Below are 53,763 nucleotides of genomic sequence, written 5' to 3'. Positions count from 1 at the left end.
AGTTCTCAAGGAACGGACGCTTCCTTCGTACTCACCCTCTCGGGCTTTCCTCCGGGCGCTTCCCTTCGGTGTTTCCGACTCTATCAGATCTTTTTCTCGACCTGACCCCCAGTCAGCGGGGTCCGTCTTCCCGGCCGTTGGGCCGTTCCGACGAGTGAGACTTTAGCGGATTCCCGGCTCCCGAGCTAATCGGGGTCCTGCGCCCTTTCGAGCGTGGATTCCTCATTTCGCGCACACGCATAGCCATTACCTGGGGGCGGACATACGTCTGCCGCTGAGTAGTGGTGGTGCTTGCGGAATAGCCGCCCGGGGACCGACCGGAGTCGGTGCTCACGTCGGGCAACCCGGAGAACACTACGGATCGGTCCTGGGCGTGTCAAACCGCCTGCTCGGCCCGCCCCCGGGGCGTATCCTCCTGTGCATGACGACGCGTACGTACCGCCAGTTCTGGTGGGCCGCCTGACGGCGGCCGTCCTTACGTATGCGCACACGGCCGCCGCTTCGGCGGCCGTTCTTGTTTCTCCCTCCGGAGCTCCGAGGGGCGGCCGGCCGGAGTCGGCGGCCCCGGCCAGGAGACGGAGAGAAGAGATGAAGCGGGTCTTCAGTGGGGTCAAGCCGACCGGGCACCTGACGCTCGGGAACTACCTTGGAGCCATGCGGCAGTGGGCCGCGGAGGACCAGCACCGGGCGGACGCGTTGTTCTGCATCGTCGATCTGCACGCGCTGACCGTGGAGCACGATCCGGCACGGGTGCGCAGGCTGAGCCGGCAGGCGGCGACGCTGCTGCTGGCGTCCGGGCTGGATCCTCAGGTCTGCACGGTGTTCGTGCAGAGCCACGTCGACGAGCACGCGCGGCTGTCGTACCTGCTGGAGTGCGTGGCCACGGACGGCGAGATGCGCCGGATGATCCAGTACCGGGAGAAGGCGGCGCGGGAGCAGCGCCGGGGCGGGAGTGTGCGGCTGTCGCTGCTGACGTACCCCGTGCTGATGGCGGCGGACATCCTGGCGTACGGGACGGACGAGGTGCCGGTGGGGGACGACCAGACGCAGCACGTGGAGCTGACCCGGGACCTGGCGGTGCGGTTCAACCAGCGTTACGGGCAGGCGTTCGTGGTGCCGAGGGCGACGCACCCGAAGGTGGCGGCACGGGTCATGAACCTTCAGGATCCGCGGTCGAAGATGGGCAAGAGCGACGATGCCGGGCCGGGGATCGTCTATGTGCTGGACGAGCCCGATGTGGTGCGCCGGAAGGTCATGCGGGCGATGACGGACAGCGGGCGGGACGTCGTGTACGACAGGGAGTCCCGGCCGGGGGTGGCGAATCTGCTGGAAATCCTCGCGGCGTGCACGGGTGGGAACCCGGAGGCGTTGGGCGGTGTATACGAGTCGTACGGGGATTTGAAGAGGGACACCGCGGAGGCCGTGATCGAGATGCTGCGGCCGGTGCAGCTCAGGCACAAGGAGCTGTGCGCGGATCCCGGCTATGTGGAGGGGGTGCTGCGGGATGGTGCGGAACGGGCGCGGGGCATGGCTCGGCCGACCGTGGATGCCGCTTACCGGGCGATCGGGCTGTTGCCGGCGGGTGCTGAGAGCGGGGAGCCCGTGCTGAAGGCCGCTCGGTAGGCCCGGGGGCTGGTGGCGAGGCGCGATGCGAAGTGCTGGCGCATCGTGACCTCGCTGCCGAAGCCGGACCGGCGGGCGACCTCGGGCATGGGGAGGTCGGTGCGTTCCAGGAGGCGTTGGGCCGCGGCGATGCGCTGGTCGAGGAGCCAGCGCAGCGGGGTCGTGCCGGTGGCCGCGGTGAAGCGGCGGGCGAAGGTGCGCGGGGACATGCCGGCGTGGGCGGCCAGGTCGGCGACCGTGAGCGGTTCGTGCAGGTGGCGCAGGGCGTGCTCGCGGACGGCGGCGAGGGTGTCGGCGTCGCGGTCGGTGCGGGGCGTGGGGTGCTCGATGAACTGCGCCTGGGTGCCGGTGCGGAAGGGGGCCGTGACCATCGACCGGGCGATCGTGGCGGCGGCCTCGGATCCGTGGGCGAGCCGGATCAGGTGGAGGCAGAGGTCGATGCCGGCGGCGGTGCCGGCCGCTGTCCAGAGGTTGCCGTCCTCGATGAACAGGGCGTCGGGGACGACGCGGACGTGGGGGTGATGTGCGCGGAAGAGGTCGATGAGGCCCCAGTGGGTGATGGCGCGGCGGCCGTCGAGGAGTCCGGCCTGAGCGAGGGTGAAGGCGCCTCCGCACAGGGCGGCGAGGGGGGTGCCGCGGGCGTGGGCGTGACGCAGGGCGTCGAGGACGGGAGGTGGTGCGGGGGTGAGGTGGTCGTCCAGTCCGGGGACGACGATCAGATCGGCGTCGGCCATCCAGGCCAGGGGGCGGTCTGGCAGGAGGGTGAGGCCGCCGCGCATGGGGACGGCGTCGGTGTCCGTGGCGACCCGGCGCAGTTCGAAGGCGGGGGCGCCGCGGTCGGTGCGGTCGACGCCCCAGACCTCGGTGATGACGGAGACGTCGAAGCCGCGGATACCGGGGATGGCCACCAGGGCCACGCGGTAGGGCACTGCCATGGGTGGCAGTAAACCATCGATCGATGACTTCTGGACCTCTGGGAAGGGGGGCGGTCGGGCGGCACGATCGGGTGCATGGACATCGCGAGGAACGCAGCACTGGTGGTCGTGGACGTGCAGAAGGGCTTCGAGGAGGTCGGTTTCTGGGGGACGCGCAACCATCCGTCGGCGGACGACAACATCGCCGCTCTCCTGGACGCGTGGCAGTCGGCGGGCCGGCCGGTCGTGTTCGTGCGGCACGACTCCGTGTCGCCGGGGTCGCCGCTGCGTCCCGGGTCCGAAGGCAATGGTTTCAAGGAGTACGTGGAGCGGCGGCGTGGGAAGGGAGGCGGGGCGGAGCTCCTGGTCACGAAGACGGTGAACTCGGCCTTCCTGGGCAGTCCGGACCTGGCGGCCTGGCTCCGTGAGGCGGGGATCCAGCAGGTGGTGCTGGCCGGGATCCAGACGAACATGTGCGTCGAGACGACGGCGCGGATGGGCGGGAACCTCGGGTTCGAGGTCGTGGTCGCCTTCGACGCGACGTACACGTTCGACCTGGAGGGGCCCTTCGGCTGGCGGCGCAACGCGGACGAGCTGGCGCAGGCGTCCGCGGTGTCGCTGCACGGTGGCGGGTTCGCGTCGGTGGTGATGACGGAGGAGGTGCTGACCGCCGTCAAATGAGCCGTGACCGGCTGCGGGCGCGCGGGCGCGCGGGCGCGCGGGCGCGCGGGCGCGCGGGCGCGCGAGCCCGCACGGTGCTGGGGCGGGCCGGCGGTCAGTCCTTGCTGCCGGAGGCCAGCTCGCGGCTGCGGTCGCGGGCGGCTTCCAGGGCGGCGATGAGGGCGGCCCGGACGCCGTGGTTCTCGAGTTCGCGGATGGCGTTGATGGTGGTGCCCGCCGGGGAGGTGACGTTCTCGCGGAGCCGGACGGGGTGCTCGCCGCTGTCGCGGAGCATGGTCGCCGCTCCGATCGCGGACTGGACGATCAGGTCATGCGCCTTGTCCCGGGGCAGGCCGAGCAGGATGCCGGCGTCCGTCATGGCCTCGACCAGGTAGAAGAAGTAGGCCGGGCCGGAGCCGGAGAGCGCCGTGCAGGCGTCCTGCTGCGACTCGGGGACGCGCAGGGTCTTGCCGACGCCGCCGAAGATCTCCTCGGCGTGGGCGAGGTGCTCGGCGGTGGCGTGGCTGCCGGCGGAGATGACCGACATGGCCTCGTCGACGAGGGCGGGAGTGTTCGTCATGACGCGGACCACCGGGATTCCCGAGGCGAGGCGCTCCTCGAAGAAGGCGGTGGGGATCCCGGCGGCGCCGCTGATGATCAGGCGGTCGGCCGGGACGTGCGGGGCGAGTTCGTCGAGGAGGGCGCCCATGTCCTGCGGCTTGACCGTGAGGATCAGGATGTCGGCCGTCTTGGCGGCTTCCTGGTTGGAGACGGGGGTGACGCCGTAGCGGGTGTGGAGCTCTTCGGCTCGTTCCGGGCGGCGGGCCGTGACCAGGAGGTCGGCGGGGGCCCAGCCTGCGCGGATCATTCCGCTGAGCAGGGCTTCGCCGATCTTTCCGGTGCCGAGGACTGCGACTTTCTGGGTCATGGCTGGAAGTGCCCTCCGGGGTGTGCGTCGTCCTGGTTCATCCTCCCACCCGGGGGCGGGAGGACGGGGCGGCTGTCCGGTGGGCGGAACGGCGGTCGGGGTGCGGGGCGGGCGCACGGAGCCCGGGTCAGGCCGTCCGGCGCCGCAGGGTGGCCGCGCCGAGGCCCAGGACCAGCAGGGCGCAACCGGCGACGATCAGGATGTCCTGCAGGAAGGCGGCAGTCATGTCGGTGTGCCGCAGGACCTCGTTCATGCCGTCGACGGCGTAGGACATGGGGAGGACGTCGGAGAGGCCCTCCAGGACGGGGTGCATGGCGTCGCGTGCGGTGAACAGGCCGCACAGGAGGAGCTGGGGGAAGATCACGGCCGGCATGAACTGCACCGCCTGGAATTCCGAGGCCGCGAAGGCCGAGACGAAGAGACCGAGCGCTGTGCCGAGGAGCGCGTCGAGGAGCGCCACCAGGAGCAGCAGCCAGGGGCTGCCGACGACGTCGAGCCCGAGGAACCACACCGCCAGACCGGTGGCGAGGGCGGACTGGACGACCGCGAGGGCGCCGAAGGCGAGCGCGTAGCCGGCGATCAGGTCGCCCTTGCCGAGCGGCATGGCGAGGAGGCGTTCGAGGGTGCCGGAGGTCCGCTCGCGCAGGGTCGCGATCGAGGTGACCAGGAACATCGTGATCAGCGGGAAGATGCCGAGGAGCGAGGCGCCGATGTTGTCGAAGGTGCGCGGGCTGCCGTCGAAGACGTAGCGGAGCAGGAGCAGCATCAGGCAGGGCACGACGAGCAGCAGGGCGATGGTGCGGGGGTCGTGGCGCAGCTGGCGCAGGACCCGGCCGGCGGTGGCGAGGGTGCGGGCCGTGTTGAGGGCGCCGGCCGGGGTCGAGGGGCGGGCCGTGCGGGTGCGGGTGGTCGTGGTCATCGCGTGGTCTCCTTCGAGCGGTCGGCCGCGGCGGCCCGGTCCACCAGGTGCAGGAAGGCCTCCTCGACGGTTTCGGCGCCGGTGCGGGAGCGCAGGGCGTCGGGGGTGACGGCCGCGTCCTCCGGCCGGGCGGTGTCCCCGGTGAGCAGTGCGCCGGCGCGCATCAGGAGGAGGCTGTGGCAGCGCTCCGCCTCGTCCATCACGTGGGAGGAGATCAGCAGGCTCGCGTTCCGCTCGGCGGCGATGCCGTGGAACAGCTCCCAGAGGTCGCGGCGCAGGACAGGGTCGAGGCCGACGGTCGGTTCGTCCAGGACCAGCAGCTCGGGGGTGCCGAGGAGGGCGACGGCCAGGGAGACGCGGCTGCGCTGTCCGCCGGACAGGTTTCCCGCGAGGGCGTCGGTGTGCCCGGTGAGGTCCACGTCCGCGATCGCGCGGGTGACGTTGTCCCGGCGGCGGTCGGCGGCGGCGCGGCCCGGGTCGAGGATCGCGGCGAAGTAGTCCAGGTTCTGGCGGACCGTCAGGTCGTCGTAGACGGAGGGCGCCTGGGTGACGTAGCCGATGCGGCTGCGCAGCGCGGCGTGTCCGGCGGGGAGGCCGAGGACGTCCAGGGTGCCGGCCACCTTCGCCTGGGTGCCGACGATGGCCCGCATCAGCGTCGACTTGCCGCACCCGGAGGGTCCGAGGAGCCCCGTGATCTGCCCGCGCGGGACGGTGAAGGCCAGGTCGCGCAGGACGGTGCGGGGGCCCCGGACGACGGTGAGGCCCTGCGCCCGGACGGCCGGGGTGCCGTCGGCGTGGCCCCCGTCACCGGGGTCGGCGACCGGGTGGGCCGGTCCGGAGGTGTAATTCATCATGTGATGAATAATGCGCGCGAGGGCACGCCGCGTCAAGCACGGGAAAGGAAGGAGAAGGGGGAGGGGGCGCGCCGGGGCGGGCATGCCGAGCGGCCCGCTCACGGCGTGATCGCCGGGCGGGCTCAGGACCTGCGAGGTCGCGCCGTCACGGCACGAAGCAGCACCGGAGGGGGAGGGTGCCGGATGCTGCCGCGCTCAGGAGCACCGAAACAAGAACGGGGTGCCTGGTACTGCCGCGCTCAGGGGCGGCGGCGCTTCTTGGGGTTGCCGGAGCGGCGCGCGGTGCGCTTCGCGTACTGCTGGCGGGCGGTCTCGTACTCCTCGCGGCGGAGCTTCTCGCCGGGCGCCTCGGTCAGGGAGCGGAAGAAGTAGGCGAGGAGGGAGCCGACGAAACCGATGGCCAGGAGGCCGCGCAGGGAGTTCTGGCGGTCCGGGTCCGGGCGGCGGCGGAAGCTGTCCCAGGTGTGGCGGAAGGCGAGCGAGCTGCACACGGCGAACATCACGACCATGAGGAGCGTGACGAAGCTGCTGACGTCGGCGATCGCGAGGCCCTCGTAGGCGAAGCGCAGCACGAAGCAGGCGGCGGCCGCCGCGGCGAGGGAGCCGACGGCGACGCCGACGCGGCGGGCCGCGTAGCCGTTGTCGTGGCCCACCCAGGTGGTGCCGAAGAAGCGGATGGACTCCGGCTGGGGACCGGCGGGGGTGCCCGGGGAGTCGGAGGCGCTGCCCGGGGCGCCGTTCGTCTCGTTCTCTGCTGTGCTCACGTGTCGATTGTGACGCGTCCCCCGCGACACCCGGGAGCCCCCCTGCCGACGGGCGCCGTCGGCCCCTGCCCTGCCACGTCGGCCGAGGGCTGCGCGTGCCGGTCCGCGCCCCGGTCTGTCCTCAGCAGCCGGCCGGCCCGATCCCTCTGTCGATGCGGGCGCGCAGGGCGTGCAGCGCCTGCCCGACCTCGGCCGGCTCGGTCTCGGTGAGGTCCGCGTCGAAGGTCAGCAGCAGCCCTGCCAGGCCGGCCCAGGACCACGCGCCGAGGGTGAGGCGGCAGGTGGAGTCGGTGACGTACTCGACCGTCGACCCGCCGGGGGCGAACCGGGCGACGAGGGAGGCGGGGAGGGCGAGGAGCGCCGAGCCCCGGCACGGCCACTCCGCCGGTGTGTCCCCGCGGTCGTAGGTGGTCATCACGAAGGTGGCGGGGTCTCCGTGCGGGACGGGACGCCGGTCGAAGGTCCGTCCGGTCGGCATGCGCGGGGTGAGCCGGTCGACGCGCATCGCGCGCCACCGGTCCGCTTCCGGCTCGAACGCCACGAGGTACCAGCGCCCCGCCCACACGACGAGGTGGTGGGGCTCCAGCGTGAGCGTCGCCGGTTCCCCCTCCCCCGTGCGGTCCGCGCGCAGGACGTGACGGCGGCTGATCGCGGCGCCGATGACGCCGATGACCTCGGCGTCGATCGGCGTGGCGGGGAACTCCCAGTAGTTGCGTGCCGCCGAGACCCTGAACGCGGTGGGCTCGGTCATCACCTCGGGCCTCGGGGTCGCCCTGGCCCGGAAGGCCGGGCGGGCCCTGCTGATCACCGGCTCCCTCACCATCGCCGCGTCCCAGGCCGTGCTGTGGGCGGTCGTCGAGGACGGCGCCGTCCCGGGGTACGGGGAGCTGGCCCTCGCCCTCTTCGTCGGCGGCCTCGGGCTCGGTCTGGCCGCGCCGATCCTGGTCGACGTGGTCCTCGCCGGCGTCCCCGGACGCAACGCGGGCGCCGCGGGAGGCGTGCTCTCCACGGTGAACCAGATCGGCAGCGCCATCGGCATCGCCGTGCTGGGCACGTTCTTCTTCCGCTCCGTCGCCGGTCCGGCGGCCGACGGGGCGGGACCGGCCGGCCACGCGCACGCGTTCGGCATCGTCCTCGTCGCCTCCGCAGTGCTCTACGTCGTGGCGGCACTCGTGATGCTCGGGCTGCCCAGGACGGCGGCGGCCGCTGACGACGACCGGTGAACCGGGGCCGATCCGCGCGCCGGCGCGGGCCCCCGCCCGCGAGGCAGCCGGGCGCGGTCCCGCTCGGCGCGAGGCCGCCCGGCGCATCCGGTCTCGGGCCCCGCTCCCGCCGGGCAAGCGGGACGGCCGGGCCGGCCGTCCCGCGGTGGCGGGGTCAGCAGCGCGGGGCCACGTAGCCGTCGCTGCCGGTGTAGATGTACGCGTCGGAGACGTACTGGCCGCTGCCGATGCAGTCCCAGACCGCCGAGGTGCCGTACGGGCCCGTCACCCGCGTGCCCGTCGTCTGGCAGGTGATGCGGACCCTGGAGCCCACGGCCAGCACCCGCACGATCGCGTAGCCGGTGCCGGGGCCGCTGCGGACGTTCAGCCGGTAGCCGGGAGCCACCGGGTAGGTGGCCGCGGCCGCCGTGGTGACGGCCTCCGCGGTGTCCTTGCCGCCCTCGCCCGCGATCTCCTGTGTCTGGTCGACCGACATGAGAAAACCTCCCCCGTTGCACCCCACGTCTGTCGTGGGGGTCACGTTGATTCCCCGGGAACCCGTTCCGAAACACCAGTTCTCCCTTCGCACAGGAAGGCAGCGGCGCCGCCTGGGTCCCGCACATCCCATCGACTAGGCTCCGAGCGTCGCGCGCTGACGAACAGCACGGGGGAGGTTCCATGGCGTCGCAGCGGAACACCGGGGCGGGCGCCGAAGCGGAACTTCCGGAGTACGCCGGTCACTACCGTCTGGAATCGTGTCTGGGCTCGGGCGGCATGGGTGTCGTCCATCTGGCCCGGAGCACCTCCGGCATGCGCGTCGCGGTGAAGGTCGTGCACGCCCGGTATGCCATGGACCCCGAGTTCAGAGGGCGGTTCCGGCAGGAGGTGGCCGCGGCGCGGCAGGTGAGCGGGGCCTTCACGGCACCGGTCGTCGACGCCGACCCGGAGGCCGGGCGGCCCTGGATGGCCACCCTGTACATCCCCGGCCCCACCCTCTCCGAGCAGGTGAAGCGGAACGGCCCGATGGACCCGGACCAGTCCCGTCGGCTGATGGCGGGGATGGCGGAGGCGCTGCGCGACATCCACCGGGTCGGGGTCGTGCACCGGGACCTGAAGCCGAGCAACGTCCTGCTCGCCGACGACGGCCCGAAGGTCATCGACTTCGGCATCTCCCGGCCGCGGGACAGCGAACTGCGCACCGAGACCGGCAAGTTGATCGGCACTCCGCCGTTCATGGCGCCCGAGCAGTTCCGGCGGCCCCGGGAAGTGGGGCCCGCCGCCGACGTGTTCGCGCTCGGCTCGCTCATGGTGCACGCCACGACCGGGCGCGGCCCGTTCGACTCCGACAGCCCGTACGTCGTCGCCTACCAGGTGGTGCACGACGAACCCGACCTGACCGGCGTACCGGAGTCGCTGGCGCCGCTGGTGCTGCGGTGCCTCGCCAAGGAGCCCGACGACCGGCCCACGCCGGACGAACTCATGCGCGAGCTGCGGTCGGTGGCCGCGGCCTACGACACCCAGGTGTTCATCCCGCCGCCCCGCACACCGGACGAGGAGCGGACGGAGGCCGCGGCGGACGGCCCTGAGGCAGAGCGGGAGCGGGGAACGGCAGCGGCTGCGGCTGCGGAGCCGGCACCGGCGGACGGCGCCGGGGAGCGGCCGGCGCGGCGCCTCGGCCGGCGGACGGTTCTGCTGGCCGGAGCGCTCTGCCTCACCGTGCTCGGCGGCCTGACGGCGGCTCAGCTGACCGGCGACGACACGCAGCCGGCCCGCCGGACCACCGCCGCGCAGAGCACGCCGGCCGGCTTCGGGGAGTGGGAGACGGCGCCCGCCCGGCGCGGCGGCATGCCGCAGTGCTCGTACCGGCAGGAGCGGCTGCTGTGCGCGCTGCGCGGACGGGTCGTCGCCCTGGACCCGGCCGACGGCCGCACCCTGTGGCGGCACGACCTGGCCAGGACGCCCCGCAGCGAACCGCCGGCCGTCGCGGGCGGACTCGTCCACCCCTCCCTCGACCGCACCGGTGATCTGGAGGCACTCGACCCGGCCACCGGCCGCCGGGTGTGGCACCGGGCGGTTCCCGCGTACGAGGGGGTGCGGGCGGCCGGGGACATGCTCCTGCTGACCCACGCCGACGGCACGGTCACGGGCGTGGACGGCGCCACCGGCGACACCGCGTGGTCACGCCGCGTCCCGGGACAGGCCGTCCCCTACTTCTCGTCGTTCGCGGGAGAGGCCGACGAGCCGTCGGCGTACGTGACGAGCCCGTCCGCGGACGGGAGCGGGACCCGGATCACCGCGGTGGATCCGGCGACGGGTGACGTGCGGTGGGACGCGGAACTCGCCGGCTCGCTGACGCCCGTGGGGGCGGCGGAGGGGTCGGTGTACCTGCTCGTCGGGGGCGCCGTCGACGGCGACGCCACGGGCGTGGTCCGCTACACGCCCGGCAGCGCGGACACCCGCCGGGTGACGCTGCCCGTGCCGGTCGGGCAGGCGGAGGCCGGGGTGCACGGGGACACCGTGTACCTGATGGGCGGGGGCGGTTCCCTGGTGGCCGTCGACATGGCGGCGGGGAAACAGCGGTGGCGGCTGGAGACGGGGGTGAGCCGGGGCTCCCGGCCCGCCGCCGACGGACGCCATGTGTACGTGACGGCGCCCGACGGGCGGCTGCTGGGTGTCGACGCCCGCACCGGGAAGCTGCTCGGGCAGACCCGGCCACGGCTCGGCGACGACTCCGACCGGGTCCCCGCCGCGCTGCCCGAGCCGGTGCTCGCGGGCGGCCACGTCTACGCCGGCGCACCCGACGGGACCGTGTTCGGTGTGCCGGGGAGCGACCCGGCCGCCTGGTGACCTGACCGAAGGGCCGCTCCCGCGGTGTGCGGAAGCGGCCCCGTGGCGGTCGGCTCGCTCGCCGGGTCCCTGGCGGGCCGCGTGGCGGTCGGCTCGCCCGGCCGGGCCGCTGCGGGCCCCGTGGCGGTCAGCCCAGCTTGCTCACGTCGCGGACCGCGCCCTTGTCGGCGCTGGTAGCCATCGCCGCGTATGCCTTCAGCGCCGCCGAGACCTTGCGGTCGCGGTTCTTCGGGGCGTACGTGCCGTTCAGCGCCTGCTCGCGGCGGGCCAGCTCGGTGTCGTCCACCAGCAGCTCGATCGAGCGGTTGGGGATGTCGATGCGGATCCGGTCGCCGTCCTCGACCAGGGCGATCGTGCCGCCCGAGGCCGCCTCCGGGGAGGCGTGGCCGATGGACAGGCCGGAGGTGCCGCCCGAGAAGCGGCCGTCGGTGATCAGCGCGCACGTCTTCCCGAGGCCGCGGCCCTTGAGGTACGAGGTCGGGTAGAGCATCTCCTGCATGCCGGGGCCGCCCTTGGGGCCCTCGTAGCGGATGACGACGACGTCGCCCTCCTCGACCTGCTGGGTGAGGATCTTCTGGACGGCCTCCTCCTGCGACTCGCAGACGACCGCCGGGCCCTCGAAGGTCCAGATGGACTCGTCGACGCCGGCCGTCTTGACGACGCAGCCGTCCACGGCGAGGTTGCCGCGCAGGACCGCGAGGCCGCCGTCCTTGGAGTAGGCGTGCTCGACGGAGCGGATGCAGCCGCCCTCGGCGTCCACGTCCAGGGAGTCCCAGCGCTCGGACTGGGAGAAGGCCTCGGCGGAGCGCTTGCAGCCGGGGGCCGCGTGCCAGAGTTCCACGGCCTCGGGGGACGGGGAACCGGCGCGGACGTCCCAGGTCTTCAGCCAGTCGGCCAGGGACGGGCTGTGGACGGAGTGGACGTCCTCGTTGAGCAGGCCCGCGCGGTGCAGTTCGCCGAGGAGGGCCGGGATGCCGCCTGCCCGGTGCACGTCCTCCATGTAGTACGTGCGGTCCCCCGCGACGTTGGGCGCGACCTTCGCCAGGCAGGGGACGCGGCGCGAGAGGGCGTCCATCTCGGTGAGGCCGTAGGCGACCTCCGCCTCCTGGGCGGCGGCCAGCAGGTGCAGGATCGTGTTGGTGGAGCCGCCCATCGCGATGTCGAGCGCCATGGCGTTCTCGAAGGCCGCGGGGGTGGCGATGCTGCGGGGCAGGACCGAGTCGTCGTCCTGCTCGTAGTAGCGGCGGGTCAGGTCCAGGACCGTCCGGGCCGCGCGGACGTACAAGTCCTTGCGGGCGGTGTGGGTGGCGAGGACCGAGCCGTTGCCCGGCAGGGACAGGCCGATGGCCTCGGTCAGGCAGTTCATCGAGTTGGCGGTGAACATGCCCGAACAGGAGCCGCAGGTGGGGCAGGCGTTCTCCTCGATGCGGAGGATGTCCGCGTCGGAGATCTTGTCGTTGACCGCTTCCGACATCGCGTCGACCAGGTCGAGCGTGCGGACCGTGCCGTCGACGAGCGTGGCCCGGCCGGACTCCATCGGGCCGCCGGAGACGAAGACCGTGGGGATGTTCAGGCGCAGGGCCGCGTTGAGCATGCCCGGGGTGATCTTGTCGCAGTTGGAGATGCAGATCAGGGCGTCGGCGCAGTGGGCCTCGACCATGTACTCGACGCTGTCCGCGATCAGGTCCCGGGAGGGCAGGGAGTACAGCATGCCGCCGTGGCCCATCGCGATGCCGTCGTCGACGGCGATGGTGTTGAACTCGCGCGGGATGCCGCCGGCCGCGACGACCGCCTCGCTGACGATCCGGCCGACCGGGGCGAGGTGGGTGTGGCCGGGGACGAACTCCGTGAAGCTGTTGGCGACGGCGATGATCGGCTTGCGGCCGATGTCCGCGCCCGGTACACCGGAGGCCCGCATGAGGGCGCGGGCGCCCGCCATGTTGCGGCCGTGGGTGACTGTGCGGGACCTCAGCTCGGGCATCGTCGCTCGCTCCTTCAGGACCTTCTCGGGTGCCGGGGGGTTCCGGAGTCAGAGAATGCTGACTTCCGTCGAGCGTACGCCGGTCATCCAGGGTTCGGGACGCGGTGTCCGATATGCGAGACCGGTGTCTCAGCGTGCCGGCACCGGCCCGTGGCGGCGTCGGTGGGCGCGTCCGGCCGGGTCAGGGGCCGGTGAGGTGCCCCTGCACGACGGGGGCGACCCGGCGGACGATCTGCTCGGGGTCCGCCGACGCCAGCGGCTCCACCTTGATCACGTAACGGATCATCGCGATGCCCACCAGCTGCGCGGCGGCCAGCTCGGCGCGCAGTTCGGCGTCCGGGAGGTCCAGCTGGCCCGCGATCCGGCGCAGGAGCTGGGTGGAGACCAGGCGGCGGAAGACGGCGGCGGCGGTCTCGTTGTTCACGGCGGAGCGGACGATCGCGAGCAGCGGGGTCCGGGTCACCGGGTTCTCCCACAGGCCGAGGATCATGCGGGTCATCTTCTCGCCGACCTCGTCGAGCGGACCGTCGAGCACGCTGTCCCGGGCCATGAGGGCGGGCGCGAAGGCGACCTCGACGGCAGCCTCGAACACCTGCTCCTTGGTGCCGAAGTAGTGGTGGACGAGCGCGGAGTCCACACCGGCCGCCTTGGCGATCCCCCGCACGGAGGTCTTCTCGTACCCGCGTTCGGAGAACTCCTCGCGGGCGGCGCGGAGGATCCGGTCACGGGTGCCCACGGACTCGGTGCGCGGGGGCCGGCCGCGACGCCGTACGGTGCCGTCGCGCGACTCGGACGCCCCTCGGCCGCCGGGAGCGGCGAGACCGTTCATGACCGCGGCACCCACAGTGCGGGGGAGGCGGGGGACGCCGCGGCCAGGTGGCGGCGGGTGAACTCGAGCGCCTCCGCCAGGTCGGCCTCCCGCTCGGCGCCGGACATCGCGCGCCGGGTGTTGACCTCGATGACGACATGGCCGTCGAAGCCGGTCAGCGCGAGGCGCTCCAGCACCTCGGCGCAGGGCTGGTTGCCGCGGCCGGGCACGAGGTGCTCGTCCTTGGCCGAGCCCCGGCCGTCGGCCAGGTGGACGTGGCCCAGGCGGTCGCCCATGCGGTCGAGCATGCCGAGCGCGTCGGCGCGGGCGGTCGAGGCGTGGCTGAGGTCGATGGTGAAGTGCCGGTAGTCGTCGCGGGTGACGTCCCAGTCGGGCGCGTAGGCGAGCATCTCGCGGTCGCGGTAGCGCCAGGGGTACATGTTCTCCACGGCGAACCGCACGTCCGTCTCGTCGGCCATGCGCCAGATCCCCTCGACGAAGTCGCGGGCGTACTGCCGCTGCCAGCGGAACGGGGGATGGACGACGACGGTGTCGGCACCGAGCCGCTCGGCGGCGGACCGGGCCCGCTGGAGCTTGGTCCACGGGTCGGTCGACCACACCCGCTGCGTGATGAGCAGGCACGGGGCGTGCACGGCCAGGACGGGCACGCGGTGATAGTCGCTGAGCCTGCGCAGGGCCTCTATGTCCTGGCTGACGGGGTCGGTCCACACCATGACCTCGACACCGTCGTAACCGAGCCGCGCGGCGATCTCGAAGGCCGTCGCCGTCGACTCCGGATACACGGAGGCCGTCGACAGTGCGACCTTCGCATCCGGGACGCGCACCGTTGGATCTGCCACGAGGGACAGGGTACGGGGTGCGGTTGGGCGGGCGGGGGGCCTGCCTTCGCCGTTGTGGTGTTTGCCATAGGCACGTGCGGCCGCGACGGCGCCCGGCGCTGCGCCCCGCTCCCCGCCGCTCCGCCCCGCTCCCCGCCGCTCCGCCCCGCTCTCCCCGCCCCGCTTACGCCCTCGCGCCCGCCGGCACCCTTAGGCCCGCCGGACGCCGCCGTCCATGTGGTCCAGGCGGCGCAGGATCACGCCCTCGCGCAGGGCCCACGGGCAGACCTCCAGCCGTTCCACGCCGAACAGGTCCATCGACGCCTCCGCGACCAGCGCCCCGGCCAGCAGCTGGCCCGCGCGCCCCTCGGAGACGCCGGGGAGCTCGGCGCGCTCCTCCTCCGTCATGGCGGCGAGCCGGGGCACCCAGCTCTCCAGGGACTGCCGCTTCAGCTCCCGCTGCACGTAGGGGCCCTCGGCGGAGGCGGGGGCCCCTCCGATACGGGCGAGCTGCTTGAACGTCTTGGAGGTGGCCACGACGTGGTCGGGGCGGCCGAACCGGCTGAACTCGCCGACGGTACGCGCGATCTCGGTGCGCACGTGGCGGCGCAGCGCGCGCACCTCGTCCGCCTCGGGCGGGTTCCCGGGCAGCCAGGCGGCCGTGAGGCGGCCGGCGCCCAGCGGCAGCGACACCGCGGCGTCCGGCTCCTCGTCCATGCCGTAGGCGATCTCCAGGGATCCCCCGCCGATGTCGATGACCAGGAGCTTCCCGGCGGACCAGCCGAACCAGCGGCGCGCGGCGAGGAAGGTGAGCCGCGCCTCCTCCTCGCCGCTGAGCACCTGGAGTTCCACGCCCGTCTCGGCGCGCACCCGCGCGAGCACGTCGTCGGCGTTGCCCGCGTCGCGCACCGCGGACGTCGCGAACGGGAGCAGTTCCTCGACGCCCTTGTCCTCGGCGGCGTCCAGCGCCTCACGGATGACCGAGACCAGTCTGTCCATCCCCTGGGGGCCGATCGCCCCGTCGTCGTCGAGGAGCTGGGCCAGCCGGAGTTCGGCCTTGTGGGAGTGGGCGGGCAGCGGGCAGGCCCCGGGGTGCGCGTCCACCACCAGCAGGTGCACCGTGTTCGACCCCACGTCGAGGACACCAAGTCTCATGTACGGAACGCTACTGCCCGCGGCGCGCCGTGTTGCCTGGTCCGCCGGATACGGGCCGGTCCCGGTGAACTCCGCGGGCGGCATACCCTGGACCCGTGCCAAAGACGAAAAAGGCGAAGGACAAGAAGTCGGACAAGAAGGCCAGGAAGGTCGAACCGGTCGAGATGTCTTCGCGGGCGAACGCGCCGGAGGGATCTCCGGCGGATCAGCGGGCGGACGACGAGCAGGGGCTCGACTTCGCGCGCGCGTGGGTGGAGTTCCCTGATCCGGCGGACGACGAGCAGGTCTTCCGCTGCGATCTGACATGGCTGACCTCTCGCTGGAACTGCATCTTCGGCAGCGGCTGCCAGGGCATCCAGGCCGGCCGCGCGGACGACGGGTGCTGCTCCCTGGGTGCCCACTTCTCGGACGAGGACGACGAGAAGCGCGTCGCCGAGCATGTGGCGAGGCTCACTCCGGACATCTGGCAGCACCACGAGGAGGGCACCCGGCGCGGCTGGGTCTCCCAGGACGAGGACGGCGAGCGCCAGACCCGCCCGTTCCAGGGGTCGTGCATCTTCCAGAACCGGCCGGGCTTCTCCGGCGGCATGGGCTGCTCGCTGCACATCCTCGCCGTCAAGGAGGGCCGCGAACCGCTGGAGACCAAGCCGGACGTGTGCTGGCAGCTGCCGATCCGGCGCACCTACGACTGGATCGACCGGCCCGACGACACGCGCGTGCTGCAGGTGTCCATCGGTGAGTACGACCGTCGCGGCTGGGGTCCGGGCGGCCACGACCTGCACTGGTGGTGCACGTCGGCGACGTCGGCGCACGGCGCGGGCGAGCCGGTCTACGTCTCCTACCGGGCGGAGCTGACCGAGCTGATGGGCAAGGCCGGTTACGACCGGCTGGCCGAGCTGTGCGAGGCGCGGCTGGCGTCGCAGCTGCCGCTGCTGGCGCCGCATCCGGCGGACCCCGCCTGACGGCGGCTCACGACGTGGACGGGCTCGGGTCCCCGCTGCCGCCCGGGCCCGGGGGCGGGGAGTCCGCCGGTTCGGTGGGCGTGGGGTCGTCGGGCGACGGCTCCGGACCGGTGGCCGGCGGCGGGTCGCTCGGCGTGGGCTCGGTGGGCGTCGTCGGCGTGGGGTCCGGGTCGGTGGTGGGCGGCGGTGCGCTCGGCGTGCCGGGGTGCGAGGTGCCCGGGCTGCCCGGGTGGCCGGGGTGCGGGCTGCCCGGCCGGGAGGGGGCCGGGGCGGTGCCGTGGCCGTCGATGGTGACGACGGCACCGGCCGGGGCGATCGCCACCCGCGCCTGCCAGTGACCGGACGGCTCGCGCAGCTGGTCGACGTACACCTTGATCGTCACCGACGCGCCGGGGCGGAGGGTTCCGGAGGACCGGCTGAGGTAGAGCCAGTGGGCGCCCGTGGACGCGGACCAGCGCACGGGTGCGGAGCCGGTCGCGGTCAGGGTGATGAGGGTGGTGTCCCCGTGGTGGCCCGCGGTCACCCCGAGGGCCGCCGCGCCCTTGCGGTCGCCGCCGGCGACTTCGACGACCTCCACCGACACGTCGGAGGTCTTCTTCTTCCCGTCCTTGTCGAAGCGGCTGTCCGGCCGGGTGCTGGCGTTGCCCGCGTTCTCGTAGCCGCCGGGCCCCTCGCCGTCGAGGTCGACGGGGCCGTCGGCCTCCCGCGCGGACGCCGACCGGCCGTCCGCGGCCTCGCCGACCGGGGTGCCGCGGTAGGCGGCCCACAACGCGAGCACGGGTGCCGCGACGACGGTGGCGACGACGGTCGTGGTGACGGCCCGCGCGCGCAGGCGGTCCCGCCGGGCGACCAGGTCCTTGGGGTCCATCGGATACCCCCGCCGGTCGAAGCGGGGCGCCGTGACCCGCCCGCGCGGGTGGCGCGCCATGACCGCGCGCAGGGCCGCGCGGGGCGCGGTCAGCACGGGCAGGGCGGCCGGGGTGACGCTGGTGCCGGGCCAGCGGCCGGGAATGGCCCGCTCGGCCGTACGGCGGCAGCGCGGACAGTCGTCGACGTGCCGCACGAGCTCCCGGCGCACCGCGGTGCTGAGGATGACGCGCCGGTCGCCGGTGAGGTGGGCCACGCCGACACAGGCCCCGGTCTCCACCACGGCGAGCGCCGCACGGGTCCGCTCGACCTCGCAGGCGGCGGAGGCGAGAAGTTCGCGCGCGGCGGCCGGTTCCATGCCGAGCACGGCGGCGACCTCGTGGGCGGCGAGGTGGTGGCGTACGGCCAGTTCGAGCGCCTCCCGCTGCTCCGGGGTGGTACCGGCGGCCTCCGGCCAGGCCAGCAGGGACAGTTCGCGCCGGCGCTGCTCCTGGACGTCCTCGGCGGCGGCCGGGACGGTGGCGCCGCGCGCCGTGCGCTTCTGCCGCGCGGTACGGCCCGCCGCGTGGGTGGCCTGACGTTTTTGCTGAGCCTCCGTCAGCTTGCGCAGGCAGGCCCAGCGGGCCAGCGCGTACAGCCAGGCGCGACGGTCGCCGATCGCGTCCCGGACGTTGCGGCCGCGCCGCTCCGCGAGGGCGAGGACGTCGGCCAGCGCGGCGGTCGCCGCCTCGTGGTCGCACAGGACGGACAGGCAGTAGGTGAACAGGCCGTCCAGGTAGGGCTCGTCACGCAGCGGGGACCGCTGCGCCACCGCGCGGGCGGCCCCTCGGTCGCGCACCTCCCGGTGCGTCCGGTGTGCGCCGGTCGTACGGGTCGAGGTCTCCGGGCCACTGCTCATCATTCGGCGACCGTAGGCGGCCCGGCACGGCCCCTTCCGGTGCCCTGCGCACTTTTAATCCGTACGGGTGAAACGATCCCTCAAACGAGGAGCGGCGCCCCTCCGCGGGCGGGCCGGCCTTCCGCGGGGCCCTCCGCCCACCACCCGGACACCGTCCCCGGCGCCGTGTTCCGGGCCACGACCACTCCGGGCGGCACCGGCCCGCAGGACGTGCTCGGTCACCGCTCGGTGGCCGGACAGAACAGCCAGAAGACAGTCCAGCAGGACGTCAGTCAGTGGCAGAGCCATGACCACCGGAACCTGAGTATCAGGATCAATGTCAGTGGGGCCGGATACCTTTTCCGCATGGCTGCCCGTACCAAGACCACCAAGGACCGCCCGTCCTACCGCTGCACCGAGTGCGGCTGGCAGACGGCCAAGTGGCTCGGCCGCTGCCCGGAGTGCCAGGCGTGGGGGACGGTCGAGGAGTACGGCGTGCCGGCCGTGCGCACGACCACGCCCGGCCGGGTGACCACCTCCGCCCTGCCGATCGGGCAGGTCGACGGGCGGCAGGCGACCGCCCGTCCCACCGGCGTGCCGGAGCTGGACCGGGTGCTGGGCGGCGGTCTCGTGCCGGGGGCCGTGGTGCTCGTCGCGGGTGAGCCGGGGGTGGGCAAGTCCACCCTGCTGCTGGACGTGGCGGCCAAGTCGGCAAGCGCCGACCACCCCACGCTCTACGTGACGGGCGAGGAGTCGGCGAGCCAGGTCCGGCTGCGCGCCGACCGCATCCACGCGATCGACGACCACCTGTACCTCGCGGCGGAGACGGACCTGTCCGCCGTCCTCGGCCACCTGGACGCGGTGAAGCCGTCCCTGCTGATCATGGACTCCGTCCAGACCGTCGCCTCCCCGGAGATCGACGGCGCCCCCGGCGGCATGGCCCAGGTGCGCGAGGTCGCCGGAGCCCTGATCCGCGCCTCCAAGGAGCGCGGGATGTCCACCCTGCTGGTGGGACACGTCACGAAGGACGGCGCCATCGCGGGCCCCCGGCTGCTGGAGCACCTGGTGGACGTCGTCCTGCACTTCGAGGGCGACCGGCACGCGCGCCTGCGCCTGGTCCGGGGCGTCAAGAACCGCTACGGCACCACCGACGAGGTCGGCTGCTTCGAACTGCACGACGAGGGCATCACGGGCCTCGCGGACCCCAGCGGACTTTTCCTGACCCGTCGTGACGAACCGGTCCCCGGCACCTGCCTGACCGTCACCCTGGAGGGCCGCCGCCCCCTGGTCGCGGAGGTCCAGGCACTCACCGTCGACTCACAGATCCCCTCCCCCCGGCGCACCACCTCCGGCCTGGAGACCTCTCGCGTCTCGATGATGCTCGCGGTGCTGGAACAGCGCGGACGCATCAGCGCCTTGGGCAAACGGGACATTTACTCCGCGACGGTCGGTGGGGTGAAACTCACGGAACCCGCGGCCGACCTGGCCGTGGCGCTGGCGCTGGCGTCGGCGGCCAGCGACACCCCGCTGCCGAAGAACCTCGTCGCGATCGGCGAGGTGGGCCTCGCGGGCGAGGTCAGACGCGTCACGGGCGTGCAGCGCAGGCTCGCCGAGGCCCACCGGCTGGGCTTCACGCACGCTCTGGTACCGGGCGATCCGGGACGGATCCCCGCCGGAATGAAGGTTCTGGAAGTCGCGGACATAGGGGACGCACTGCGGGTCCTTCCCCGCTCCCGTCGTCGAGAGGCCCCACGGGAAGACGGGGACCGCCGGTAGACTTTGCCCAGGTCTCGCCCGTCCGTACGAACCGCGGGGGCGCCCAGGAACCTGCGACCGGAGGAGTGCAGTGGCAGCCAACGACCGGGCAGCAGCTCCCGGAAAGTCCGGTGGGAGTGCCGGTTCGGAGGGCCTGATGCGCGCCTCACTGAGCGCCGTGGCACCCGGCACCGCCCTGCGGGACGGACTGGAGCGCGTGCTCCGCGGCAACACCGGCGGTCTGATCGTGCTCGGCTCGGACAAGACGGTCGAGGCGCTGTGCAGCGGCGGCTTCGTGCTGGACGTCGAGTTCACCGCGACGCGCCTGCGGGAGCTGTGCAAGCTGGACGGCGGCATCGTCCTGTCGTCCGACCTGACGAAGATCATCCGGGCCGGTGTCCAGCTGGTGCCGGACCCCACCATCCCGACGGAGGAGACCGGCACCCGGCACCGCACCGCCGACCGGGTCTCCAAGCAGGTCGGCTTCCCGGTGGTCTCGGTGTCGCAGTCGATGCGCCTGATCGCCCTCTACGTCGACGGGCACCGCCGGGTCCTGGAGGACTCCGCGGCGATCCTGTCCCGCGCCAACCAGGCCCTGGCCACCCTGGAGCGCTACAAGCTCCGCCTCGACGAGGTCGCGGGCACGCTCTCCGCGCTGGAGATCGAGGACCTGGTGACGGTGCGGGACGTCTCGGCGGTCGCGCAGCGGCTGGAGATGGTGCGCCGCATCGCCACCGAAATCGCCGAATACGTGGTCGAACTGGGCACCGACGGGCGTCTTCTGGCGCTCCAGCTCGACGAGTTGATCGCGGGCGTGGAGCCCGAGCGCGAACTGGTCGTCCGGGACTACGTGCCCGAGCCCACCGCCAAGCGTTCCCGCACCGTCGACGAGGCCCTGCACGAGCTCAACGTGCTCACCCACGCGGAGCTGCTGGAGCTGTCGACCGTGGCCCGTGCCCTGGGGTACACGGGCTCCCCCGAGACGCTGGACTCGGCGGTGTCGCCGCGCGGCTTCCGCCTGCTGGCCAAGGTGCCGAGGCTGCCGGGCGCGATCATCGACCGCCTGGTGGAGCACTTCGGCGGACTGCAGAAGCTGCTCGCCGCGAGCGTGGACGACCTGCAGACGGTGGACGGCGTCGGCGAGGCCCGCGCCCGCAGCGTCCGGGAGGGCCTGTCCCGCCTGGCCGAGAGCTCGATCCTCGAGCGGTACGTCTGACGTCGGCGGGTCACCGCCCGCGCCCGGCCCGCCGTCTGCCGTCCGCCGTCCGCCGTGCGCCGTAGCGGCACCCCTGGGCGCCGTAACGGCACCCGCGCCCCCGGCCGGCTGCCGCGTCCGCCGCAGCCGTCGCGCGCCGGTCGCCCGTCTCGTCGGCCGCGCCCGTCGCGTCGGTCTCGCCCGTCGTGCCGAGCGCGCCCCTCGTGCCGGTCTCACCCGTCGTGTCAGTCGCGCTCCAGCACGAACGACGTCTGCACCTTGCTGAAGCCGGGCGCCTTCGCCTCCACCAGGTACGTCCCCGCTCCCGCCGAACCCGCCGGAGGCGTGGCGCACTCGGCGGCGCTCGGCTTGCGGTCCCACTTCACGCTGTAGGTGATGCTGTCACCCGCCGGCACGCGGAACACCAGGCTCCGGGCACCCTTGGGGCAGTGGTCCGACGACCAGTAGGCGTCGTCGCTGCCGGTCTGAATGATCGTCAGCACCGCCTTCGCGGGCCCGAGGTCGACCTTGCAGTCACTGCCCGAGACGTTCCGCGCGGTCAGCAGGAAGGTCGGCGTCTGTCCGGGCTCGTAGAGGTTGCGGGCGCTGCGCAGGCTGAACTTCACCGCGCTCGCGGTGCAGTCGGGAAGGCCCGACCCCGTGCCCGCCGGCAGCGCGTCACCCGCGCCCACCCCGGCGGACGTGCCGCTCCCGGCGTCGCCGCCCGCCCCGCCGTCGGCGCCACCGTCGGCCGCTCCGCCGTCCCCTGGGTCGCCGTTGGCGCCGTCGTCACCCGTACCGGACGACGCGCCACCGGAGTTCTCGTCGCCCGTCTCGTCCCGGCCGCCCGGCGCCTGACTGATCGCCGGACCCGAACTCGACGGTCCCGGGGTGATGGACGGCGCGGGATTCTTGCCGTTGGCCCCGTTCTCGTGGCCGTTGCCGCCCCCGCCGCCCGCCGTGACCACCCAGGTGATCAACAACGCCGACAAGGCCAGTACGGACAGCAGTACGGCCCTCCGTCGCCAGTAGATGGAGGAGGGAAGCGGCCCGACCGGATTGCGCAAAGATCCCACGGCGCAAACCATACGAGAGATCGGGGCGTTCACCGGTCCCACCCGCCGCTCGGAGCGACAACTTTTCCGGATCATCATCCCGGAAACGGCCCTGTCAGCCCCGCTTTTGCCGCTCCGCGGCACGCCCGGTCACGGAGTGCAACCGTTCGCCTTCCCTGCTCACGGTGCGTGATAGGGGGTCGCCCGGTCACCACCGTGGCGGTGCACCCTCAGGCGGGGCCCGGCGTGGCAGGATCGAAGAGCCATGACTGCTCCCACGAAACCCCCGCACGGCGGCACCACCGAATCCGCGTCCGCGCACGCTCCCGGCGAGCCGCTGCACTCCCCCGTCATCGACTGGTTCGACGAGCACGCCCGCGATCTCCCCTGGCGGCGCCCCGAGGCCGGCGCCTGGGGGGTGATGGTCAGTGAGTTCATGCTCCAGCAGACCCCGGTGAACCGGGTGCTGCCCGTCTACGAGCAGTGGCTGGCCCGCTGGCCCCGCCCGGCCGACCTGGCCGCCGAGGCGCCCGGCGAGGCCGTCCGCGCCTGGGGCCGGCTCGGCTACCCGCGCCGCGCGCTGCGGCTGCACGGAGCGGCCGTCGCCATAACCGAACGGCACGGCGGCGACGTCCCGGCCGACCACGCCCAGCTCCTCGCGCTGCCCGGCATCGGCGAGTACACCGCCGCGGCCGTCGCCTCGTTCGCGTACGGGCAGCGGCACGCGGTGCTGGACACCAACGTCCGCCGGGTGTTCGCGCGCGCGGTGACCGGGGTGCAGTACCCGCCGAACGCCACCACCGCCGCCGAACGCCGGCTCGCCCGCGAGCTGCTGCCCGGGGACGAGGCCACCGCCGCGCGCTGGGCCGCCGCCTCCATGGAGCTGGGCGCCCTGGTGTGCACGGCGAAGAACGAGTCGTGCCACCGCTGCCCGATCGCCGCCCTGTGCGCCTGGCGGCTGGCGGGCAAACCGGCGCACGAGGGTCCGCCGCGCCGCGGTCAGACGTACGCGGGCACCGACCGGCAGGTCCGCGGGCGGCTGCTGGCGGTCCTGCGGGAGGCCCATGCACCGGTCCCGCAGGCGGCCCTGGACCGGGTGTGGCACGAGCCGGTGCAGCGCGCCCGCGCCCTGGACGGACTCGTCGCCGACGGCCTGGTGGAACCGATGCCGGACGGCCTGTACCGCCTCCCGCTGACCTGACCCAGGCCGGTCCGCCCGGCCGCGGCGCCGCCCCGCCACAGGGGTGCGGCGCGCGGCGCCCCGGCCCGCCCGCATGGCGGCGCCCCACATGACCGCGGGCGCACCACCATGCGCCGCACCCACATGAACGGGCACGCGTCACACATACGCGGACGGACATCTCCGCCCCGACCGCCCATACCAGCCCCAGTTCTCCCTTCCGCTTCGCCCGGTTTTCGCCGTCCGTTACACAACCGACGGACAGCCGAGGGCTCCCCGCAGGCTGCTCCGCACCGTGCCGTGACAACGCGTCCGTACTTTCGTTCGCGTGCCCCTCGGGGGCACGACGACGGACCACAGGCAGTGAAGCCGGTGCGCACGGGGCGCGCCGGAACGGGGAGCGGAGGCGGTTCACATGGCGCACGGAGAGGTGCTCGAGTTCGAGGAGTACGTCCGCACCCGGCAGGACGCGCTGCTGCGCAGTGCCCGTCGTCTGGTCCCGGACCCCGTGGACGCGCAGGACCTGCTGCAGACCGCTCTCGCCCGCACGTACGGCCGTTGGGACGGCATCGCCGACAAGCGGCTGGCCGACGCCTACCTGCGCCGCGTCATGATCAACACCAGGACCGAGTGGTGGCGCGCCCGCAAGCTGGAGGAGGTGCCGACCGAGCAGCTCCCGGACGCCTGCGTCGACGACGCCACCGAACAGCACGCCGACCGCGCCCTGCTGATGGACGTGCTGAAGATACTCGCCCCGAAACAGCGCAGTGTGGTGGTGCTGCGACACTGGGAGCAGATGTCCACGGAGGAGACGGCCGCCGCCCTCGGCATGTCGGCCGGAACGGTCAAGAGCACGCTGCACCGGGCGCTGGCCCGGCTCCGCGAGGAGCTGGAGTCGCGCGATCTGGACGCACGCGCGCTGGAGCGTGAGGAGCGGGAGCGGTGCGCGGCCTGACCGGCGCGAGGCCGAGAACGGCCCGGACCACCCCACAGGCGGCGAGCACGACGACGGTCGTGGTCGCCGCCCTCGCCCTGTGTGCCGCCGGCTGCGGCACCGGCGGCACCGGCGCGCGCGACGAGGGCCCGGCCAACGGGTACTCGGCCGCGTCACCGACCGCCGAGGCGCCGGCCGGACAGCTGAGCGGGGTCGATCCCGTCCGGCTCGTGAAGGGCGATCCGGAGGTGTCCGCCGAGGTCAAGCGGCAGTTGAAGCCGTGCGTCGCCGACGAGTACCCCGTCGACGTGAGCTACGGCCGCCTCACCGGCGGCACCGTCGACGACATCGTCGTCAACGTGCTGACCTGCGGGGACGCGGTGGGGGTCGGCTCCTACGTGTACCGGGACGTGCACGGCGCCTACCAGAACGTGTTCGCGGCCGAGGAGCCGCCGGTGTACGCGGAGATGGACCGCGGGGACCTGGTGGTGACCAACCAGGTGTACGACCGGGGCGACCCCGTGTCGAGCCCGTCCGGCGAGAACATCATCACCTACCGCTGGTCCGAGGGCCGGTTCGTCGAGGAGTTCCGCACCCACAACGACTACGGACGGGTGGCCGGCGGGGAGCAGACGCCGGTGCCGCTGGAGTGAGACATGCCTCACGGGGGTGAACCGCGGAGGCCCTCCCGTCCGATGAAGGGATGAACCGGGAACGCGGCCCGCGCGTCAGCCCAGAGGGAGGGACACTCCCGCCCGCACCGCCGACATCACACGAGAGCTGAGAGAACCGGGATGGCAGACCAGACCCACGTGCTGTTCGTCGAGGACGACGATGTCATCCGCGAAGCCACCCAGCTCGCCCTGGAGCGGGACGGCTTCGCGGTCACCGCGATGCCGGACGGGCTGTCGGGCCTGGAGGCGTTCCGGACGAACCGCCCCGACATCGCGCTCCTCGACGTCATGGTCCCGGGGCTGGACGGGGTCAGCCTGTGCCGGCGCATCCGGGACGAGTCGATGGTGCCGGTGATCATGCTGTCGGCGCGCGCCGACTCCATCGACGTGGTCCTCGGGCTGGAGGCGGGCGCCGACGACTACGTGACCAAGCCGTTCGACGGTGCCGTGCTGGTCGCCCGGATCCGCGCGGTGCTGCGCCGCTTCGGCCGGGCCGGCGGCCGGGAGGAGGCGGCGTCCGCCGACGGCGGGGTGCTGGCCTTCGGCGAGCTGGAGATCGACACGGAGGGCATGGAGGTGCGCAGGGCCGGGGTCCCCGTGGCGCTGACACCGACCGAGATGCGGCTGCTGCTGGAGTTCTCGTCCGCGCCGGGCACCGTCCTCTCCCGCGACAAGCTGCTCGAACGGGTGTGGGAGTACGGCTGGGGCGGTGACACCCGGGTGGTGGACGTCCATGTGCAGCGGCTGCGCACCAAGATCGGGCAGGACCGCATCGAGACCGTCCGCGGCTTCGGCTACAAGTTGAAGGCCTGAGCGGGGACATGCGGCGCACCTTCCGGCGGCCGACGGCCGCGTTCTGGGACCGGGCGGCCATCCGGACCGGTCTGCGCTGGAAGCTCAGTGCGGCGATCGCCCTGGTCGGCGCGCTGGTCGCGGTCGTGCTGAGCCTGGTCGTGCACAACGCCGCCCGGGTGTCGATGCTCGACAACGCCCGCGACCTGGCCGACGAGCGGATCACCGTGGCGCAGCGCAACTACGAGCTGTCCGGGCGGCTGAACTTCCCCAACACCCGGGTCGACGACCCGGACCTGCCCGAGGAACTGCGCCGGAAGGTGGAGGCGGGCCGACGGGCCACCTACGTCACCGACCGGCCCGACGGGACACCGGACATCTGGGCGGCCGTCCCGCTGAAGAACGGGCAGGTCATGTCCCTGCACTCCGGTTTCACCGACCGCAGCTCGGACATCCTCAAGGACCTCGACCAGGCGCTGGTGATCGGCTCCATCGCGGTCGTCCTCGGCGGCAGCGCGCTCGGCGTGCTCATCGGGGGCCAGCTGTCGCGCCGGCTGCGCAAGGCGGCCGCCGCGGCCAACCGGGTCGCCAAGGGCGAGACGGACGTACGGGTGCGCAAGGCCATCGGCGGGGTCGTGCGGGACGAGACCGACGACCTGGCCAGTGCCGTGGACGCCATGGCGGACGCGCTGCGGCAGCGGCTGGAGGCCGAACGCCGGGTCACCGCCGACATCGCGCACGAGTTGCGCACCCCGGTGACCGGGCTGCTGACGGCGGCGGAGCTGCTGCCCCCGGGCCGGCCCACGGAACTGGTGCTGGACCGGGCCAAGGCCATGCGCACGCTCGTGGAGGACGTCCTGGAGGTGGCCCGGCTGGACGGCGCCTCGGAGCGGGCGGAGCTGCAGGACATCATGCTGGGCGAGTTCGTCACCCGGCGGGTCGCGGCCAAGGACCCGGACGTCACCGTGCGGGTGGTGCACGAGTCGGAGGTCACCACCGACCCTCGCCGCCTGGAGCGCGTGCTGTTCAATCTGCTGGCCAACGCCGCCCGGCACGGCAGGCCGCCCATCGAGGTCACCGTGGAGGGCCGGGTCGTCCGGGTCCGTGACCACGGGCCGGGCTTCCCGGAGCACCTGCTCGCCGAGGGGCCGAGCCGTTTCCGCACCGGGAGCAAGGACCGGGCCGGCCGGGGGCACGGGCTGGGCCTGACCATCGCGGCGGGCCAGGCCCGGGTGCTGGGCGCCCGCCTGACCTTCCGCAACGTCCGCCCGGCGGGTGCCCCGGACGACGTGCCGGCCGAGGGCGCGGTCGGCGTGCTGTGGCTGCCGGAGCACGCTCCGACCAGTACGGGGAGCTACCCGGCGCTGCCGGACCGGGAACGCGTCCCCCAGGGCGCTGCCCGCCCGGTGCTGCCCCGGTAGGCCGGACGGCCGTCACGGGAGTCCCGCACGGCCGCCGTCAGCTGCTCCGGATCAGAGCTTGACGCCCTTGGCGCGGAGGAACTTGACCGGGTCGACGGCGGAGCCGTAGTTCGGGGTGGTGCGGATCTCGAAGTGCAGGTGGGGTCCGCTGGAGTTGCCGGTGTTGCCGGACAGGGCGATCTTCTGGCCGGTCTTGACGACCTGGCCGATCTTGACGTTCACCTTCGAGAGGTGGGCGTACTGCGAGTAGGTCTTGTTGCCGTGCTTGATGACGATGGCGTTGCCGTAGGCGGGGCCGTCGCCGCCGCCGTTGGGGCCGGCCTTGACGACGGTGCCGCCGTGGGCGGCGACGACCGGGGTGCCGGTGGGAATGGCGTAGTCCTGGCCGCTGTGCTTGGAGGCCCACATGCCGCCGTTCGCCGCGAAGCTGGCCGACAGCTTGTACTTCTTGACCGGGTCGACCCAGGAAGCGGCCTTCTTCGCCGCCTGCTGGACCTGGGCCGCGCTCGTGGCACCGGACGTGGTGGTGTCGGCGGCGGCGGTCGCGACTCCGGCTCCCAGGGCGACCGAGGCACCGAAACCGGCGACCAGGACGGCGGCGCGGGTACGGAGGCGGGCCGGACGGAAGGAACGGGACGAGACGCGCTGGGACATCGAAACCTCACGGGATGGGGACAAAGGTGAACCACCCGGAGCACAGGACCGCGCCGTGGTGGCCGTTCCTTGGTAACCGCCCCCGGTCAAAAGCCGCAAAGGTGTGACCTACGACGAAAGGCCGTAGGTCAGGCGTGAGACCCATATCTCTTGACGGAGGGGGTCGCACGGGGTGAAACCCCCCATTTCAAGCTGATCGATCAGAACAGCGCACCAAATGTCCGATTTAAATTTCGCCGCCGGCGACTATTCCGCTTAGTACCCCTCGCGAACCCTGTGCGCCATGTCACCGGGGTCGCCTCTGCGCCAATTCATAAAAGTGGCGCACGCCTCTAGGCACTTACCGTGCGGTAACCCTACGGTTCACCTCGCGTCACCCTGGCAGACGAGCATGCACACGACATGTTGGCAGCGTCACGGACGTGAGAGGACCCCCCACGACATGAGAAGCCGACGCTCCTGGTTGCGCCGCGCATCGGCGACCGCGGTCTCCGCGGCCGCCCTGATGGCCCTGGCCTCCCCGGCCCAGGCCACCGCCCCCGCCGCCCCCGCCGCCCCGCCCACGGCCGTCACGGCGGCCTCCGCGGCGGCCGCGGACGTCGACTACGACACCTGGCAGCGGGACTGCCGGGCGGTCATGGACCAGGCCCTGCCCTACCTCAAGGAGCGGATCGACCGCACGCTCCCGGGCGAGAAGCAGGCCATCGTCCTCGACATCGACAACACCGCGCTGGAGACCGACTTCGGCTTCAGCTTCCCGCAGCCGGCCAACCGTCCGGTCCTGGAGGTCGCCCAGTACGCCGAGGAGCGCGGTGTCGACCTGTTCTTCGTGACGGCCCGCCCCGGCATCATCTGGGCGCCCACCGCGTTCAACCTCGACCACGCCGGCTACGAGTCCTCCGGACTGCACGTGCGCGGCTTCCTCGACCTGTTCAAGAACGTCGCCGACTACAAGACCGCCCAGCGCGTCGCCATCGAGGCGAAGGGCTACACGATCATCGCCAACATCGGCAACAGCGCCACCGACCTCTCCGGCGGCCACGCCGAGAAGACCTTCAAGCTGCCCGACTACGGCGGCCGGCTGTCCTGACCCGCTCCGGCGGCGCACGGACGCGGACAGGGGTCTGCCCCGGGACTCTCCGTCCCGGGGCAGACCCCTGTCGTGTCTCGGCCGAGCGCGGGCGCTAGGCCTCCTTGCTCAGGTTCGGGCCGGTGCCGCCGGCCGCCTGCTCGATCGGCGGGACGTCGGGCAGCGCCGACTTCTCCTCACCGCGGAAGGTGAAGGTCTGGGACTCGCCCTCGCCCTCGGTGTCCACGACCACGATGTGACCGGGGCGCAGCTCGCCGAAGAGGATCTTCTCCGACAGCGAGTCCTCGATCTCGCGCTGGATGGTCCGGCGCAGCGGCCGGGCGCCCAGCACGGGGTCGTAGCCCTTCTTGGACAGCAGCTCCTTCGCGGACGGGGAGAGCTCGATGCCCATGTCCCGGTCCTTCAGGCGCTCGTCCACCTTGGTGATCATCAGGTCGACGATCTTCAGGATGTCGTCCTGCGTGAGCTGCGGGAAGACCACCACGTCGTCGACACGGTTGAGGAACTCGGGCCGGAAGTGCTGCTTGAGCTCGTCCGAGACCTTGTTCTTCATGCGCTCGTAGTTGGTCTTCGTGTCGCCCTGGGCGGCGAAGCCCAGGTTGAAGCCCTTGGAGATGTCCCGGGTGCCGAGGTTGGTCGTCATGATGATGACCGTGTTCTTGAAGTCCACGACCCGGCCCTGGGAGTCGGTCAGGCGACCGTCCTCCAGGATCTGCAGCAGCGAGTTGAAAATGTCCGGGTGGGCCTTCTCGACCTCGTCGAACAGGACGACCGAGAACGGCTTGCGGCGCACCTTCTCCGTCAGCTGGCCGCCCTCCTCGTAGCCCACGTAGCCGGGGGGCGAACCGAAGAGGCGGGAGACCGTGTGCTTCTCGCTGAACTCCGACATGTCGAGGGAGATCAGCGCGTCCTCGTCACCGAAGAGGAACTCGGCGAGCGCCTTGGACAGCTCGGTCTTACCGACACCGGACGGGCCGGCGAAGATGAACGAACCACCGGGGCGCTTCGGGTCCTTCAGACCGGCGCGCGTACGGCGGATCGCCTTCGACAGCGCCTTGACGGCGTCGACCTGGCCGATGACCCGCTTGTGGAGCTCGTCCTCCATGCGCAGCAGGCGGGACGACTCCTCCTCGGTCAGCTTGAAGACCGGGATGCCGGTCGCCGTGGCGAGGACCTCGGCGATCAGGTCGCCGTCGACCTCGGCGACGACGTCCATGTCGCCGGCCTTCCACTCCTTCTCCCGCTTGGCCTTGGCGGCCAGGAGCTGCTTCTCCTTGTCCCGCAGGGAGGCGGCCTTCTCGAAGTCCTGCGAGTCGATCGCGGACTCCTTGTCGCGGCGGACACCGGCGATCTTCTCGTCGAACTCGCGCAGGTCCGGCGGCGCGGTCATCCGGCGGATACGCATCCGGGAACCGGCCTCGTCGATCAGGTCGATCGCCTTGTCCGGCAGGAAACGGTCCGAGATGTACCGGTCGGCCAGGGTGGCGGCCTGGACCAGCGCCTCGTCGGTGATGGAGACGCGGTGGTGCGCCTCGTACCGGTCGCGCAGGCCCTTGAGGATCTCGATCGTGTGCGGCAGCGACGGCTCCGCGACCTGGATGGGCTGGAAGCGGCGCTCCAGGGCCGCGTCCTTCTCCAGGTGCTTGCGGTACTCGTCCAGCGTGGTCGCACCGATGGTCTGCAGCTCACCGCGGGCCAGCATCGGCTTCAGGATGGAGGCCGCGTCGATGGCGCCCTCGGCCGCACCGGCACCGACCAGCGTGTGCAGCTCGTCGATGAACAGGATGATGTCGCCCCGGGTGCGGATCTCCTTGAGCACCTTCTTCAGGCGCTCCTCGAAGTCACCGCGGTAGCGGGAGCCGGCCACCAGCGCGCCGAGGTCCAGGGTGTAGAGGTGCTTGTCCTTGAGGGTCTCGGGCACCTCGCCCTTGACGATGGCCTGCGCGAGACCCTCGACGACGGCCGTCTTGCCGACGCCGGGCTCACCGATCAGCACCGGGTTGTTCTTGGTACGGCGGGACAGCACCTGCATGACCCGCTCGATCTCCTTCTCGCGCCCGATGACCGGGTCGAGCTTGGATTCGCGGGCCGCCTGGGTGAGGTTCCGGCCGAACTGGTCGAGGACCAGGGACGTGGAAGGCGTGCCCTCCGCGGGACCGCCGGCGGTAGCGGTCTCCTTGCCCTGGTAACCGGAGAGCAGCTGGATCACCTGCTGCCGCACCCGGTTGAGGTCTGCGCCCAGCTTGACCAGGACCTGGGCGGCGACGCCCTCGCCCTCACGGATCAGGCCGAGCAGGATGTGCTCCGTGCCGATGTAGTTGTGGCCCAGCTGAAGGGCCTCGCGGAGCGACAGCTCCAGGACCTTCTTGGCACGGGGGGTGAAGGGAATGTGGCCGGACGGGGCCTGCTGGCCCTGCCCGATGATCTCCTCCACCTGCTGGCGGACCGCCTCGAGCGAAATCCCGAGGCTCTCAAGGGCCTTGGCGGCGACACCCTCACCCTCGTGGATCAGGCCCAGGAGGATGTGCTCGGTGCCGATGTAGTTGTGGTTGAGCATCCGGGCTTCTTCCTGAGCCAGGACGACAACCCGCCGCGCGCGGTCGGTGAACCTCTCGAACATCGTTAATCGCTCCTCAGAGCGGTCAGGCAGTGGGGGGAACTTCCCCTCCCTGTCCTTCCGCAGCTTAGTCCCGCAAGCGGGGACCGCTCATTCCAACTGCCGACACCGTCGATGGCCTCCTGACCCCGAACGTTCCGACATCTGCTCCAACCCGATGGTGCGAGACGATGTTCCCGCAGGCCAGGCAGTTACCCCCATCGCCAGTACGCCCGTGGCGAACGGAGGCCGCCCCATTCTGCGTGTCGCCCTCTCCCACTAGGGATGTCTTACCCGCTGCGACGGACCGTCCATGCCGCGTACACGGGTTCCCTCCGCTACGGGCGAACAACCCCGCGCCGCCACGCGCTCCCGCACTCCCCCGAATCCGGCACGGTACGCACACAGGTATACACCGAGCGTAACTCAACGGCCCTTCCCGGGGTTGCCAGGGGCATGGTCGTCACCGTCTCCACGGGGGCCGGACTGCCGGGGCCCCGCCGGCCGCTCGCATCCGGCGACCGGATCCGCGCCTGGTACGAGAACGAACTGGGCTGGCCCACCGTGCCCGGCCCGGGGCCGCGCCTGGTCGTGGGCGTGCGCTTCGACGTCCTGGACGTGCCGGCCGAGGCGGGACACGCGGCCCTGGCGCACTTCTCCCGCGCCGGAGAGGGTGCGGCCTTCCCGGTGGCCGCGCAGGGCGGCCGGCTGCGGCTGCTGGTCGCGCAGGGGAGCGCGGAGGAGGTGCCGGGGCTGCTGGACTGGCTCGAGTGGGGCGGTCTGGCGCTCGACCTGGTCGCGATCGGCGCGGGCGGCCTGATGGACGCCCCGCCGCCCCCGGGCCGTGACGGCTCGCAGGGGGCCGCCGTATGGCTGCGGCCCCCCGGATCGCGGGACGACGTGGAGTCCTCGCTGCCGACGCTGTCGGCGATGGGGGGCCGTCGTTGCGCCGCCGATCTGGCGCGACTGGTGAACACGGTGGCCACGCACTGCCACCGCGTCCGGCTGCGGCGCGCGGGCGCCGAGCCTGGCCCGTCGGGAGCCCGCGGGTCCCGGGAAAGCCCCTGAAAGCCTTCTCGGGCCCCTGAGGAACCGGATGGGGACGGGTGCGGACCAGTGCATCGACCGACGGTCAGCCGTTGGCCTTCTCGTATGCCTCACGGATGGAGGCGGGAACACGGCCGCGGTCGTTGACCTCGTAGCCGTTCTGCTTCGCCCAGGCGCGGATGGCCGCGGTGTCCTGGCTGCCGGCGGACGACGCGCGGGACTTTCCGCGCCCACCGGAAGCACGGCCACCGGTGCGCCGGCCGCCCTTCACGTAAGGCTCGAGAAGGCCGCGGAGCTTGTCCGCATTGGCGGTGGTGAGATCGATCTCGTAGGTCTTGCCGTCCAGTGCGAACGTCACGGTCTCGTCCGCCTCGCCGCCGTCGAGGTCGTCGACAAGAAGGACCTGAACCTTCTGTGCCACCGTAATTCCTTTCATCGATAACTTGAGGGCCGGGGTGAGCCGGCGTCCGCCGTATCGCCGTCCCCTGTTATATGCAGTACTGCAGTACGTCGGAAAGCAAACCGCTTTTGACGAAAAAACACAAACCCCTGGCGGGGACCGGCTGCCCGGCCATGCCCCGGAAACATGCGCGTTTCGGACATAGGGCACCCGTCCAAGAGGGCCGGGAGGGCCGATCCGAAGGCCGCCTGGAACGGGCCGCGGAACACGGGCTCGGGAATCGGCGACGATCACAGATGCAGAAGCATCCGGCTGTTGCCCAAGGTGTTCGGTTTCACTCGTTCGAGACCGAGGAACTCCGCGATGCCCTCGTCATAGGAACGCAGCAGCTCGGCGTACACATCGGCGTCGACGGGCGTCTCCCCGATCTCGACGAAGCCGTGCTTGCCGAAGAAGTCGACTTCGAAGGTCAGGCAGAAAACCCGGCGAACACCGAGCCACCGGGCGGTCTGCAGCAACTTCTCCAGCACGTGGTGACCGACCCCGGCGCCCTTCAGCCCGGGCTTCACGGCGAGAGTGCGGACTTCGGCCAGGTCCTCCCACATCACGTGCAGGGCGCCGCAGCCGACGACTTCGGCGTTGTCGTCCCGTTCCGCCACCCAGAACTCCTGGATGTCCTCGTAAAGCGTCACTGTTGCTTTGTCGAGCAGGATGCCCCCGCGGACGTACGCGTCAAGGAGGCCGCGCACGACCGGCACATCGCTGGTGCGGGCACGGCGGACCGTGATGGCTTTAGCGGTCGCGTTCACTTCTGGACCGTCCGGGCTGTCTGCTGACATGAACGGACGCTATCGCCCGGGACCGTCCTGGGCCGAGTCGGGGTTCTCGTCGTTCTCGTCGTTCTCGTCCCCGGCCGTCCCGGGTTCGGCGGGTTCGGCGGCTTCGGGTTCGACGGGTCGGGCAGGTTCGGCGGCTGATGGCTGTTCCGTGCTTTCCGGGATCCGGACGACACGGACCGCATCGGTGAGCGCCTGCCGTTGTTCCTCGCTCATCATGCCGAAGAAGGCGACGAGAGCGGCCGCGGCGTTGTCGCTCTGCGACCAGGCGTCGTTCATCAGCGCGGCGGCGTACGCGGCACGGGTCGAGACGGCCTCATATCGATAGGCCCGGCCTTCCGCCTCGCGGCGCACCCAGCCCTTCTGGTGGAGATTGTCCAGCACGGTCATCACCGTGGTGTAGGCGATGGACCGCTCCTTCTGGAGGTCTTCCAGGACTTCCCGAACAGTCACCGGGCGGTTCCACTTCCACACCCGCGTCATGACCGCGTCTTCGAGTTCTCCCAATGGGCGAGGCACAGCTCAGAACAATAGTGGGAGATCCGGACAATGGCGTGCCGGACGGGCACCTTCACCGGCAAACGGGAGCAAAAGGGCGTACGACTCCGCAGGGCGGTTCCACCGGCCCGCAGGCCGGTGGCAGTCGTACGCCGCACAACATCCGGCGGGGTCCGGGCCGGGCGGCCCGGACCGGGCGGAAGGTCAGGCGTCGGCCTTGCCGGAGGGCTGCCGGGCGCCCTCCACCCGCGAGAGGGCCGCGTCCACGGCGGCGTCCTCCTTGGCCTTGTTGGCGCCGCCCTGGGTCTTCACGATCACCCGGATCACGGCGATGAAGAGGGCGGCCATGACGAACGGGGGCAGCAGAGCGGAGACGTAGTCCATGGCTCCAGAGTAGCCAGCGGGCGGTGGATCACAGGGTGGGGGTGCGGCCGCGGCGGTTCGCGGTCCGCCCGGATCAGCCGGCCGCGAGCCGCTGGTCCGCCGGGGGCGGGGCCGGCTTGCGGCGGGGGAAGACCTCGCCCGGGGTGGGGATGGGGCGGGACGGCTTCGGGGCGGCGCGGGCCGGGGCGGGCTTCGGACGGGGGGACGGCTTCTGCCCCGGCGACTTCTCGGAGCGGTCCTTCTCGGTGCGCTCGGAGGCCGCCTGACCGCCCGGGAGGGCCATCAGCCGGGTGCGGGAGGCGGGCACCGTCGCCGGCGCGGAGGCGCCCGCGCGGGTGGACCGTCCGGCGAGCCGGGCCCGGACGTCCTGCTCCGCGAGCATCTGACAGCGCTCCAGCAGGGCGGCGGCGACCGGATTGCCGCGCAGCGCGCGCAGGGCGGCGAGGTCGTCCGGGCCGGGACGGTGACCGGCGCCCAGCGCCTCCTCCAGGAGCGTGAGGTACCCGGCGGTCGTGCCGGGCAGGGCGGCGCGGTAGCGGCCGAGGTCGGCCACCAGGAAGGCGCGCAGCCTCGCGCTCTCCCTGGTCGCCTCGTCGACCGCGTCGGCGAGGCGGAGGCAGTCCTGGACGTCGTCGGCCGAGGCGGCGGCGGGGTGCAGGGCGAGGGCGAGGGCGCGGCGGAGCACGCGCAGCTCCTCCGCACCGAACGCCAGGCCGCCGCGGGATCCGTATGGCGTGGGCATGCGGCGACGATACGCGCTAATCAGACAAAACAGTGCATAGGGGATGGGGTGTGGCGGCCGGGCCCACCCGGGTGGCGCTGCGAGCGGCCACGCGCCTTCAGCGACGCGGCCGGGTCGTGGGCGAGTCGCCACCGGGTCGCGGGCGAACGGCTGCGCCGCGCGAGCGCGTTCACGCAGCCCGCCTCGCCGGTACGGGCTTCGGCCGGGCCGACCTGCGGTGGGACGGGCGGGTCCTACGCCCACGCGGGTCCGGTGACGCACCGGACCGCCAGCGAGCGGACCCCCCGCACAGACCCGGTCGTGCAGCCCGCCTCGCCGGTGCGGGCTCCGACCGGGCCGGACCCGGGCGTGGCGCGGCGCCCCACGGCCACGCCCGGTTCGGGCCACGCACGGGCCACCCACGCCACCGGCGAACAGACACCCGCAGGAGCCCGGTCGTGCAGCCTCCTCACCCGTACGGGCTCCGACCGGGCCGGACCCGGCCTCGCGCGGGAGAGGCCCACGGCCATGCGCATCCGGTGACGCACCGGCCCACCGGGGCACCGGGGCACCGGGGCACCGGGGCACCGGGCCCACCGAGCCACCGGCGTACAACGCCCCGCACGAGCCCGGTCGTGCAGCCCGCCTCGCCGGTTCCGGAACTCGCCGGGGCGGACCCGCGAGGCAGGCCCTCGGGGCGCGGCACACGCACGTGTGGAGCGCCCGTGTCCCGGCGGCCGGTCGGGCCGTCGGCGCGGCGGGCGATCGGGGCGCCCGGCGTCAACCGTCCGCGGCGGGCCGGGCGGTCAGCGGCGGGAGATGTTCCGGTCGTAGACCAGACGCAGGCCGATCAGGGTCAGCCAGGGCTCGTGCTCGTCGATGACCGAGGACTCGCCCAGCACCATCGGCGCGAGTCCGCCGGTGGCGATGACGGTGACGTCCTCGGGGTCGTCGGCGAGTTCGCGGGCCATCCGGCGGGCTACGCCGTCGACCTGGCCGGCGAAGCCGTAGACGATGCCGGACTGCATGGCCTCCACCGTGTTCTTGCCGATCACGGTGCGCGGGCGGGCCATCTCGATCTTGCGGAGCTGCGCGCCCCGCACGCCGAGCGCCTCCAGGGAGATCTCGATGCCGGGCGCGATGACGCCGCCGACGTACTCGCCGCGTGCGCTGACCGCGTCGAACGTGGTGGCCGTGCCGAAGTCGACGACAATGGCCGGGCCGCCGTAGAGGTCGACCGCGGCGACCGCGTTGATGATGCGGTCCGCGCCGACCTCCTTGGGGTGGTCCATGAGGATCGGCACGCCTGTCTTGACGCCCGGTTCGACGAGGATCGCGGGGACGTCGCCGTAGTAGCGCCGGGTGACCTCCCGCAGCTCGTGCAGGACCGAGGGGACGGTCGCGCAGATGGCGATGCCGTCGATGCCGTCGCCCAGTTCCTCGCCGAGCAGCGGGTGCGTGCCCATCAGGCCCTGGAGGAGGACCGCGAGTTCGTCGGCGGTGCGCCGGGCGTCCGTGGAGATCCGCCAGTGCTCGACGATCTCCTCGCCGTCGAAGAGGCCCAGGACGGTGTGGGTGTTGCCCACGTCGATGGTCAGCAGCATGGGAGCTACTCCGCCTCGCGCAGGTCCAGGCCGATGTCCAGGATCGGCGAGGAGTGGGTCAGGGCTCCGACCGCCAGGTAGTCGACGCCGGTCGCGGCGTACGCCTTGGCGTTGTCCAGGGTCAGCCGGCCGGACGCCTCCAGCGCGGCGCGGCCGTCGACGAGGGCGACCGCCTCCTCGCACTCGCCGGGGGTGAAGTTGTCCAGCAGGATCAGGTCGGCGCCCGCGTCGAGCACCTCGCGGAGCTGGTGCAGCGTGTCGACCTCGACCTCGATGGGCACGTCGGGGAAGCGCTCGCGGACGGCGGTGAACGCCTGGGCGACGCCGCCCGCCGCGATCACGTGGTTGTCCTTGACCAGGGCCGCGTCCGAGAGGGACATGCGGTGGTTGACGCCGCCGCCGCAGCGGACCGCGAACTTCTCCAGGGCGCGCAGGCCCGGGGTGGTCTTGCGGGTGTCGCGGACCTTGGCCCGGGTGCCGTCGAGGGCGTCCGCCCACGCGCGGGTGGCCGTGGCGATGCCCGAGAGGCGGCACAGCAGGTTCAGCGCGCTGCGCTCCGCGGTGAGCAGGTCGCGGGTGCGGGTGGTGACGGACAGCAGCTTCTGGCCGGGCTCGACGCGGTCGCCGTCCTCGGCGTGCCGCTCCACCTCGAACTCCTCGGTGCACACGATCGACAGGACCGCCTCGGCGATCCGCAGGCCCGCGACGACGCCCGCCTCCCGGGCGGTGAAGTCGGCGGTGGCGACGGCGTCCTCCGGGATGGTCGCGACCGTCGTCACGTCCACGCCGTGGGCGAGGTCCTCCTGGAGAGCGAGGTTGGCGATGTCCTCGACCTCCACGGGGTCGAGGCCGGCGTCGGCCAGGAGCTGGGCGAGCGCGGGGTCGAGGCCGCACTCCAGGTACTCCTCGTCACCACCGCAGCCGCAGCCGTCGCCGCAGCCGCCGGACGGAACGAGGGGAAGGTCGGGCGTGGTCACTGCTGTCACTGCTCCTGGGGTGCCTGGGGAGGGAGGGTCGGGGGGAAGTCTGTGCCGTCCGTGGGGTGCACGGCCAGTGTGCGGTCGGGGTTCAGCTGCACGACGACGTGGCGGCGCCACCGGGTGTCGTCCCGTTCGGGGCGGTCCTCGCGCCAGTGGCAGCCGCGGGTCTCCTCGCGGAGGCGGGCGGCGGCGACCAGGACGCGGGCCACGCACAGGAGGTTGGTCGCCTCCCAGGTGTCGACGCCCGGCTCGGCGGTCTTGCCGTTCTCGTCGAGGGCGTCGCGCGCCTCCGTGTGCAGGGCTTCGAGCTGGTCGGCGGCCCGCGCGAGAGAGGACTCGGAACGCAGGACGCCCGCACCCCGGGTCATGATCCGCTGGATGGCGAAGCGGGTCTCCGGGGCCAGCAGGGGGTGCGCGGGGCGGTCGGCCTGCGGCAGCGGGCGCGGCACCCGCGCGTGCAGCTCCTGCCCGCCGCGCCGGCCGGCGATGTCGGCGGCGATGCGCTCGGCGTAGACCAGGCCCTCCAGGAGGGAGTTGGAGGCCAGCCGGTTGGCGCCGTGCACGCCGGTGCAGGCGACCTCGCCGCACGCGTACAGCCCGGGCACGGTGGTGCGGCCCCGGGAGTCGGTGCGGACGCCGCCGGAGGCGTAGTGGGCGGCCGGGGCGACGGGCACCGGCTCGGTGACCGGGTCGATGCCGTGGGCCCGGCAGGCCGCGAGGATCGTGGGGAAGCGGCGCTCCCACATCTCGGCGCCGAAGTGCCGGGCGTCGAGGTACATGTGCTCGGTGTTCCGCTCCCGCATGCGGCGCATGATGCCCTTGGCGACGATGTCCCGCGGGGCGAGCTCGGCCAGTTCGTGCTGCCCCAGCATGAAGCGCACGCCGTCGGCGTCCACCAGGTGGGCGCCCTCCCCGCGCACCGCCTCGGAGACCAGTGGCTGCTGGCCCTCCGCGTCCGGGCCGAGGAACAGGACCGTGGGGTGGAACTGCACGAACTCCAGGTCGGAGACCTCGGCGCCCGCGCGGAGCGCGAGGGCCACGCCGTCGCCCGTGGACACGGCAGGGTTGGTGGTGGCGCTGAAGACCTGGCCCATGCCGCCGGTGGCGAGGACCACCGCGGGGGCGTGGACGGCGCCGACACCGTCGTGCTGCCCCTCGCCCATGACGTGCAGGGTGACGCCCGCGGTACGGCCTTCGGCGTCCGTGAGGAGGTCCAGGACCAGGGCGTTCTCGACGGTGCGCAGTCCGCGGGCGCGGACCGCGTCGACCAGGGCGCGGGAGATCTCGGCGCCGGTGGCGTCGCCGCCCGCGTGGGCGATGCGCCGGCGGTGGTGGCCGCCCTCACGGGTGAGGGCCAGGCCGCCCTCGGCGGACTCGTCGAAGTGGGCGCCGGTGGCGATCAGCCGGCGCACCGCGTCGGGGCCCTCGGTGACGAGGATGCGGACCGCCTCCTCGTCGCACAGGCCCGCCCCGGCGACCAGCGTGTCGTCGAGGTGCTGTTCGGGGGTGTCGCCGTCGCCGAGGGCCGCGGCGATGCCCCCCTGCGCCCAGCGGGTGGAGCCGTCGTCGAGCCGGGCCTTGGTGACGACGACCGTGGTCAGGCCGGCCGCCTCGCAGCGCAGGGCGGCGGTGAGGCCGGCGACGCCGGAGCCGACGACCACCACGTCCGCCGCGACGGACCACCCGGGCGCGGGCGCGTGCAGGCGGGGCCGGGCGCTCGTTTGAGGGTGGTGGTGGGTGACGGGCGGGCGTATGCCTGTGCTGGTCACGAGGCGGCTCCGAACGTTCCGAAGGTCAGGGGGATGTTGTCGATCAGCCGGGTGGACCCGACCCGGGCCGCCACGGCGAGCACGGCCTCGCCGGTGAAGTCGTCCCCGATGCCGGTGAAGTCGGCGGGGTCGACCAGGGCCAGGTAGTCCAGTGTGAGGGGCGGATCGAGCCGGGCGGCCTCGTCGAGGACCTGCCGGGCCGCGGCCTTGATGGCGGCCGGGCCCCCGGCGGCGGTGGCTACGGCGTGCGCGTCGGCCGCCGCGCGGGACTCCCCGAGCGCGCTGAGTGCCTCCGCGCGCGCCCGGCTGGACGGCACCTCGCGGGCCCGCGCGCGCAGCGCCTCCTGGGCGGCGTGCCGGTCGCGGCCCGCGAACAGGGCGGCGGACAGGGCGAGCGCGGTGCGCCGCTCCGCGGGCGAGAGGTAGCGGTTGCGGCTGGACAGGGCGAGCCCGTCCTCCTCGCGGACGGTGGGCACGCCGACGATCTCGACGCCGAAGTTCAGGTCCCGCACCATGCGGCGGATCAGGGCGAGCTGCTGGGCGTCCTTCTGGCCGTAGAGGGCGATGTCGGGGCGGGTGAGGTGCAGCAGCTTGGCGACGACGGTGAGCATGCCGTCGAAGTGGCCGGGGCGGGCGGCGCCCTCCAGGCGTTCGCCCATGGGGCCGGCGCTGACCCGGACCTGGGGTGCCCCGCCCGGGTAGACCTCCTCCACCGAGGGGGCGAACACGACGTCGGCTCCCGACTGCTCGGCCAGCTTCAGGTCCGCGTCCAGGGTGCGGGGGTAGCGGTCGAGGTCCTCGCCCTGCCCGAACTGGAGCGGGTTGACGAAGACGGTGACGACGACCTCGCCCTCGGGTCCCGCGATCCTGCGCGCGGCGCGGATCAGCGTGGCGTGGCCCTCGTGCAGGGCGCCCATGGTCATCACGACGGCGCGGCGGCCCGTGCGCGCGCGTGCGTGCAGTTCCCCGGCGGTGCGCAGCAGGGTGGTGGTCATCGGAGGGCTCCGTTCCGGGGCGCGTGCCGGGCGGTGCGGGGCGGGTGGGCGCTCGGGTGCGGCGCGGGGCGGGCCGCCCCGGCGGCGGAGGCGTGACCGGTGACGTGGGCAGTGACGTAGGCGGTGACGTGGGCGGTGCGACCGGTCCGGGCGGGCGCGGAGGTCCGCGTGGCCGTCGTCGCCGTCGCCGCTACCGCCGTCGTCACTGTCGCTGTCGTCACTGTCGCTGTCGTCACTGTCGCTGTCGTCGCTGTCGGGCCGAGGGCGGTGGCCGGGCCGGGCGGGGTCATCGGGTGCCCCCCTCGGGGCCGGACGGGTCCGGGCCGGCGGGGCCGGGGCCGCCGTCGCCTGCCGTGGTGCCGTCGGCGAGGACGCCGAGCAGGTCCTCGGCGAGCTCCGGCTTCAGCAGGCCGCCGGCGAGCGCGCGGTCGGCGGTCGCGCGGGCCATCGCCAGGTACCCGGCGACGGTCGCGGGGGCGTGCCGGCGCAGCTCGGCGATGTGCGTCGCCACGGTGCCCGCGTCGCCGCGTGCCACGGGGCCGGTGAGGGCCGCGTCGCCGGACCGCAGGGCGTTGTCCAGAGCGGCGCCGAGCAGCGGGCCCAGCATCCGGTCGGGGGCCCCGACGCCGGCGGCGCGCAGCAGCTCCAGGGACTGGGCGACCAGCGTGACCAGGTGGTTGGCTCCCAGGGCGAGGGCCGCGTGGTAGAGCGGGCGGTTCTCCTCGGCGATCCATTCCGGTTCGCCGCCCATCTCGATCACGAGGGCCTCGGCGGCCAGCCGCAGCTCCTCGGGCGCCGTGACGCCGAAGGAGCACCCGGCGAGCCGCTGCACGTCGACGGGGGTGCCGGTGAACGTCATCGCGGGGTGCAGCGCCAGCGGCAGGGCGCCGGCCCGCAGGGCGGGCTCCAGCACCTTCGCCCCGTACCGCCCGGAGGCGTGCACCAGCAGCTGCCCGGGGCGTACCGCGCCGGTGTCGGCGAGGCCGGTGACCAGTTCGGGCAGGGCGTCGTCGGGCACGGTCAGCAGCACCAGTTCGGCCCGCTGGAGCACCTCGGCGGGCGGCACCACCGGCACGTCCGGGAGCATCTCGCCGGCGCGCCTGCGGGAGGCGTCGGAGACGGCGGAGACGGCCACCGGGCGGTGTCCGGCCAACTGCAGGGACGCGGCGAGGGCGGGGCCCACGCGTCCGGCGCCGACGACGCCTACGGTGAGCCGCGCGGGGCGGTCCCGGGGATCCGGCTGTGGGGTTGTGTTCACGCGACGGGGGCCTTCCCGTTCCAGTCCGCTCGGGGTACCGGACGATTTCTCGTCATGTTAACGCGATCGGTTCCGGCGGCGTTCGGTTGTCCACAGGCTGTGGGTTTCCGTGCACCCGCGTGACACACGCGCGTGCGGAAATGCGGGTGCCCGCGCGTTCGGCCGCGCGGGATGATCCGGGTATGAACGTTCCCGGCACGCACGACCCGAGCGCAAGCGGCCCCCACCCGGACGCTCCGGCGCCGCCCGCCGGCGCGCGTGCGGATCTCCGTGAACGGCGCGTCGCGGCGCACCGCGAGGCGGCCCGCGTACTCAGCCGTCCGGGCTACGTGCTGACGCTGCGGGAGCGGCTGGCACTGCTGGACGGGGCGGCGGAGTTCCACGACCTGGACGAGCCGTCGGACACCTACGGCAGCGGCGTGGTGGAGGCCCTGGAGGACCGGGTGGCCGCCCTGCTCGGCACTCAGGCCGCCGCGTTCTTCCCGACCGGCACCATGGCCCAGCAGGTCGCCCTGCGCTGCTGGGCGGGCCGCGTCGGCGGCACCGCCGTCGCCCTGCACGGGCTCAGCCACCCCGAACTGCACGAGCGGAACGCGTTCAGCCAGGTCAGCGGGCTCCGCCCGGTGCGGGTCACCGGCGAACCCCGGCAGATCACGGCCGCCGAGGTCCGGGACCTGGAGGAGCCGTTCGGCGCGCTGATGCTGGAGCTGCCGCTCCGGGAGGCCGGCTTCCTGCTGCCCACGTGGGAGGAGCTCACCGAGGTCATCGACGCCGCGCGCGAGCGGGACGCGGTGGTCCACTTCGACGGCGCGCGGCTGTGGGAGTCCACCGTCCACTTCGGCCGGCCCCTGGACGAGATCGCGGGACTGGCGGACAGCGTCTACGTGTCGTTCTACAAGTCCCTCAAGGGGTACGGCGGTGCCGCGCTGGCCGGTCCCCGGACGCTGGTGGACGAGGCGAAGACGTGGCGGCACCGTTACGGCGGCTCGGTGTTCCAGCAGTTCCCGACCGTGCTGTCGGCCCTGGCCGGACTGGAGCGGGAACTGCCCCGGCTGCCGGCGTACGTCGCCCACGCGCGTGAGGTCGCCGCCGCGCTGCGCGAGGGGTTCGCGGCGGCCGGGGTGCCGTGGGCGCGGGTGCACCCGGAGGTGCCGCACACCCACCAGTTCCAGGTCTGGCTGCCGTGCGACGCCGACGTCGCCGCCGACGCGGCCGTGCGGCAGGGCGAGGAGACCGGGACGCTGCTGTTCGCGCACGCCTGGAACGCGCCGGGCCCGGGCCTGGCGGTCACCGAGGTGGCCGTGGAGGAGACGGGCCTTCAGTGGACGGCGGACGACGTGCGGGAGGCGGCGGCCGGGTTCGTGACCCGGGTCGCCGGGGCGGCCGGATGGTGATCCGCAGGGGCGGCGGGGGCCCCTGGGCGGTGCCGGGCCCGCGCGGGCGGTGGGGCGCCGGTCCGGGCGCGGTGCCGTCGATTGACGGGCGCCGTCAATCGACGGCGGCGTTGTCGGTGGCCCGGTGCACCATGTGGCCATGAGTGTGCGCATCGACATCGCCGGGCTGCGGCCGGAGAGGATCACCGCCGTGGCCTCCCCCCTGGCCGAGCTGGGCATGGCGCTGCACGCGCTGTCCGAGCCGGCCCACCACCCGGGCCTGCAGGGGTGGGTGACGGGCGTGACCGCGCGCCTGGACCCGCAGCTCGCGGACCGCATGTGCGAGGCGGACTTCCTGTGGCGGACGACGTTCTCCGACCTGTTCCTGCCGTGCGCGGCGTTCCCCGGGGAGGACGGGCTGCCGGGGGCCACACTCACCGAGGAGCTGGACCTGCTGGACAAGTTCTCGGACGAGCTGTTCGTCGACGCCGCCCTGGAGTTCACGTGTGCGCTGCCGTACAGCACGCCCGGGCCCGGCCCGCTCGGGGACCCGGAACTGCGCCGCCGCGCGCTGGAACTGGCCGCCGCGCGGGGCCCGCAGCAGGTGCGGTTCGCCGAGCGGCTGCTGGCCGACCCGCCCCGTATCCGGGCCTGGCTGCGGCAGTTCCTGGAGGACTGCGACGAGGCGTTCTTCGCGGCCGCCTGGGCCCGGCTGCGGCACCAGCTCGCCGCCGACACCCGCCACAAGACGGACCTGCTGCGCCACAAAGGGCTCGCCGAGGCACTGGCCGCGGTGTCCCCGGCGGTCACGCTGGACGAGGCGGCCGAGCGGATCACGGTAGACAAGCTGGGTGACGGCCGCACCGCCACCGCCGACGGCGGCCTGCTGCTGATCCCGACCAGCCTGGGCCGGCCGCACCTGATCGTCCTGCACCGCTACGGCTGGCAGCCGGTGCTGCAGTACCCGGTCGGCTCGGCCGAGCTCGCCGCCCCGCCGACGGTGGAGCAGCTGGCCCTGCGGATGACGGCCCTGTCGCACCCCGTCCGCATGCGACTGTGCCGCCATCTCGCGCGCAGCGCGTACACGACCGGCGAGCTGGCGCGCGTGCACGGTCTGACGGCGCCGGAGGTCTCCCGGCACCTGGGCGTGCTGAAGAAGGCCGGGCTGGTCACCACCCGCCGGCGCGGGCGGTATGTGCTGCACCAGCTGGACGTGACGGTGGTGGCCCGGCTCGGCAGCGACTTCCTGGAGGCGGCGCTGCGCTGAGACCGGGCGGGCGCCCCTCGGGGCGGGTTCAGTCGAAGCGGATGTGCCGCAGCCCCACGCCGGCCTGCCGCAGCCGGGTGCGCAGCGGACCGTCGTGATCGGGGGTCAGGGTCAGCCCGGCCAGGACCGCGATGCGGTCCGCGGTCCGCGGGACGGTCGTGCGGTCGGTCCACAGGTGCTCGGCGAACTCCGGCCCGGCGAGCCGCTCCAGACAGTGGTCGAGCCGCTGCACCGCCCAACTCTCCCGGCGCAGCCCCCCGTTGCCGCCCAGCGGGTGCCGCAGCCGGTGCACGGGGCCGCGTTCCCGCAGCCGCCGCAGCACGGTCGCGCGTTCGGCCATCAACGTGAAGTGGCGTACGTCGTGACCCAGTTCGCACAGCCGGCCGACGGTCTCGGCGAAGTACCCGGAGTCAGTGACGGTCATGGGGGCGATGACCACGCCGTCGTGCCGCGTGAGGACGAGGTCGAGCGCCTCGACGACGCCCCGGCGCCACGCGGGGAAGTCCTGGAAGTCGCCGCGCAGGCCGGGCGGCAGCATCCGGTTCAGGCCGAAGCCGGCGTGTTCCGGGTCGCAGACGACGCTGCCGGGCAGGCGGCGCCGTAACTCGTGTGCGGTCTGTGTCTTGCCGCCCCCGAAGGGGCCGTTGATCCACAGGAGCATGCGCGGCACCCTACCGGCGCACCACGGGCCGGGAGGGGCGGACAGGGGCACTCCGGCGGATCCGGAGCCCGCGCCCCCGCACGGCGGGTCAGCCGTGGCCGCCGGCCCGCACCAGGCCCGTCTCGTAGGCGAGGACGACGACCTGTACCCGGTCCCGCAGGCCCAGCTTGGTCAGGATGCGGCCCACGTGGGTCTTCACCGTCGCTTCGGACAGCACCAGACGGGCCGCGATCTCCCCGTTGGACAGGCCCTGGGCGACCAGCACCATGACCTCGCGCTCCCGCTCGGTGAGCCGCTCCAGCGCCTTGTGCTGCGGCTGCTTGCCCGCGCTGGGCAGCATCGGCGCGAACCGGTCCAGGAGCCGCCGGGTGGTGGACGGGGCCACCACGGCGTCGCCGCTGTGCACGGCGCGGATCGCGCTGAGCAGTTCGCCCGGCGGGACGTCCTTGAGCATGAAGCCGGAGGCTCCGGCCTTCAGCCCGGAGAAGGCGTACTCGTCGAGATCGAAGGTGGTCAGGATCAGCACCTTCGGCGGGTCGGCGTCCATGCAGATCCGCCGGGTCGTCTCCACCCCGTCCAGCTTGGGCATGCGGACGTCCATCAGCACCACGTCCACGGCGGTGGACCGCAGCGCCTCCAGCGCCTCCACGCCGTCGCCCGCCTCCGCCACGACCTCCATGTCCGGCTGGGCGGCGAGCACCATCCGGAACCCGGTGCGCAGCAGCACCTGGTCGTCGACGAGCATCACGCGGATCGTCATCGGTCCCTCTTCCGTCGTCCGTGGTTCGGAGCTGGTTGCCCGCCGGTGCGCGACTCGGTCGCCGGCGGGGTCGTTGCGGGTGCGGCCACGGGAAACGCGGCCGCAGGTGCCCACGCGCGGGAGGCGCACAGGGGTCGTACGAGGTTCGTACGGGGGTCGTACACGGTTCGTGCGGGGCTGGTGCGGGGGTTCCGCACGGGTCGTCGTCACACGTGTCACAGGCGGGCGTGCGCGGGCTCAGTGCGCGGGTTTGAGCGGCAGCAGGGCGCTGATGCGGAATCCTCCGCCCGGCCGCGGACCCGCGTCCAGGGTCCCGCCGACCATCCCGACCCGTTCGCGCATGCCGATCAGGCCGTGCCCCTGCCCGTCCAGTCCGCCCTCCTCGTACAGCTCGTGCGGGGCGCCCTTGCCGTCGTCCTCGACGAGCAGGCCGAGCCCGTCGTCGAAGTAGACCAGGCGGACACTGGCGCCCGTGTTGGGCCCGCCGTGCTTGCGGGTGTTCGTCAGCGCCTCCTGCACGATGCGGTACGCGGTCAGTTCGACCCCGCTGGGCAGGGGGCGTGGGGTGCCCTCGACGCGGAAGTCCACCGGCAGCCCGGAGGTGCGGCACTCCTCGACCAGGTCCTCTATCTGCTGCACGTCCGGCTGCGGCACGTACTCCCCGGCCTCCTGGTGCTCGCCGGTGCGCAGCACGCCGAGCAGGCGGCGCATCTCGGCGAGGGCCTGGCGGCCGGTGGAGGAGATGGTCTCCAGCGCCTTCTTCGCCTGGTCGGGTGCCGCGTCCAGGACGTAGGCGGCACCGTCGGCCTGCACCACCATCACCGACACGTTGTGCGCGACGACGTCGTGCAGCTCGCGCGCGATGCGGGCGCGTTCGGCGGCCACCGCGACCTTGGCCTGCGCCTCGCGCTCCTTCTCCAGCCGGGCGGCCCGCTCCTCCAGCTGCGCGAAGTACGCGCGACGGGTGCGGATGGAGTCACCCAGCACCCAGGCCAGCGCGAAGGGCACGGTCTGGAATATCACCAGGGCGATGTTGCCCGCAGTGCTGGTGTCCGGGTTGGGCCAGCGCAGCTGCGCGAGCGGGGCCGCGCACAGGCCGGCGGTGAGCGCGAACCGGGACGCCCAGCGGGCGCCGATGGCGGCGACCGTGTAGACGATCACCAGCATGGCGAAGTTCGCGGGCAGTGTCGGGACGTCCGTGATCAGCTGGAACACGCCCACCGCGGCCGTCAGGACCAGCATCTGCTCCGGCATCCGGCGGCGCAGCGCGACGACCAGGGACAGCAGCAGCATGACCACGATGCCGAGGCCCTGCTGGACGGCCCCCTGCTCCTGGGGTTCGACGGTTCCGCCCAGGACCGAGATCCCGAAGAGGATCACGGCCCAGAAACCGTCGACCCACGTCGGGTGTCTGCGGAGGAAGTCATAGAGGCGCTGCACGTAACCCAGCGTAGGGAAGCCGGATGCGTGCATGGGTCAACCGGAGGGCCGATCCCCGGTGCGCGGGCGTACTCCGCAAGGTGGAGGCCGGGCATGTGCCTGCGCCTACGCTGGGCCCGTGACGGGCGGGACGACGGGAGGGCGGGCACGCGTGGAGGCCGCGGCGGAGGCGGGTGCCGGGACCGGCGGGCGGGGCTGGCGGGCGGCCATGCGGAACGCGTTGTACGGGCCGGACGGCTTCTACCGCCGCCCCGAGGGCCCCGCCGGGCACTTCCGCACGTCGGTGCACGCCTCGCCGCTGTTCGCGCGCGCGGTGGCCGCTCTGCTGTGCCGGGTCGACGAGGCGCTGGGACGGCCGCGGGTGCTCGACTTCGTGGACATGGCGGCCGGGCGCGGAGAACTCGTCACCGGGGTGCTCGCCGCGCTGCCCCCCGGGGTGGCGGACCGCACCCGCGCGTGCGCCGTCGAGATCGCCGGCCGGCCCCCCGGCCTGGACGGGCGGATCGCCTGGCGGGCCGAGCCGCCGCGGTCCGTCACGGGGCTGCTGTTCGCCAACGAGTGGCTGGACAACGTGCCCCTGGACGTCGCCGAGGCGGACGCCGCGGGCGTACCGCGCCTGGTGCTGGTCGACGGGGACGGGACGGAGCGGCTCGGGCCGCCGGTCACCGGCCCGGAGGCCCGGTGGCTCGACCGGTGGTGGCCGCTGGACGCCGGGGACGGCCCCGCGGCGGCCCGGGGCCGGACCTCACCGCCCGAGGCGGCACCGGCACCGGCACCGGATCCGGCACCCGGGGCGACGGCGGCCGGCGCGGAGGGGCTGCGCGCGGAGATCGGGCTGCCCCGCGACGAGGCCTGGGCGTCGGCGGCCGGGACGGTCGCGCGCGGGCTCGCCGTGGCCGTGGACTACGGCCACACCCGGGACACCCGGCCGCCGTTCGGGACGCTCACCGGATTCCGGGAGGGGCGGGAGACGGCACCCGTGCCGGACGGGACCTGCGACCTCACCGCACACGTCGCCCTGGACGCGTGCGCGGCGGCCCTCCCGGGGCCGGGCGGGCGGCTGCTCACCCAGCGGGAGGCCCTGCGCGCCCTCGGTCTGACGGCCGCGCGCCCGCCGCTCGCCCTGGCGTCCAGCGACCCCGCGGGCTACGTGCGCGCCCTCGCGGCCGCCGGGGAGGCCGCGGAGCTCCTGGCGCCGGACGGGCTCGGCGCCTTCGGGTGGCTGCTGCGGCCGGCCGGCATCCCGGACGTCCTCACGCCCTGAGGCACCGGGCGCCCCCCGCACACCACACGGCCGGGCGGGCGGGCGAGGGACCGGCTACTTGTCGATGTCCCCCACCACGAAGAACATCGACCCCAGGATCGCCACCATGTCCGACACGAGGGTGCCCGGCAGCAGCTCGGTGAGCGCCTGGATGTTGTTGTACGACGCCGAGCGCAGCTTCAGCCGGTACGGCGTCTTCTCGCCCTTGCTGACCAGGTAGTAGCCGTTGATGCCGAGCGGGTTCTCGGTCCAGGCGTAGGTGTGTCCCTCGGGCGCCTTGAGGACCTTGGGGAGCCGCTGGTTGACCGGTCCCGGCGGAAGCTCGGCCAGCCGGTCCAGGCAGGCGTCGGCGAGGTCCAGGGCGTTGTACGTCTGCTCCAGGAGGCACTCGAAGCGGGCCAGGCAGTCGCCCTCCTCGCGCGTGACCACCTTCAGGACGTCCCCCAGCTCCCCGTAGGCCAGGTAGGGCTCGTCGCGGCGCAGGTCGAAGTCGACGCCGGAGGCGCGGGCGATCGGCCCGCTGACCCCGTAGGCGTGCACGGCCTCGGGGGAGAGCACCCCCACGTCGCGGGTGCGGCCCCGGAAGATCTCGTTGCCGAGCACCAGGTCGTCGAAGCGCCCCATGCGCGAGCGGACGTCGGCGACGGCCGCACGCGCGCGCGTGGTCCAGCCGGCCGGGAGGTCCTCCTTGAGGCCGCCCACCCGGTTGAACATGTAGTGCATCCGCCCGCCGGAGACCTCCTCCATGACGTGCTGGAGTTCTTCGCGCTCCCGGAACGCGTAGAAGATCGGGGTGATGCCGCCGAGTTCCAGCGGATAGGAGCCGAGGAACATCAGGTGGTTGAGCAGCCGGTTCAGTTCGGCGAGCAGCGTGCGCAGCCACACGGCGCGCTCGGGGACCTCCATGCCGAGCATGCGCTCGACGGCGAGGACCACGCCCAGCTCGTTGGAGAACGCCGACAACCAGTCGTGCCGGTTGGCGAGCACGATGATCTGGCGGTAGTCCCGCGCCTCGAACAGCTTCTCCGCGCCCCGGTGCATGTAGCCGATCACCGGCTCCGCGCGGGAGATGAGTTCGCCGTCCAGCACCAGCTTCAGGCGCAGCACGCCGTGCGTCGACGGATGCTGCGGGCCGATGTTCAGCACCATGTCGGTGCTCTCCGCTGCGCCGCCGATACCGACCATGGTCTCCGTGGTGGGCGTCATGGGCTCAGTCTCCCCTACGTACGCTGGCCGCATGGAGACGGGGAGCCCTCACGAGCGGCGAACTACAGGCACGTCGGCCGACACGCCCACGGGCACGCATGCCGACACGCACACGGACACGGACACGGATACGGCCGTGCACGCGGACCCGCACGCGGACACCGCGGGCCGAGCGGCGCACGACCCGGCCGTCGGCGCGACGGCCGACGCGACGGCCGGTGCGGTCGCCGATACGACGACCGGCGCAGGCGGCACAGCCGGCACAGCCGCCACGACCGGCACTGCGGCGAGCGGAGAGGGGAGCACGGCCGGCGTCGCCGAGGCCGAGCCGGTGTGGATCGGCCTGCCACCCGGGCTGTTGCGGGTGCGGCGGCTGTTGCTGGTGGTGTGGCTGGGGCTGCTGACCCTGGCCACCGGACTCGTGCCGGGCATCCTGGCCGGGCCCGGCTGGGCCGCCTTCGCGGTACTGCCGCTGGCCCTGATGATCTGGGGCTGGGTGATGCTGGAGCGCAACTGGCGCTCCTGGCGGTACGCCGAGCGCTCCGACGATCTGCTGATCAGCCGGGGCGTGTTGTGGCGGGAGGAGACGGTGGTGCCCTACGGCCGGATGCAGCTGGTCGAGGTCACCTCCGGCCCCCTGGAACGGCACTTCGGCCTCGCCAGCGTCCAGCTCCACACCGCTGCGGCGGCGACCGACGCGACCATCCCCGGCCTCGACCCGGCCGAGGCGGAACGGCTGCGCGACCGGCTCACCGAGCTGGGCGAGGCACGATCGGCGGGGCTGTGACCGCGCCCGGCGTCCAGCAGGACGTGACCGCACGGCCCCCGGTGACCGAGCGGCGGCTGCACCCCGTCACACCGCTCCGGCGTGCCTGGGCGCCCGTCGCGGTGCTCATCGGGTGGGCCCTGCACGACCCCGACCAGGCACAGCGCCAGCTGACCCGGCTGACCACCACCACCCTGCTGCTCGGTCTCGCCGTGCTGCTGCCGGCCGCCGCCCTGTACGGCTTCCTGACCTGGTGGTTCACCCACTTCGCGGTGACCGACACCGAGTTGCGCATCCGCACCGGGCTGCTGTTCCGGCGGACCGCCCACATCCGCCTGGAGCGGGTCCAGGCCATCGACGTCACCCAGCCGCTGCTCGCGCGGCTCGTCGGCGTGGCCAAACTGAAGCTGGACGTCATCGGCACCGACGAGAAGGACGAACTCGCCTTCCTGGGCGCCGAGGAGGCGCGTGCGCTGCGGGCGGAGCTGCTCGCGCGTGCGGCCGGTTTCGCCCCGGAGACCGCGCACGAGGTCGGTGAGGCACCGTCCCGGGAGCTGCTGCGCGTGCCGCCGGGCGTGCTCGCCGTCTCCCTGGCGCTGACCGGCGCGACCTGGGGCTGGCTGGTCGTCGGAGTGGTCGTCGTGCCGCTGCTGTGGATGGCCACCCACAGCCTGTGGACGGTCCTGGCCGCCGCCCTGCCGCTGTTCGGTGCGGCGGGCGCGGGCAGCGTGGGCCGGTTCGTCACCGAGTACGACTGGACCGTCGGCGAGTCGCCGGACGGGCTGCGCATCGACCACGGTCTGCTGGACCGGGCGCACGAGACGGTGCCGCCGGGGCGGGTGCAGACCGTGCGCATCGTCGAGCCGCTCCTGTGGCGGCGGCGCGGCTGGGTACGGGTGGAACTGGACGTCGCCGGGTCCGACAACTCGATGCTGCTGCCGGTCGCGCCGCGCGAGATCGCCGAGGCGGTGATAGCCCGCGTGCTGCCCGGCGTGACCGTGCCGCCGCACGAGGCGCTGTCCCGGCCGCCGCGCCGCGCCCGGTGGTGCGTGCCGCTGTGGTGGCGGGGCTACGGACTCGCCGTGACCGACACGGTGTTCGTGGCGCGGCACGGTCTGCTGGCCCGCCGCGTCGCGCTGGTGCCGCACGCGAAGGTGCAGAGCGTACGGCTGGTGCAGGGGCCGTGGCAGCGGGCCCGGGGCGTCGCCGACGTCCATGTGGACAACGGGGCCAACAAATCGGCCGCCGCCCGCCTGCGGGACGCCGACGAGGCGGCCCGGCTGCTGCAGGCCCAGGCGGAACGCTCCCGCACGGGCCGCCACGACGCCCGCCCGGACCGCTGGATGGCATAGGGCCTTCCGGCGGCCGGAGGAGACTCCCGGCGCAACAGGCCAGGGGCCCCGCACACCGTGCGGGGCCCCTGGTGCGTTCGCCGGTCAGGAGACCGCGCTGCGCAGTCCCTCGAGGTCGATGTGCTCCGTCTCGTCGTGCTCGGTCAGGTCGATGACCTGTCCGACGGCGCGGGCCGCGTCACCGGACGCTTTGAAGCCGGCCTCGGCCTCCGCCTTGTGCAGCGCCAGCGCCTCCTGACCGACGACGTCGGCGAGGTCCTCGTTCTGCACGTCCTCCAGGGCGGAGTCCTCCGAGCCCTTCTTGGTGCCGAAGAAGTCGAACCCGCCCCCGGACGCGGGGCGCCGGACGGGCACCGTCGGGGGGACCACCGCGACCGCCGTGGGCACCGTGAAGTGTCCCGAGGGCTGCCGCGCGGACGTGGCGGCCGGGGCCGCGGGGTCGACGGGTCCGGCCGGGTCTGCGGGGGCGGCGGTCGCGCGGTCGTGCTCGGCGACCGCCCCGGGCTTCCCCTCCGCGTCGTCCTCCCCGGGCTCCTGGGGCCGGCGCCGCCCGGCGGGTTGCGGGCCGTCGTCCTCGGGGGTGCCGCCCCGCCTGCGGAAACCGTTCCCCTTGAGACCCGTACGGGAGATGCCGCCGTGGGCGGGGGCCGGGCCGCCGGCGGCCCCGGCGTCCGGCAGGCCGGGCGCTCCGTCGGCGGGCGCCTCGCCGGCCGTGCCCTCGGACCCGTCACCGGTCCCGTCGCCGGCCGTGCCGTCCGCCTCGGCACCGGGCTCCTCGCCGGCCGGTCCGGCACCGGACGCGTCCGGTGCCTGCTCGGCCCCGGACTCCGCACCGGCCTCGGCCTCCTCCGCGTCGGCGCCCGCCGCCGCGTCGGCCTTCTCGAACCGTGCGAGTGCCGCGTCCGCCCGAAGGAACAGCTGGGACCCCTGCGGCGAGAAGACCTCGGGGGCGGTGTCCTCGTCCGTCCCGGTCTCGTCCCCGGTCCTGGGGCCGGGCACGGACGCCGCCGTGTCGTCGGCGTCCGGCGTCTCCGGTGCCGCGGCGGTCTCCGGGTCCTTTGCGCCGTCGGCTCCGGCCGTCGCCGAAGCGCCCGCGGGCAGCGCCCGCGCGGGCACCGTCGCCTCTATCTCCAGCACCCGGCGCTCCTCCAGGACGCTGGCCCGGTCGGCCTCCGCCGTGGCGTAGCGCCGCAGCAGCGCCGCGTGCTCGTTGCGCAGGCCGGCCAGCTCGGCGCGCTTGGCGCGCAGCCGCTGCTCCAGCCTGATGCGCAGCTCACGCGACTCCTCCAGGTCGGACTCCAGTTCGGCGGTCCGTTCCTCGAAGCGCCACTCGTCGCTCGCCCGCGCGCGCGTGAGATCGGCGACGCGCTTGCCCGCCTGGGTGTCCCAGCGCCGCATGACGACCGCGCCGGTGACCGCGGTGGCCGCCGCGACCGCGGCCAGCAGACGCAACGCCGTCGGTTGCGTGAACACCCATGGCCCCAGGGCGCAGACTAGGGAGACGCCTGCGATCGCCGACGGGGGCAGCATCCTGTGCAAGGGCGGTGAATGGCGGTGACGTCCACGTGGCATGGCCAGAAACTTACCGCGCGTAGGGGAATGATGGGCCCCCGCCCCGTAAAAACAAAGCGATAAC

Annotated in this window: 49 protein-coding genes; 19 read left to right on the top strand and 30 right to left on the bottom strand. The window is 73.4% G+C overall.

The window, feature by feature from the left end:
• The first annotated feature begins 588 nt into the window (after positions 1 to 588).
• A complete protein-coding gene (gene trpS, locus ACIRPP_RS23030; protein WP_403645896.1) occupies positions 589 to 1,623 on the top strand; it encodes a tryptophan--tRNA ligase in 1,035 nt (344 codons plus the stop codon).
• Here trpS and ACIRPP_RS23025 read toward each other — a convergent pair.
• Positions 1,554 to 2,558 carry a GlxA family transcriptional regulator gene (locus tag ACIRPP_RS23025; RefSeq protein ID WP_403645893.1) on the bottom strand — a complete coding sequence of 335 codons (1,005 nt, stop codon included), beginning with the start codon at positions 2,556 to 2,558 and terminating at the stop codon, positions 1,554 to 1,556. The genes trpS and ACIRPP_RS23025 overlap by 70 nt on opposite strands.
• 75 nt (positions 2,559 to 2,633) lie before the next feature.
• On the opposite strand from ACIRPP_RS23025, the gene ACIRPP_RS23020 reads away from it, so the two are divergent.
• Positions 2,634 to 3,218, top strand: coding sequence for a cysteine hydrolase family protein (locus tag ACIRPP_RS23020; protein WP_403645890.1), 585 nt, complete (start codon positions 2,634 to 2,636; stop codon positions 3,216 to 3,218).
• 94 nt (positions 3,219 to 3,312) lie between these two features.
• Here ACIRPP_RS23020 and proC read toward each other — a convergent pair whose 3' ends face one another.
• The 5 genes from proC to ACIRPP_RS22995 form a co-directional block, all read right to left on the bottom strand.
• Entirely contained in the window at positions 3,313 to 4,125 is an 813-nt protein-coding gene (gene proC / locus ACIRPP_RS23015) for a pyrroline-5-carboxylate reductase (protein ID WP_164332658.1), read from the bottom strand.
• Positions 4,126 to 4,252: 127 nt separating this feature from the next.
• On the bottom strand, positions 4,253 to 5,044 hold the full coding sequence (locus ACIRPP_RS23010; protein WP_403645887.1) for an ABC transporter permease: 792 nt from the start codon (positions 5,042 to 5,044) through the stop codon (positions 4,253 to 4,255).
• Positions 5,041 to 5,898, bottom strand: a complete 858-nt coding sequence (locus ACIRPP_RS23005) for an ABC transporter ATP-binding protein (protein ID WP_403645884.1) — start codon at positions 5,896 to 5,898, stop codon at positions 5,041 to 5,043. The genes ACIRPP_RS23010 and ACIRPP_RS23005 overlap by 4 nt, the downstream gene beginning before the upstream one ends.
• Before the next feature lie 239 nt (positions 5,899 to 6,137).
• The gene (locus ACIRPP_RS23000) at positions 6,138 to 6,662 is read right to left on the bottom strand and encodes an EamA/RhaT family transporter (protein ID WP_403645882.1); all 525 of its coding nucleotides are present in this window, start codon (positions 6,660 to 6,662) and stop codon (positions 6,138 to 6,140) included.
• A gap of 121 nt (positions 6,663 to 6,783) precedes the next feature.
• Entirely contained in the window at positions 6,784 to 7,413 is a 630-nt protein-coding gene (locus ACIRPP_RS22995) for a helix-turn-helix transcriptional regulator (RefSeq protein WP_403645879.1), read from the bottom strand.
• Here ACIRPP_RS22995 and ACIRPP_RS22990 point away from each other — a divergent pair.
• Positions 7,400 to 7,885, top strand: coding sequence for a hypothetical protein (locus ACIRPP_RS22990; protein ID WP_403645877.1), 486 nt, complete (start codon positions 7,400 to 7,402; stop codon positions 7,883 to 7,885). The genes ACIRPP_RS22995 and ACIRPP_RS22990 overlap by 14 nt on opposite strands.
• 154 nt (positions 7,886 to 8,039) lie before the next feature.
• Here ACIRPP_RS22990 and ACIRPP_RS22985 read toward each other — a convergent pair whose 3' ends face one another.
• Entirely contained in the window at positions 8,040 to 8,360 is a 321-nt protein-coding gene (locus tag ACIRPP_RS22985) for an SH3 domain-containing protein (protein ID WP_403645874.1), read from the bottom strand.
• A 182-nt stretch (positions 8,361 to 8,542) separates the two neighbouring features.
• Between ACIRPP_RS22985 and ACIRPP_RS22980 the strand changes: the two genes are divergently transcribed.
• On the top strand, positions 8,543 to 10,711 hold the full coding sequence (locus ACIRPP_RS22980; RefSeq protein ID WP_403645871.1) for a serine/threonine-protein kinase: 2,169 nt from the start codon (positions 8,543 to 8,545) through the stop codon (positions 10,709 to 10,711).
• Positions 10,712 to 10,838: 127 nt separating this feature from the next.
• Here the strand turns inward: ACIRPP_RS22980 and ilvD are convergent, their stop codons facing one another.
• The 4 genes from ilvD to ACIRPP_RS22960 form a co-directional block, all read right to left on the bottom strand.
• Entirely contained in the window at positions 10,839 to 12,692 is a 1,854-nt protein-coding gene (ilvD, locus tag ACIRPP_RS22975; protein WP_403645868.1) for a dihydroxy-acid dehydratase, read from the bottom strand.
• Between the two features lie 181 nt (positions 12,693 to 12,873).
• Positions 12,874 to 13,521 carry a TetR/AcrR family transcriptional regulator gene (locus tag ACIRPP_RS22970; protein WP_164337955.1) on the bottom strand — a complete coding sequence of 216 codons (648 nt, stop codon included), beginning with the start codon at positions 13,519 to 13,521 and terminating at the stop codon, positions 12,874 to 12,876.
• Positions 13,518 to 14,360, bottom strand: a complete 843-nt coding sequence (locus ACIRPP_RS22965; RefSeq protein ID WP_403645865.1) for a sugar phosphate isomerase/epimerase family protein — start codon at positions 14,358 to 14,360, stop codon at positions 13,518 to 13,520. The genes ACIRPP_RS22970 and ACIRPP_RS22965 overlap by 4 nt, the downstream gene beginning before the upstream one ends.
• A gap of 189 nt (positions 14,361 to 14,549) precedes the next feature.
• Complete coding sequence (locus ACIRPP_RS22960) at positions 14,550 to 15,494, bottom strand: Ppx/GppA family phosphatase (protein WP_403645862.1); 945 nt, start codon at positions 15,492 to 15,494, stop codon at positions 14,550 to 14,552.
• A 164-nt stretch (positions 15,495 to 15,658) separates the two neighbouring features.
• On the opposite strand from ACIRPP_RS22960, the gene ACIRPP_RS22955 reads away from it, so the two are divergent.
• On the top strand, positions 15,659 to 16,456 hold the full coding sequence (locus ACIRPP_RS22955; RefSeq protein WP_403645933.1) for a hypothetical protein: 798 nt from the start codon (positions 15,659 to 15,661) through the stop codon (positions 16,454 to 16,456).
• A gap of 7 nt (positions 16,457 to 16,463) precedes the next feature.
• On the opposite strand, the gene ACIRPP_RS22950 is transcribed toward ACIRPP_RS22955, so the two are convergent.
• The gene (locus ACIRPP_RS22950; protein ID WP_403645859.1) at positions 16,464 to 18,224 is read right to left on the bottom strand and encodes a hypothetical protein; all 1,761 of its coding nucleotides are present in this window, start codon (positions 18,222 to 18,224) and stop codon (positions 16,464 to 16,466) included.
• A gap of 342 nt (positions 18,225 to 18,566) precedes the next feature.
• On the opposite strand from ACIRPP_RS22950, the gene radA reads away from it, so the two are divergent.
• Positions 18,567 to 19,976, top strand: a complete 1,410-nt coding sequence (gene radA, locus ACIRPP_RS22945) for a DNA repair protein RadA (protein WP_192231498.1) — start codon at positions 18,567 to 18,569, stop codon at positions 19,974 to 19,976.
• A gap of 70 nt (positions 19,977 to 20,046) precedes the next feature.
• Positions 20,047 to 21,171, top strand: coding sequence for a DNA integrity scanning diadenylate cyclase DisA (disA, locus tag ACIRPP_RS22940; protein WP_403645854.1), 1,125 nt, complete (start codon positions 20,047 to 20,049; stop codon positions 21,169 to 21,171).
• Between the two features lie 224 nt (positions 21,172 to 21,395).
• Here disA and ACIRPP_RS22935 read toward each other — a convergent pair whose 3' ends face one another.
• Entirely contained in the window at positions 21,396 to 22,226 is an 831-nt protein-coding gene (locus ACIRPP_RS22935) for a hypothetical protein (RefSeq protein WP_403645851.1), read from the bottom strand.
• A 244-nt stretch (positions 22,227 to 22,470) separates the two neighbouring features.
• Here ACIRPP_RS22935 and ACIRPP_RS22930 point away from each other — a divergent pair, with 244 nt between their 5' ends.
• From ACIRPP_RS22930 to cseC, 5 genes are all read left to right on the top strand, one after another.
• On the top strand, positions 22,471 to 23,406 hold the full coding sequence (locus ACIRPP_RS22930; RefSeq protein ID WP_403645848.1) for an A/G-specific adenine glycosylase: 936 nt from the start codon (positions 22,471 to 22,473) through the stop codon (positions 23,404 to 23,406).
• A 394-nt stretch (positions 23,407 to 23,800) separates the two neighbouring features.
• Positions 23,801 to 24,340: a SigE family RNA polymerase sigma factor gene (locus tag ACIRPP_RS22925; protein WP_164332945.1), complete on the top strand. Its 540-nt coding sequence runs from the start codon at positions 23,801 to 23,803 to the stop codon at positions 24,338 to 24,340.
• Positions 24,328 to 24,972, top strand: a complete 645-nt coding sequence (locus tag ACIRPP_RS22920) for a hypothetical protein (protein WP_403645845.1) — start codon at positions 24,328 to 24,330, stop codon at positions 24,970 to 24,972. The genes ACIRPP_RS22925 and ACIRPP_RS22920 overlap by 13 nt, the downstream gene beginning before the upstream one ends.
• A gap of 141 nt (positions 24,973 to 25,113) precedes the next feature.
• Positions 25,114 to 25,806, top strand: a complete 693-nt coding sequence (cseB, locus tag ACIRPP_RS22915; protein ID WP_403645842.1) for a two-component system response regulator CseB — start codon at positions 25,114 to 25,116, stop codon at positions 25,804 to 25,806.
• Positions 25,807 to 25,814: 8 nt separating this feature from the next.
• The gene (gene cseC / locus ACIRPP_RS22910; protein WP_403645839.1) at positions 25,815 to 27,206 is read left to right on the top strand and encodes a two-component system sensor histidine kinase CseC; all 1,392 of its coding nucleotides are present in this window, start codon (positions 25,815 to 25,817) and stop codon (positions 27,204 to 27,206) included.
• Positions 27,207 to 27,257: 51 nt separating this feature from the next.
• Here the strand turns inward: cseC and ACIRPP_RS22905 are convergent, their stop codons facing one another.
• Positions 27,258 to 27,860, bottom strand: coding sequence for a M23 family metallopeptidase (locus ACIRPP_RS22905; RefSeq protein WP_403645836.1), 603 nt, complete (start codon positions 27,858 to 27,860; stop codon positions 27,258 to 27,260).
• Between the two features lie 442 nt (positions 27,861 to 28,302).
• On the opposite strand from ACIRPP_RS22905, the gene ACIRPP_RS22900 reads away from it, so the two are divergent.
• Entirely contained in the window at positions 28,303 to 28,950 is a 648-nt protein-coding gene (locus tag ACIRPP_RS22900; RefSeq protein ID WP_403645833.1) for an HAD family acid phosphatase, read from the top strand.
• Positions 28,951 to 29,044: 94 nt separating this feature from the next.
• Here ACIRPP_RS22900 and ACIRPP_RS22895 read toward each other — a convergent pair whose 3' ends face one another.
• The gene (locus tag ACIRPP_RS22895) at positions 29,045 to 31,570 is read right to left on the bottom strand and encodes an ATP-dependent Clp protease ATP-binding subunit (protein ID WP_403645830.1); all 2,526 of its coding nucleotides are present in this window, start codon (positions 31,568 to 31,570) and stop codon (positions 29,045 to 29,047) included.
• A gap of 432 nt (positions 31,571 to 32,002) precedes the next feature.
• Here ACIRPP_RS22895 and ACIRPP_RS22890 point away from each other — a divergent pair, with 432 nt between their 5' ends.
• Complete coding sequence (locus ACIRPP_RS22890; RefSeq protein ID WP_403645827.1) at positions 32,003 to 32,614, top strand: SCO3374 family protein; 612 nt, start codon at positions 32,003 to 32,005, stop codon at positions 32,612 to 32,614.
• 64 nt (positions 32,615 to 32,678) lie between these two features.
• On the opposite strand, the gene ACIRPP_RS22885 is transcribed toward ACIRPP_RS22890, so the two are convergent.
• From ACIRPP_RS22885 to ACIRPP_RS22840, 10 genes are all read right to left on the bottom strand, one after another.
• Positions 32,679 to 33,014: an Lsr2 family protein gene (locus ACIRPP_RS22885; RefSeq protein ID WP_164338294.1), complete on the bottom strand. Its 336-nt coding sequence runs from the start codon at positions 33,012 to 33,014 to the stop codon at positions 32,679 to 32,681.
• Between the two features lie 269 nt (positions 33,015 to 33,283).
• Complete coding sequence (locus ACIRPP_RS22880) at positions 33,284 to 33,832, bottom strand: amino-acid N-acetyltransferase (protein WP_403645823.1); 549 nt, start codon at positions 33,830 to 33,832, stop codon at positions 33,284 to 33,286.
• A 9-nt stretch (positions 33,833 to 33,841) separates the two neighbouring features.
• Positions 33,842 to 34,312 (bottom strand): BlaI/MecI/CopY family transcriptional regulator, encoded by a 471-nt coding sequence (locus tag ACIRPP_RS22875; protein ID WP_403645929.1) that lies wholly within the window; start codon positions 34,310 to 34,312, stop codon positions 33,842 to 33,844.
• 219 nt (positions 34,313 to 34,531) lie between these two features.
• A complete protein-coding gene (locus ACIRPP_RS22870; RefSeq protein ID WP_164338291.1) occupies positions 34,532 to 34,711 on the bottom strand; it encodes a hypothetical protein in 180 nt (59 codons plus the stop codon).
• Positions 34,712 to 34,784: 73 nt separating this feature from the next.
• Positions 34,785 to 35,423: a hypothetical protein gene (locus ACIRPP_RS22865; RefSeq protein ID WP_403645926.1), complete on the bottom strand. Its 639-nt coding sequence runs from the start codon at positions 35,421 to 35,423 to the stop codon at positions 34,785 to 34,787.
• An 815-nt stretch (positions 35,424 to 36,238) separates the two neighbouring features.
• The gene (locus ACIRPP_RS22860) at positions 36,239 to 37,036 is read right to left on the bottom strand and encodes a type III pantothenate kinase (protein WP_403645820.1); all 798 of its coding nucleotides are present in this window, start codon (positions 37,034 to 37,036) and stop codon (positions 36,239 to 36,241) included.
• A gap of 5 nt (positions 37,037 to 37,041) precedes the next feature.
• Positions 37,042 to 38,013, bottom strand: a complete 972-nt coding sequence (gene nadC, locus ACIRPP_RS22855; RefSeq protein WP_403645817.1) for a carboxylating nicotinate-nucleotide diphosphorylase — start codon at positions 38,011 to 38,013, stop codon at positions 37,042 to 37,044.
• Positions 38,014 to 38,018: 5 nt separating this feature from the next.
• Entirely contained in the window at positions 38,019 to 39,785 is a 1,767-nt protein-coding gene (locus ACIRPP_RS22850; RefSeq protein ID WP_403645814.1) for an L-aspartate oxidase, read from the bottom strand.
• Positions 39,782 to 40,780: a pantoate--beta-alanine ligase gene (panC, locus tag ACIRPP_RS22845; protein ID WP_403645811.1), complete on the bottom strand. Its 999-nt coding sequence runs from the start codon at positions 40,778 to 40,780 to the stop codon at positions 39,782 to 39,784. The genes ACIRPP_RS22850 and panC overlap by 4 nt, the downstream gene beginning before the upstream one ends.
• A gap of 286 nt (positions 40,781 to 41,066) precedes the next feature.
• Positions 41,067 to 42,038 (bottom strand): Rossmann-like and DUF2520 domain-containing protein, encoded by a 972-nt coding sequence (locus ACIRPP_RS22840; RefSeq protein WP_403645808.1) that lies wholly within the window; start codon positions 42,036 to 42,038, stop codon positions 41,067 to 41,069.
• 182 nt (positions 42,039 to 42,220) lie between these two features.
• Here ACIRPP_RS22840 and ACIRPP_RS22835 point away from each other — a divergent pair, with 182 nt between their 5' ends.
• On the top strand, positions 42,221 to 43,432 hold the full coding sequence (locus ACIRPP_RS22835; RefSeq protein WP_403645805.1) for a threonine aldolase family protein: 1,212 nt from the start codon (positions 42,221 to 42,223) through the stop codon (positions 43,430 to 43,432).
• Between the two features lie 139 nt (positions 43,433 to 43,571).
• A complete protein-coding gene (locus tag ACIRPP_RS22830) occupies positions 43,572 to 44,678 on the top strand; it encodes a DUF5937 family protein (protein ID WP_403645802.1) in 1,107 nt (368 codons plus the stop codon).
• Between the two features lie 28 nt (positions 44,679 to 44,706).
• Here the strand turns inward: ACIRPP_RS22830 and ACIRPP_RS22825 are convergent, their stop codons facing one another.
• From ACIRPP_RS22825 to ACIRPP_RS22815, 3 genes are all read right to left on the bottom strand, one after another.
• Positions 44,707 to 45,339, bottom strand: a complete 633-nt coding sequence (locus ACIRPP_RS22825) for an ATP-binding protein (RefSeq protein ID WP_403645800.1) — start codon at positions 45,337 to 45,339, stop codon at positions 44,707 to 44,709.
• An 88-nt stretch (positions 45,340 to 45,427) separates the two neighbouring features.
• Positions 45,428 to 46,099 carry a response regulator transcription factor gene (locus ACIRPP_RS22820; RefSeq protein WP_192232119.1) on the bottom strand — a complete coding sequence of 224 codons (672 nt, stop codon included), beginning with the start codon at positions 46,097 to 46,099 and terminating at the stop codon, positions 45,428 to 45,430.
• A 237-nt stretch (positions 46,100 to 46,336) separates the two neighbouring features.
• On the bottom strand, positions 46,337 to 47,539 hold the full coding sequence (locus ACIRPP_RS22815) for a sensor histidine kinase (RefSeq protein WP_403645795.1): 1,203 nt from the start codon (positions 47,537 to 47,539) through the stop codon (positions 46,337 to 46,339).
• Between the two features lie 118 nt (positions 47,540 to 47,657).
• Here ACIRPP_RS22815 and ACIRPP_RS22810 point away from each other — a divergent pair, with 118 nt between their 5' ends.
• On the top strand, positions 47,658 to 48,803 hold the full coding sequence (locus tag ACIRPP_RS22810; protein WP_403645792.1) for an SAM-dependent methyltransferase: 1,146 nt from the start codon (positions 47,658 to 47,660) through the stop codon (positions 48,801 to 48,803).
• 54 nt (positions 48,804 to 48,857) lie between these two features.
• On the opposite strand, the gene ACIRPP_RS22805 is transcribed toward ACIRPP_RS22810, so the two are convergent.
• A complete protein-coding gene (locus tag ACIRPP_RS22805; protein WP_403645789.1) occupies positions 48,858 to 50,009 on the bottom strand; it encodes an NADH-quinone oxidoreductase subunit D in 1,152 nt (383 codons plus the stop codon).
• A gap of 331 nt (positions 50,010 to 50,340) precedes the next feature.
• On the opposite strand from ACIRPP_RS22805, the gene ACIRPP_RS22800 reads away from it, so the two are divergent.
• Complete coding sequence (locus tag ACIRPP_RS22800; protein WP_403645923.1) at positions 50,341 to 50,796, top strand: PH domain-containing protein; 456 nt, start codon at positions 50,341 to 50,343, stop codon at positions 50,794 to 50,796.
• Positions 50,793 to 52,127 (top strand): PH domain-containing protein, encoded by a 1,335-nt coding sequence (locus ACIRPP_RS22795; RefSeq protein ID WP_403645786.1) that lies wholly within the window; start codon positions 50,793 to 50,795, stop codon positions 52,125 to 52,127. Before ACIRPP_RS22800 ends, ACIRPP_RS22795 begins: the two co-directional genes overlap by 4 nt.
• An 84-nt stretch (positions 52,128 to 52,211) precedes the next feature.
• Here ACIRPP_RS22795 and ACIRPP_RS22790 read toward each other — a convergent pair whose 3' ends face one another.
• Positions 52,212 to 53,657, bottom strand: a complete 1,446-nt coding sequence (locus tag ACIRPP_RS22790; RefSeq protein ID WP_403645920.1) for a hypothetical protein — start codon at positions 53,655 to 53,657, stop codon at positions 52,212 to 52,214.
• Positions 53,658 to 53,763 lie beyond the last annotated feature (106 nt).

The organism is Streptomyces sp. NPDC101219 (assembly GCF_044767675.1).
In the GTDB taxonomy this organism is placed as follows: domain Bacteria; phylum Actinomycetota; class Actinomycetes; order Streptomycetales; family Streptomycetaceae; genus Streptomyces.
This window is presented reverse-complemented; position numbering and strand designations above follow the sequence as displayed.

Excerpts from the sequence above, each read along its gene's own strand:
- ACIRPP_RS23005 (WP_403645884.1), bottom strand. The coding sequence starts at position 5,898 with ATGATGAATTACACCTCCGGACCGGCCCACCCGGTCGCCGACCCCGGT.
- ACIRPP_RS22790 (WP_403645920.1), bottom strand. The coding sequence starts at position 53,657 with ATGCTGCCCCCGTCGGCGATCGCAGGCGTCTCCCTAGTCTGCGCCCTG.
- ACIRPP_RS22875 (WP_403645929.1), bottom strand. The coding sequence starts at position 34,312 with ATGACGCGGGTGTGGAAGTGGAACCGCCCGGTGACTGTTCGGGAAGTC.
- ACIRPP_RS22890 (WP_403645827.1), top strand. The coding sequence starts at position 32,003 with ATGGTCGTCACCGTCTCCACGGGGGCCGGACTGCCGGGGCCCCGCCGG.
- ACIRPP_RS22905 (WP_403645836.1), bottom strand. The coding sequence starts at position 27,860 with ATGTCCCAGCGCGTCTCGTCCCGTTCCTTCCGTCCGGCCCGCCTCCGT.
- ACIRPP_RS22820 (WP_192232119.1), bottom strand. The coding sequence starts at position 46,099 with ATGACGATCCGCGTGATGCTCGTCGACGACCAGGTGCTGCTGCGCACC.
- ACIRPP_RS22930 (WP_403645848.1), top strand. The coding sequence starts at position 22,471 with ATGACTGCTCCCACGAAACCCCCGCACGGCGGCACCACCGAATCCGCG.
- ACIRPP_RS22870 (WP_164338291.1), bottom strand. The coding sequence starts at position 34,711 with ATGGACTACGTCTCCGCTCTGCTGCCCCCGTTCGTCATGGCCGCCCTC.
- ACIRPP_RS22880 (WP_403645823.1), bottom strand. The coding sequence starts at position 33,832 with ATGTCAGCAGACAGCCCGGACGGTCCAGAAGTGAACGCGACCGCTAAA.
- ACIRPP_RS22950 (WP_403645859.1), bottom strand. The coding sequence starts at position 18,224 with ATGATGAGCAGTGGCCCGGAGACCTCGACCCGTACGACCGGCGCACAC.
- ACIRPP_RS22860 (WP_403645820.1), bottom strand. The coding sequence starts at position 37,036 with ATGCTGCTGACCATCGACGTGGGCAACACCCACACCGTCCTGGGCCTC.
- ACIRPP_RS22835 (WP_403645805.1), top strand. The coding sequence starts at position 42,221 with ATGAACGTTCCCGGCACGCACGACCCGAGCGCAAGCGGCCCCCACCCG.
- ACIRPP_RS22980 (WP_403645871.1), top strand. The coding sequence starts at position 8,543 with ATGGCGTCGCAGCGGAACACCGGGGCGGGCGCCGAAGCGGAACTTCCG.
- ACIRPP_RS22995 (WP_403645879.1), bottom strand. The coding sequence starts at position 7,413 with ATGACCGAGCCCACCGCGTTCAGGGTCTCGGCGGCACGCAACTACTGG.
- trpS (WP_403645896.1), top strand. The coding sequence starts at position 589 with ATGAAGCGGGTCTTCAGTGGGGTCAAGCCGACCGGGCACCTGACGCTC.
- ACIRPP_RS22825 (WP_403645800.1), bottom strand. The coding sequence starts at position 45,339 with ATGCTCCTGTGGATCAACGGCCCCTTCGGGGGCGGCAAGACACAGACC.
- ACIRPP_RS22830 (WP_403645802.1), top strand. The coding sequence starts at position 43,572 with ATGAGTGTGCGCATCGACATCGCCGGGCTGCGGCCGGAGAGGATCACC.
- ACIRPP_RS22805 (WP_403645789.1), bottom strand. The coding sequence starts at position 50,009 with ATGACGCCCACCACGGAGACCATGGTCGGTATCGGCGGCGCAGCGGAG.
- ilvD (WP_403645868.1), bottom strand. The coding sequence starts at position 12,692 with ATGCCCGAGCTGAGGTCCCGCACAGTCACCCACGGCCGCAACATGGCG.
- ACIRPP_RS23025 (WP_403645893.1), bottom strand. The coding sequence starts at position 2,558 with ATGGCAGTGCCCTACCGCGTGGCCCTGGTGGCCATCCCCGGTATCCGC.
- ACIRPP_RS22985 (WP_403645874.1), bottom strand. The coding sequence starts at position 8,360 with ATGTCGGTCGACCAGACACAGGAGATCGCGGGCGAGGGCGGCAAGGAC.
- ACIRPP_RS22900 (WP_403645833.1), top strand. The coding sequence starts at position 28,303 with ATGAGAAGCCGACGCTCCTGGTTGCGCCGCGCATCGGCGACCGCGGTC.
- ACIRPP_RS22970 (WP_164337955.1), bottom strand. The coding sequence starts at position 13,521 with ATGAACGGTCTCGCCGCTCCCGGCGGCCGAGGGGCGTCCGAGTCGCGC.
- radA (WP_192231498.1), top strand. The coding sequence starts at position 18,567 with ATGGCTGCCCGTACCAAGACCACCAAGGACCGCCCGTCCTACCGCTGC.
- ACIRPP_RS22955 (WP_403645933.1), top strand. The coding sequence starts at position 15,659 with ATGTCTTCGCGGGCGAACGCGCCGGAGGGATCTCCGGCGGATCAGCGG.
- ACIRPP_RS22960 (WP_403645862.1), bottom strand. The coding sequence starts at position 15,494 with ATGAGACTTGGTGTCCTCGACGTGGGGTCGAACACGGTGCACCTGCTG.
- proC (WP_164332658.1), bottom strand. The coding sequence starts at position 4,125 with ATGACCCAGAAAGTCGCAGTCCTCGGCACCGGAAAGATCGGCGAAGCC.
- cseB (WP_403645842.1), top strand. The coding sequence starts at position 25,114 with ATGGCAGACCAGACCCACGTGCTGTTCGTCGAGGACGACGATGTCATC.
- cseC (WP_403645839.1), top strand. The coding sequence starts at position 25,815 with ATGCGGCGCACCTTCCGGCGGCCGACGGCCGCGTTCTGGGACCGGGCG.
- panC (WP_403645811.1), bottom strand. The coding sequence starts at position 40,780 with ATGACCACCACCCTGCTGCGCACCGCCGGGGAACTGCACGCACGCGCG.
- ACIRPP_RS22895 (WP_403645830.1), bottom strand. The coding sequence starts at position 31,570 with ATGTTCGAGAGGTTCACCGACCGCGCGCGGCGGGTTGTCGTCCTGGCT.
- ACIRPP_RS22925 (WP_164332945.1), top strand. The coding sequence starts at position 23,801 with ATGGCGCACGGAGAGGTGCTCGAGTTCGAGGAGTACGTCCGCACCCGG.
- ACIRPP_RS23010 (WP_403645887.1), bottom strand. The coding sequence starts at position 5,044 with ATGACCACGACCACCCGCACCCGCACGGCCCGCCCCTCGACCCCGGCC.
- ACIRPP_RS23020 (WP_403645890.1), top strand. The coding sequence starts at position 2,634 with ATGGACATCGCGAGGAACGCAGCACTGGTGGTCGTGGACGTGCAGAAG.